This is a genomic window from uncultured Castellaniella sp., from assembly GCF_937988725.1.
Taxonomy (GTDB): Bacteria; Pseudomonadota; Gammaproteobacteria; order Burkholderiales; family Burkholderiaceae_B; genus Castellaniella.
Genome location: NZ_CALKHS010000010.1, coordinates 1 through 57,671, shown reverse-complemented (window position 1 = coordinate 57,671; position 57,671 = coordinate 1). Strand labels below are relative to the sequence as shown.

Annotated in this window: 50 protein-coding genes (1 of these 50 running past the window's edge); 19 read left to right on the top strand and 31 right to left on the bottom strand. The window is 67.0% G+C overall.

Going from position 1 to position 57,671, the window contains the following annotated elements; translation table 11 throughout:
* On the bottom strand, window positions 1-278 hold the 5' portion of the coding sequence (locus tag Q0263_RS10620; protein ID WP_298015788.1) for a MarR family transcriptional regulator. It extends 232 nt beyond the left edge of the window; the window shows 278 of its 510 coding nt (coding positions 1-278); its start codon is at window positions 276-278; the stop codon falls past the left edge of the window.
* A gap of 154 nt (window positions 279-432) precedes the next feature.
* Here Q0263_RS10620 and Q0263_RS10615 point away from each other — a divergent pair, with 154 nt between their 5' ends.
* Entirely contained in the window at window positions 433-1,164 is a 732-nt protein-coding gene (locus Q0263_RS10615; protein ID WP_298015786.1) for an alpha/beta hydrolase, read from the top strand.
* A gap of 39 nt (window positions 1,165-1,203) precedes the next feature.
* Here the strand turns inward: Q0263_RS10615 and Q0263_RS10610 are convergent, their stop codons facing one another.
* Complete coding sequence (locus tag Q0263_RS10610; RefSeq protein WP_298015784.1) at window positions 1,204-2,055, bottom strand: class III extradiol dioxygenase family protein; 852 nt, start codon at window positions 2,053-2,055, stop codon at window positions 1,204-1,206.
* A gap of 2 nt (window positions 2,056-2,057) precedes the next feature.
* Window positions 2,058-2,420 carry a protocatechuate 4,5-dioxygenase subunit alpha gene (locus Q0263_RS10605; RefSeq protein WP_298015782.1) on the bottom strand — a complete coding sequence of 121 codons (363 nt, stop codon included), beginning with the start codon at window positions 2,418-2,420 and terminating at the stop codon, window positions 2,058-2,060.
* 177 nt (window positions 2,421-2,597) lie between these two features.
* On the opposite strand from Q0263_RS10605, the gene Q0263_RS10600 reads away from it, so the two are divergent.
* On the top strand, window positions 2,598-3,602 hold the full coding sequence (locus tag Q0263_RS10600) for a helix-turn-helix domain-containing protein (RefSeq protein WP_298015780.1): 1,005 nt from the start codon (window positions 2,598-2,600) through the stop codon (window positions 3,600-3,602).
* On the opposite strand, the gene pobA is transcribed toward Q0263_RS10600, so the two are convergent.
* Window positions 3,584-4,762, bottom strand: coding sequence for a 4-hydroxybenzoate 3-monooxygenase (gene pobA / locus Q0263_RS10595; RefSeq protein WP_298015778.1), 1,179 nt, complete (start codon window positions 4,760-4,762; stop codon window positions 3,584-3,586). The two genes, Q0263_RS10600 and pobA, sit on opposite strands and share 19 nt — an antisense overlap.
* Window positions 4,763-4,871: 109 nt before the next feature.
* Here pobA and Q0263_RS10590 point away from each other — a divergent pair, with 109 nt between their 5' ends.
* Window positions 4,872-5,819: a helix-turn-helix domain-containing protein gene (locus Q0263_RS10590; RefSeq protein ID WP_298015776.1), complete on the top strand. Its 948-nt coding sequence runs from the start codon at window positions 4,872-4,874 to the stop codon at window positions 5,817-5,819.
* Between the two features lie 202 nt (window positions 5,820-6,021).
* Here the strand turns inward: Q0263_RS10590 and adhP are convergent, their stop codons facing one another.
* Both adhP and Q0263_RS10580 read right to left on the bottom strand, forming a co-directional pair.
* Complete coding sequence (gene adhP / locus Q0263_RS10585; RefSeq protein WP_298015774.1) at window positions 6,022-7,050, bottom strand: alcohol dehydrogenase AdhP; 1,029 nt, start codon at window positions 7,048-7,050, stop codon at window positions 6,022-6,024.
* Window positions 7,051-7,162: 112 nt separating this feature from the next.
* Window positions 7,163-8,689: an aldehyde dehydrogenase family protein gene (locus tag Q0263_RS10580; RefSeq protein ID WP_298015771.1), complete on the bottom strand. Its 1,527-nt coding sequence runs from the start codon at window positions 8,687-8,689 to the stop codon at window positions 7,163-7,165.
* Window positions 8,690-9,003: 314 nt separating this feature from the next.
* Here Q0263_RS10580 and Q0263_RS10575 point away from each other — a divergent pair, with 314 nt between their 5' ends.
* Window positions 9,004-10,893, top strand: coding sequence for a sigma-54-dependent Fis family transcriptional regulator (locus tag Q0263_RS10575; RefSeq protein WP_298015770.1), 1,890 nt, complete (start codon window positions 9,004-9,006; stop codon window positions 10,891-10,893).
* Between the two features lie 49 nt (window positions 10,894-10,942).
* On the opposite strand, the gene rpoD is transcribed toward Q0263_RS10575, so the two are convergent.
* The 19 genes from rpoD to ndk all read right to left on the bottom strand — a co-directional run bounded on the left by rpoD (window position 10,943) and on the right by ndk (window position 31,591).
* Window positions 10,943-13,132, bottom strand: coding sequence for an RNA polymerase sigma factor RpoD (rpoD, locus tag Q0263_RS10570; RefSeq protein ID WP_298015768.1), 2,190 nt, complete (start codon window positions 13,130-13,132; stop codon window positions 10,943-10,945).
* A gap of 134 nt (window positions 13,133-13,266) precedes the next feature.
* The gene (dnaG, locus tag Q0263_RS10565; protein WP_298015766.1) at window positions 13,267-15,201 is read right to left on the bottom strand and encodes a DNA primase; all 1,935 of its coding nucleotides are present in this window, start codon (window positions 15,199-15,201) and stop codon (window positions 13,267-13,269) included.
* On the bottom strand, window positions 15,202-15,414 hold the full coding sequence (gene rpsU, locus Q0263_RS10560) for a 30S ribosomal protein S21 (RefSeq protein WP_298015764.1): 213 nt from the start codon (window positions 15,412-15,414) through the stop codon (window positions 15,202-15,204). It lies immediately after the preceding gene.
* Between the two features lie 132 nt (window positions 15,415-15,546).
* The gene (locus Q0263_RS10555; RefSeq protein ID WP_298015762.1) at window positions 15,547-16,110 is read right to left on the bottom strand and encodes a phosphoribosyltransferase; all 564 of its coding nucleotides are present in this window, start codon (window positions 16,108-16,110) and stop codon (window positions 15,547-15,549) included.
* Window positions 16,111-16,267: 157 nt separating this feature from the next.
* On the bottom strand, window positions 16,268-17,563 hold the full coding sequence (locus Q0263_RS10550; RefSeq protein WP_298015760.1) for an adenylosuccinate synthase: 1,296 nt from the start codon (window positions 17,561-17,563) through the stop codon (window positions 16,268-16,270).
* Window positions 17,564-17,618: 55 nt separating this feature from the next.
* The gene (locus Q0263_RS10545; protein WP_298019019.1) at window positions 17,619-18,782 is read right to left on the bottom strand and encodes an ATP phosphoribosyltransferase regulatory subunit; all 1,164 of its coding nucleotides are present in this window, start codon (window positions 18,780-18,782) and stop codon (window positions 17,619-17,621) included.
* Between the two features lie 77 nt (window positions 18,783-18,859).
* A complete protein-coding gene (gene hflC / locus Q0263_RS10540) occupies window positions 18,860-19,747 on the bottom strand; it encodes a protease modulator HflC (protein ID WP_298019016.1) in 888 nt (295 codons plus the stop codon).
* A gap of 9 nt (window positions 19,748-19,756) precedes the next feature.
* Entirely contained in the window at window positions 19,757-21,097 is a 1,341-nt protein-coding gene (gene hflK / locus Q0263_RS10535; RefSeq protein WP_298015758.1) for an FtsH protease activity modulator HflK, read from the bottom strand.
* Window positions 21,066-22,169: a GTPase HflX gene (gene hflX, locus Q0263_RS10530; RefSeq protein WP_298015756.1), complete on the bottom strand. Its 1,104-nt coding sequence runs from the start codon at window positions 22,167-22,169 to the stop codon at window positions 21,066-21,068. The genes hflK and hflX overlap by 32 nt, the downstream gene beginning before the upstream one ends.
* A gap of 75 nt (window positions 22,170-22,244) precedes the next feature.
* Entirely contained in the window at window positions 22,245-22,481 is a 237-nt protein-coding gene (gene hfq / locus Q0263_RS10525; protein ID WP_043681925.1) for an RNA chaperone Hfq, read from the bottom strand.
* Window positions 22,482-22,584: 103 nt separating this feature from the next.
* Window positions 22,585-23,661: a histidinol-phosphate transaminase gene (gene hisC / locus Q0263_RS10520; RefSeq protein WP_298015751.1), complete on the bottom strand. Its 1,077-nt coding sequence runs from the start codon at window positions 23,659-23,661 to the stop codon at window positions 22,585-22,587.
* Entirely contained in the window at window positions 23,658-25,040 is a 1,383-nt protein-coding gene (gene der, locus Q0263_RS10515; RefSeq protein ID WP_298019013.1) for a ribosome biogenesis GTPase Der, read from the bottom strand. The genes hisC and der overlap by 4 nt, the downstream gene beginning before the upstream one ends.
* Before the next feature lies 1 nt (window position 25,041).
* Window positions 25,042-26,193 (bottom strand): outer membrane protein assembly factor BamB, encoded by a 1,152-nt coding sequence (gene bamB, locus Q0263_RS10510; RefSeq protein WP_298015749.1) that lies wholly within the window; start codon window positions 26,191-26,193, stop codon window positions 25,042-25,044.
* Window positions 26,194-26,198: 5 nt separating this feature from the next.
* A complete protein-coding gene (locus Q0263_RS10505; protein WP_298015747.1) occupies window positions 26,199-26,837 on the bottom strand; it encodes a tetratricopeptide repeat protein in 639 nt (212 codons plus the stop codon).
* Window positions 26,838-26,845: 8 nt separating this feature from the next.
* On the bottom strand, window positions 26,846-28,129 hold the full coding sequence (gene hisS / locus Q0263_RS10500; RefSeq protein WP_298015745.1) for a histidine--tRNA ligase: 1,284 nt from the start codon (window positions 28,127-28,129) through the stop codon (window positions 26,846-26,848).
* Between the two features lie 3 nt (window positions 28,130-28,132).
* Window positions 28,133-29,440, bottom strand: a complete 1,308-nt coding sequence (ispG, locus tag Q0263_RS10495) for a flavodoxin-dependent (E)-4-hydroxy-3-methylbut-2-enyl-diphosphate synthase (protein WP_298015743.1) — start codon at window positions 29,438-29,440, stop codon at window positions 28,133-28,135.
* Window positions 29,437-29,937, bottom strand: coding sequence for a helix-turn-helix transcriptional regulator (locus Q0263_RS10490; protein ID WP_298015742.1), 501 nt, complete (start codon window positions 29,935-29,937; stop codon window positions 29,437-29,439). The genes ispG and Q0263_RS10490 overlap by 4 nt, the downstream gene beginning before the upstream one ends.
* Window positions 29,934-31,085: a 23S rRNA (adenine(2503)-C(2))-methyltransferase RlmN gene (gene rlmN / locus Q0263_RS10485; protein WP_298015740.1), complete on the bottom strand. Its 1,152-nt coding sequence runs from the start codon at window positions 31,083-31,085 to the stop codon at window positions 29,934-29,936. The genes Q0263_RS10490 and rlmN overlap by 4 nt, the downstream gene beginning before the upstream one ends.
* Window positions 31,086-31,165: 80 nt before the next feature.
* Complete coding sequence (gene ndk, locus Q0263_RS10480; RefSeq protein WP_298015738.1) at window positions 31,166-31,591, bottom strand: nucleoside-diphosphate kinase; 426 nt, start codon at window positions 31,589-31,591, stop codon at window positions 31,166-31,168.
* 196 nt (window positions 31,592-31,787) lie between these two features.
* Between ndk and Q0263_RS10475 the strand changes: the two genes are divergently transcribed.
* On the top strand, window positions 31,788-34,622 hold the full coding sequence (locus tag Q0263_RS10475; RefSeq protein ID WP_298015736.1) for a valine--tRNA ligase: 2,835 nt from the start codon (window positions 31,788-31,790) through the stop codon (window positions 34,620-34,622).
* Window positions 34,623-34,672: 50 nt separating this feature from the next.
* Here Q0263_RS10475 and Q0263_RS10470 read toward each other — a convergent pair whose 3' ends face one another.
* Window positions 34,673-36,307 carry a fatty acid--CoA ligase gene (locus tag Q0263_RS10470; RefSeq protein ID WP_298015734.1) on the bottom strand — a complete coding sequence of 545 codons (1,635 nt, stop codon included), beginning with the start codon at window positions 36,305-36,307 and terminating at the stop codon, window positions 34,673-34,675.
* A gap of 106 nt (window positions 36,308-36,413) precedes the next feature.
* On the opposite strand from Q0263_RS10470, the gene pncB reads away from it, so the two are divergent.
* Window positions 36,414-37,658 (top strand): nicotinate phosphoribosyltransferase, encoded by a 1,245-nt coding sequence (gene pncB / locus Q0263_RS10465; protein WP_298015732.1) that lies wholly within the window; start codon window positions 36,414-36,416, stop codon window positions 37,656-37,658.
* A 48-nt stretch (window positions 37,659-37,706) separates the two neighbouring features.
* On the opposite strand, the gene tldD is transcribed toward pncB, so the two are convergent.
* Complete coding sequence (gene tldD, locus Q0263_RS10460) at window positions 37,707-39,164, bottom strand: metalloprotease TldD (RefSeq protein WP_298015730.1); 1,458 nt, start codon at window positions 39,162-39,164, stop codon at window positions 37,707-37,709.
* A gap of 21 nt (window positions 39,165-39,185) precedes the next feature.
* A complete protein-coding gene (locus Q0263_RS10455) occupies window positions 39,186-39,998 on the bottom strand; it encodes a carbon-nitrogen hydrolase family protein (protein ID WP_298015728.1) in 813 nt (270 codons plus the stop codon).
* 192 nt (window positions 39,999-40,190) lie between these two features.
* On the opposite strand from Q0263_RS10455, the gene Q0263_RS10450 reads away from it, so the two are divergent.
* Window positions 40,191-40,562 (top strand): H-NS histone family protein, encoded by a 372-nt coding sequence (locus Q0263_RS10450; RefSeq protein ID WP_298015726.1) that lies wholly within the window; start codon window positions 40,191-40,193, stop codon window positions 40,560-40,562.
* A gap of 42 nt (window positions 40,563-40,604) precedes the next feature.
* Here Q0263_RS10450 and Q0263_RS10445 read toward each other — a convergent pair whose 3' ends face one another.
* Window positions 40,605-41,231, bottom strand: a complete 627-nt coding sequence (locus Q0263_RS10445) for a DUF4136 domain-containing protein (RefSeq protein WP_298015724.1) — start codon at window positions 41,229-41,231, stop codon at window positions 40,605-40,607.
* 161 nt (window positions 41,232-41,392) lie between these two features.
* Here Q0263_RS10445 and pepN point away from each other — a divergent pair, with 161 nt between their 5' ends.
* Entirely contained in the window at window positions 41,393-44,095 is a 2,703-nt protein-coding gene (gene pepN, locus Q0263_RS10440) for an aminopeptidase N (RefSeq protein ID WP_298015722.1), read from the top strand.
* Between the two features lie 48 nt (window positions 44,096-44,143).
* Complete coding sequence (locus Q0263_RS10435; protein ID WP_298015720.1) at window positions 44,144-45,154, top strand: class 1 fructose-bisphosphatase; 1,011 nt, start codon at window positions 44,144-44,146, stop codon at window positions 45,152-45,154.
* Window positions 45,155-45,241: 87 nt separating this feature from the next.
* On the opposite strand, the gene Q0263_RS10430 is transcribed toward Q0263_RS10435, so the two are convergent.
* Window positions 45,242-46,231, bottom strand: coding sequence for a quinone oxidoreductase (locus Q0263_RS10430; RefSeq protein ID WP_298019010.1), 990 nt, complete (start codon window positions 46,229-46,231; stop codon window positions 45,242-45,244).
* A 61-nt stretch (window positions 46,232-46,292) separates the two neighbouring features.
* Here Q0263_RS10430 and Q0263_RS10425 point away from each other — a divergent pair, with 61 nt between their 5' ends.
* The 9 genes from Q0263_RS10425 to Q0263_RS10385 are packed head-to-tail and all read left to right on the top strand — an operon-like array spanning window position 46,293 to window position 53,777.
* Complete coding sequence (locus tag Q0263_RS10425) at window positions 46,293-47,207, top strand: DMT family transporter (RefSeq protein WP_298015718.1); 915 nt, start codon at window positions 46,293-46,295, stop codon at window positions 47,205-47,207.
* A 55-nt stretch (window positions 47,208-47,262) separates the two neighbouring features.
* Window positions 47,263-47,994 (top strand): YebC/PmpR family DNA-binding transcriptional regulator, encoded by a 732-nt coding sequence (locus Q0263_RS10420; RefSeq protein ID WP_298015716.1) that lies wholly within the window; start codon window positions 47,263-47,265, stop codon window positions 47,992-47,994.
* Window positions 47,991-49,289 (top strand): phosphoribosylamine--glycine ligase, encoded by a 1,299-nt coding sequence (purD, locus tag Q0263_RS10415; protein WP_298015714.1) that lies wholly within the window; start codon window positions 47,991-47,993, stop codon window positions 49,287-49,289. Before Q0263_RS10420 ends, purD begins: the two co-directional genes overlap by 4 nt.
* Before the next feature lie 22 nt (window positions 49,290-49,311).
* Window positions 49,312-50,214, top strand: coding sequence for an oxygen-dependent coproporphyrinogen oxidase (gene hemF / locus Q0263_RS10410; RefSeq protein WP_298015712.1), 903 nt, complete (start codon window positions 49,312-49,314; stop codon window positions 50,212-50,214).
* Window positions 50,214-50,831 carry a nicotinate (nicotinamide) nucleotide adenylyltransferase gene (gene nadD, locus Q0263_RS10405; RefSeq protein WP_298019007.1) on the top strand — a complete coding sequence of 206 codons (618 nt, stop codon included), beginning with the start codon at window positions 50,214-50,216 and terminating at the stop codon, window positions 50,829-50,831. The genes hemF and nadD overlap by 1 nt, the downstream gene beginning before the upstream one ends.
* Window positions 50,828-51,223, top strand: coding sequence for a ribosome silencing factor (gene rsfS, locus Q0263_RS10400; protein ID WP_298015709.1), 396 nt, complete (start codon window positions 50,828-50,830; stop codon window positions 51,221-51,223). Before nadD ends, rsfS begins: the two co-directional genes overlap by 4 nt.
* Window positions 51,220-51,690, top strand: a complete 471-nt coding sequence (rlmH, locus tag Q0263_RS10395; protein WP_298015708.1) for a 23S rRNA (pseudouridine(1915)-N(3))-methyltransferase RlmH — start codon at window positions 51,220-51,222, stop codon at window positions 51,688-51,690. The genes rsfS and rlmH overlap by 4 nt, the downstream gene beginning before the upstream one ends.
* 9 nt (window positions 51,691-51,699) lie before the next feature.
* Window positions 51,700-53,142, top strand: coding sequence for a pyruvate kinase (gene pyk / locus Q0263_RS10390; RefSeq protein WP_298015707.1), 1,443 nt, complete (start codon window positions 51,700-51,702; stop codon window positions 53,140-53,142).
* Window positions 53,142-53,777, top strand: coding sequence for a Maf family protein (locus Q0263_RS10385; protein WP_298015706.1), 636 nt, complete (start codon window positions 53,142-53,144; stop codon window positions 53,775-53,777). Before pyk ends, Q0263_RS10385 begins: the two co-directional genes overlap by 1 nt.
* Here the strand turns inward: Q0263_RS10385 and betT are convergent, their stop codons facing one another.
* The gene (gene betT / locus Q0263_RS10380; protein WP_298015705.1) at window positions 53,778-55,766 is read right to left on the bottom strand and encodes a choline BCCT transporter BetT; all 1,989 of its coding nucleotides are present in this window, start codon (window positions 55,764-55,766) and stop codon (window positions 53,778-53,780) included. It lies immediately after the preceding gene.
* 259 nt (window positions 55,767-56,025) lie between these two features.
* Here betT and Q0263_RS10375 point away from each other — a divergent pair, with 259 nt between their 5' ends.
* A complete protein-coding gene (locus Q0263_RS10375) occupies window positions 56,026-57,489 on the top strand; it encodes an Nramp family divalent metal transporter (RefSeq protein WP_298015704.1) in 1,464 nt (487 codons plus the stop codon).
* The last annotated feature ends 182 nt before the right edge of the window (window positions 57,490-57,671 follow it).

The following is a 57,671-nucleotide window of genomic DNA, read 5'->3' as shown; positions in this document are numbered from 1 at the left end:
CGCCGGTCGGCCGGATCGACTTCGCGCAGCAGCAGCCCTTTTTCCTCCAGCCGTGTGGCGACGCTGGCCGCCGTCGACGTGTCGATCGCCGCCAGCCCCGCCATGGACACCTGGTCCACATGAGGATTGTCCAGCACCACGCACAGCACCGCATACTGCATCGGCGTGATCAGATTGCCGATCTCGTCGTGGAAGATGGAGGCGGAAATCTGCTGCGCGCGCCGCAGCAGATGCCCGGGCTGGACATAAAGGGGCTCGTACAGAATAGAATCCGTCATGCGCGATCTCACCAAGACCCGCCGGGCGCGCGGTTCAAGATACCCAAACGACTGCCGCAGGCGCCGCCCCCGCGCCCAAGCAAGATTATCACGCCGAAAAATGCCGGCGGGACCGGACGGCCGCCATCCTCTTTTTTCCCGATACGCCCCTGACATGTCCCATCCCCTGAACACCCCGCCCCCCTCCTGGATCCTGCTGCACGGCCTGCTGTGCGACGCGGACACCTGGTCCGATTTCATCGGGCCGCTCTCGCGCACCGGGCCGGTCCTGGCGGCGAACCTGAGCGGCATCGCCTCGCTGGCGCAGGCTGCGGAAGACGTCCTGGCCCGCGTCCGGGGCCCCGTGATCGTCGTGGGCCATTCCATGGGCGGGCGGGTCGCCCTGGAAATGGTCCGGCAGGCGCCAGAGCGCGTGCGGGGACTCGTCCTGATGAACACCGGCTACAAGGGCCTGGGGGAAGGCGAACTCGAAAAAAGGCATGCCATCGTCCAGGCCGCGAAGGCGGGCGGCATCGCCGCCATCCTCGAGCCCTGGCTGGCCGGCATGATCACCCCGGACACGGCCGGCGACGCCGGGCTCATGCGGCGCATGCGCGACATGGTGCTGCGCTCTTCCGTGGCGTCCTTCGCGAGCCAGATCCAGGCGCTCATCGAACGCCCGGACGCCGGCGGCCTGCTGCCCGGCATCGCCTGCCCGACGCTGCTCATGAGTGGCACGCAGGACCGCTGGAGCCCCCTGTCGCGGCACGAGGACATGGCCCGCCTGATCCCCGGCGCCGAGCTGAGCGCCATCCCGGACGCGGGCCACATGGCGCCCTTCGAAGCGCCGGCGGCCTGCCTGCGCGGCATCCTGGACTGGGCCGCGCGGCGTCATCTGACGGCGTGACCCCGCGCCCGCTGCCCGCGCCTTCCGCTCCGGCGGACCTCAGGCCGGTTCCAGCACCAGCAGGCCGGTGGCGGTATTGGAAATCGGCACGTGATAATGGGCGTGGCGCTTGCGCACCGGAATGTCGTCGAGCACGCCCCGCGCCGCCACCCACATCAGCAGCTCGATGCCCTGCGTGCCCGCCAGTTCCACCAGGTCCTCGTTGGAGTACTGCGTGATCCAGGTCGGGTCGTCCACCAGGCTGTCCATGAACCGCAGATCGAAGGGCTTGTTGATGAAACCGGCGCGTTCGCCATCCAGCTGGTGGGACAGGCCGCCGCTGGCGATCACCAGCACCCGCCGCCCGTCTTCCCAGGACTCGATCGCGCGGCGCAGCGACTGCCCCAGGCGGTAGCACCGGGACGCCGAGGGATAAGGCGCCAGCACCGTATTGATGCAGACCGGCACGATTTCCACCGGCCAGGCCCCGGATGCCTGGCCTTCGGGCCACAGCAGGGCCAGCGGCAGGGATACGGCGTGGTCGATCAGGGCCTCCTGGCAGGTGGTGATGTCGAACTCGTCCGCCACCAGAGTCTCGACGATGTGCCAGGACAGGTCCACGCAGCCGCGCGGCTCGACCAGGGCGGGAATGCCCCAGCCCTCGTCCGCCGTCTGGTAGGACGGCGCCGCCCCCACCGAGAAGGTCGGCATCTTGTCCAGGAAGAAGTTCAGGCCGTGGTCGTTGTGCAGGATGACGACCACGTCGGGGCGCGTCCGGGCCAGCCACTCGCGGGCCTGGCCATAGGCGTCGAAGAAGGGTTTCCAATAAGGATCCTGCTGCTTCTGGCGGGCCAGCGCGCCGCCAATGGCCGGAACGTGGGAAGTGCTGATGCTGCCGATGAGATGCGCCATGATCATGCTCCCGCTGCGGCGAGTTTCGCCTGGAATTCCTGTTTGCTCACGCCGGTCTGCTGAGCGCCGATGTCCTGCATGTCCAGGCCGAAGATGCCGGCCAGCTTGGCCAGATAGTAGGGATGGCCGCCCGCCGCCATCATGCGCAGCACTTCGCGGCTACGCACGGCCGCCTTCTGGGCATCGTCCAGACGGTAGCGCGTCATGTAGGCTTCCTCGTCCCGCAGGAACGCCGCGCGGCACTCCGCCGCATTGAAACTGAAGCACATGCGGTTCAGGGCATAGCCGATCCGCGCCATGTCGCCGTCGAAGATCATCGTGCCGGGAATATCGCGCCGGCGCGCGCGGGTCTGGGCTGTCGTCATGAGAGGTCTCCTTGAAAAACGCCCCGCCCGGGTACCGGGATCTGGGGCTCTGGATCGCGCCCCGGGGCCACTTCTTGTCAGACGTGCTCATCATGCCGCCCGCCGCCGCGGCGGAGAATGGATTTTTACGCTTTAAAAATGTACATTTCGTGGATGCCATCCCACGGGCACGACCCCATGACCGCCCTGATCCCCGCCCCGCCCGCGCACGACCACACCACCGTGCCGATCTACAAGCTGTACGGCTACGGCAACGTCTGGACCAGCCCGGACCCGCTGTACTGCGAAACCATCGCGGCGCAGGAAAAATTGCACAATTGGCATGTCACGGCGCACAAGCACACGGACCTGTTCCAGATCCTGTTCCTGCAATCGGGGGATGCCACCGTCGTGCTGGACGGCCAGGCGCGGGCCCTGGGCGCCAGGCCGGCCGGTTCGCCGCCCGCAGGCCCCGGGACGGCCGAGCGCGCGCGGCGGTCGGCCGCGGGACACGTGGTGCTGATTCCCCAGCGCGTCGTCCACGAATTCATCTTCCAGCCGGGCGCAAACGGCTACATCCTGACGCTGACCTACGCCCTGCTGCAACCGCTGTGCCAGCGCCACGGCCTGAGCCTGCACACCCTGGCGGATCCGGCCCTGCTGGCCCTCGACGCGCGGGACGACTATACGAGCCGCACCTTCGATCAGCTGGAGCTGGAATACCATCGTCCGCACCACCCTCAGCGCGGCCCGCTGCTCGAAGCGTTGCTGGGCACCATCCTGGTATGGGTGCACCGCCATCACGCGCCCCGCTCCGAAAAACGCGTGGAACAGCCGCCCGGCGGATTACACCTGGCGCGCTACGCGCAGATGATCGAGACGCACTTTTCCCGCCAGCACCAGGTCGGCTGGTATGCCCGGCGCCTGGGCGTGACGGCCGCGCACCTGAACATCATCGTCCAGACGCTGGCGGGCAAGACGGCGCTGCGGCTGATCCACGAGCGCCTGCTGCTGGAAGCCCGACGCGAACTGGTCTACACCGTCCGGCCGATCAGCGCCATCGCCGATTCGCTGGGCTTCGCCGACCCGGCCTATTTCACGCGCTTCTTCAAGCGCCTGGCCGGCCTGTCCCCCAAAGACTTCCGGCGCAGGATGCTGGACGGCGGCACGGCGGCGCCCGACGATCACACCACGGGTTCGTAGGGCAAGCCCACGTAGTTTTCCGCGATGGTGGTCAGCCCCGCCTGCGTGCTGGTGTAATAGTCCTGCTCCGCCTGCTGGATGCGCTGGCTGAAGGCATCCCCGTCGAAGGCATGCAGCAGCGACGTCATCCACCAGGAAAAGCGTTCCGCCTTCCAGACGCGGCGCAGGCAGATCTCCGAATAGCGGTCCAGCAGCTCGGGGCGATTGTCCAGGCAGGCGCCGCGCAAGGCGTGGTACAGGGTATAGACGTCGCTCGAGGCCAGGTTCAGGCCCTTGGCCCCGGTGGGCGGCACGATGTGCGCGGCGTCGCCCACCAGGAACAGCTTGCCGAAACGCATGGGTTCGGCCACGAAGCTGCGCAGCGGCGCAATGCTTTTTTCAAAGGACGGGCCGGTCTGCAGCTTGGCAGCGACGTCCTCGGGCAGGCGGGCCGACAGTTCCGTCCAGAAGCGGTCGTCCGACCATTCCTCGATGTGTTCGGCCAGGCTGCACTGCAGGTAGTAGCGGCTGCGCGTGTGCGAACGCATGCTGCACAGGGCGAAGCCGCGCGGATTATGCACGTAGATCAGTTCGTCCTCGACCGGCGGCGTATCGGTCAGCAGGCCCAGCCAGCCGAAGGGATAGACGCGCTCGAAGTTGCGGATGCGGTCCTGCGGCGCCGACTGGCGCGACACTCCATGGAAGCCGTCGCAGCCGGCGATGTAGTCGCAGTCCAGCGTCTTGCGCTGCCCTTCGTGCATGAAAGTGACGCGCGGCTTGCCGTCCAGGAAGTCGTGCAGCTGCACGTCGGTGGCCTCGTAGAGAATCGGCGCGCCGCTTGCCCGACGGGCGTCCATCAGGTCGTGCGTCACTTCGGTCTGCCCATAGACCAGCACGGACTTGCCCGTCAGGGCCATCATGTCGACCCGCTGGCGGCGTCCCTGGAAAGCCAGCGTGAAGCCGTCGTGCTCCAGCCCTTCCGCATCCATCCGCGCCGACACGCCCGCTTCGCGCATCAGATTGACGAAACCGTATTCCAGCACCCCGGCTCGCACCCGGCTCAGCACATAATCCGGGGTATGGCGTTCCAGGATGACATTGTCGATGCCGCAGCGCTGCAGCAGTTGTCCCAGCAATAGCCCCGACGGGCCGGCGCCGATGATGGCGACTTGTGTTTTCATGATTCTCCTCCGTTATGGTATCCACGCGTCCCGAGCTCCGGGCATGGCGGATATAGTGCGCCAGCCGAACCATTTTTTGAATGGACTTTTGAGGATTAAACTTGCCAATATGAAATATATAGATCATGCGCCGATCTTCATGCTCTATGGCGGCAAGGACGAATGGTCCGGGCCTGACAGAGTGCATTGCGAAACCATCGCCTCGCGCAGCCGCTTGCACAATTGGCATATCCGCCCTCACCGCCATTCAGGGCTCTATCAGATCCTCTACCTGCGCCGGGGCCGGGCGATCGTCTGTCTGGACGAGGCGCGGCATGCCATCGCCGGATCGGCGGTCGTCGAAGTGCCACAGGCCTTCGTCCACGGATTCGAATTCGACGAGGATTGCGCGGGCTACGTCGTGACGATCGCCTACCCCCTGTTGACGCGCCTGGCCCGGCTCCTGGGGCCGCAAGCCGCTCCGCCTGCGCAGCCCGTCATCCATGCGCTTGATCGCGGCAACGACGGCTCGGAACTGCGCGACGCCTTCACGCACCTGAACGCTCAATACCTGTCTCGTGAAACCTTTCGCGACGCGCGGATCGAAGCCTGGCTCACGCTGGTCTACGCCCGGTTGCGCAGCCTCAGTCCCGGCGGCGAACCCGGACCGGCTCGCGCCCGGAGCCTGGATCACTACACACGCTTCGCCGAACGGCTGGAGGCCGGATACGCCGCACACCACGATGTGGCCTGGTATGCGGACCAGCTGAGCATGAGCGCCGCTCACCTGAACGTCATCACGCGCACCCATGCCGGAAAATCTCCGCTGCAGCTGATCCACGAGCGGCTGGCGCTGGAAGCCGGGCGCAGCCTGGTCTATACCTCCATGACCATCGGCGAGATCTCCGATGTCCTGGGGTTTTCCGAACCCGCCCACTTCACGCGTTTCTTTCGCAAGGCGGCCGGCGAATCGCCGCGCGCCTTTCGCCAGCGCGCCTGGGATCCGGGCCGGACGACGCCCCCGGATCAGGCGCCGGGTTCTTCCGCCGGCGCGTTCCCGGCTTCCGGACGCGCGTAGGCCCGCCGGTCGATGCCATAGCGGCAGGCACGACCCGCGAATCCACGGCCCGCCGCTCATTGGTGTCCAGTAGCGGCAGCGCGCCAGGATACGGATGCCCATGTCCGGCCGATCGGTCCCGTCGAGGCCGGGGACCAGGCCCGGGCCGCCCAAGGCGCGCCCTGCCGCCCGGCCACTGCCGGGCGGCTTCCGGGGCCCGGTCCTACGCCGCCATGTCGAGCACGACGCGGCCGTCGATGCGACCCTGCAGCATGCGCTCGAAGACCTCGTTGACGTTCTCCAGTCTTTCGGTGGAAACGGTGGCCGCGACCTTCCCCGCACCGGCGAAATCCAGGGCTTCCTGCAGGTCCAGGCGGGTCCCTACGATGGAGCCGCGCACCGTGATGCCATTGAGCACCATGTCGAAGATCGACAGGGGAAAGTCGCCCGGTGGCAGGCCGTTCAGGGCGATCGTGCCGCCGCGCCGCGCCATGCCCAGCGCCTGCTCGAAGGCCTTGGGAGACACGGCGGTCACCAGCACGCCGTGGGCCCCGCCGATCTCGCGCCGCAGATACGCGGCGGGATCGGTTTCCCGGGCGTTCACGGTGACCTCGGCGCCCAGCCGGCGCGCCAGCGCGAGCTTGCCGTCGTCGATGTCCACCGCCGCGACGTTCAGGCCCATCGCCCGGGCATATTGGACCGCCATGTGGCCCAGTCCGCCGATTCCGGAGATCACCACCCAGTCGCCGGGCTTGGTGTCGGTGACCTTCAGGCCCTTGTAGACGGTGACGCCCGCGCACAGGACCGGCGCAATCTCGACGAAGCCGACGCCGTCGGGCAGGCGGCCGACATAGTCGGCCTCGGCGACGGTGTAGCGGGCAAAGCCGCCGTTGACCGAATAGCCGGTGTTCTGTTGACTCTCGCACAGGGTCTCCCAGCCGCCCAGGCAGTGCGCGCAATGCCCGCAAGCCGAATACAGCCAGGGAATGCCGACGCGATCGCCCTCCTTGACGTGGCGCACGCCCGCCCCCAGGCCGACCACGTATCCCACGCCCTCGTGGCCCGGGATGAAGGGCGGCTTGGGCTTGACCGGCCAGTCGCCGTGCGCGGCGTGCAGGTCGGTATGGCAGACCCCGGACGCCTCGATCCGGACCAGGACCTGGCCGGGCCCGGGCCGGGGCACGGCTACTTCCTCGATGACCAGCGGCTTGCCGAATTCACGCACGACGGCGGCCTTCATGGTGGTTTCCATCGATCACTCCTCCTTTTTTCGGATGAACGGCTCCCCCGGCGCTCCGGCGGAGCGCCATGTTCCGGAGCCCTTGATAAAAAACGCCGGCCATCGGGCCGGCGTCATATCTGGATCAGAAGAACCCGAGCGCGTCGGGGCTGTAGCTGACCAGCAGGCATTTCGTCTGCTGGTAGGCGCTCAGCGCCATCTTGTGGGTTTCGCGGCCGATGCCGGACTGCTTGTAGCCCCCGAAGGCGGCATGCGCCGGGTACAGGTGAAAGCAGTTCGTCCAGACCCGGCCGGCCTGGATCTGCCGCCCCACCCGATAGGCCTGCGACCCGTCGCGCGTCCAGACCCCGGCCCCCAGGCCGTAGTAGGTGTCGTTCGCGATGGCGACGGCCTCGTCCTCGTCCTTGAAGGTCGTGACCGAAGCCACGGGACCGAAGATCTCCTCCTGGAACACCCGCATGCTGTTATCCCCGAACAGCAGCGTCGGCTTGACGTAGAAGCCCTGGTCCAGCCCCTCGCCCGGCATATTGCGGGTGCCGCCCGTCAGGCAGCGCGCGCCTTCGTCCCGGCCGATGTCGATGTAGCCCAGGATCTTGTCCATCTGCGCCTTGGACACCTGGGCCCCCAGCATGGTGGCGGCCTCCAGCGGGTGGCCGGTCTTCATGGATTCGACGCGCTTGACGGCGCGTTCGATGAAGCGCTCGTAGATGGATTCCTGGACCAGGATGCGCGAGGGGCACGTGCAGACCTCGCCCTGGTTCAGCGCGAACATGCTCAGGCCTTCCAGGGCCTTGTCGAAGAAGGCGTCGTCCTGGTCCATGACGTTGGCGAAGAAGATGTTCGGGCTTTTCCCGCCCAGTTCGACCGTGCTGGGAATCAGATTGTCGGCGGCCGCATGCAGGATGTGCTTGCCCGTGGGCGTGGAGCCCGTGAAGGCGATCTTGGCGATGCGCTTGCTGGAAGCCAGCGCCGCGCCGGCTTCCTTGCCGAAGCCGTTGACGACGTTCAGCACGCCCGGCGGCAGCAGGTCGCCGACCAGCTCCATCAGCACCAGGATCGAGGCGGGCGTCTGCTCGGCCGGTTTCAGGACCACGCAGTTGCCGGCCGCCAGCGCCGGCCCCAGTTTCCAGGCCGCCATCAGCAGCGGGAAATTCCAGGGGATGATCTGGCCGACCACGCCCATGGGCTCATGGAAGTGATAGGCCACCGTGGTCTTGTCGAGTTCGGAGATCCCGCCTTCCTGGGCGCGGATGCAGCCGGCGAAATAGCGCAGGTGGTCGATCGCCAGCGGCAGGTCGGCCGCCATGGTTTCGCGCAGCGGCTTGCCGTTGTCGATGGTTTCGGCCACGGCCAGCAGGCGCATGTTCTGCTCCATGCGATCGGCCATGCGCAGCAGCACGCCGGCTCGTTCCGCCACCGAGGTCTCGCCCCAGGCCTTGCGGGCGGCATGCGCCGCATCCAGGGCGGCTTCGACGTCCGCCGCATCGGATCGCGGCACTTCGCAGAACACCTGCCCGGTGATCGGCGACAGGTTGTCGAAGTAATTCCCGGCCGCCGGGGCCACCCAGCGCCCGCCGATGTAGTTCTCGTAGTGTTTCTTGTAGGGGAAGCCGATATCGATCCCGAAGTGCTTCAGGTCGGTCATGTCCATGTCTGTCTCCTTGATTCGAAGCGCTCATCCCGTCGCGGGGGCGCCGATTTGTCCGATGCACCATGCACCGGCGCCTGAGCTTCTTCAAGCAAAGACCGTGCCAGATGCGGCTTTGCCCTGTGGATGGCGCAGGAACGCCGGGACCGGGCGGCATGGACCGCGGGGCTTTCCTTGCACCTGCGGCGATGGCATACTGAGCGAAAACCTGCTTTAAAAACAGGGGTTTGTCGCATTTTGCGACACTCGATCCCGCACAATGCGACAGCGATGCCTCAGGCTGCATCACCCGCATCGCGATCCGGACGGAGACGCCCATGCTGCATTCACCGCCACTTGCCCTCGCCCCGGACGCCCGCGCCCAGGCCGCCACCCGCATCCACCAGTCCTGGGCGCGCTGCGCCGACCTGGACCCCGCCCTGCTGGCCGACCCCAATCCGCTGCCCCGCGCCGACCTGGACATGCGCCGCGAGGCCCACCGGCAGTTGCTGCGCCTGGCCGAACCCAGCCTCGGTGCGCTGAGCGCGCTGGCGGGCTCGATGCACAGTGTCGTGCTGCTGGCCGACGCCAGCGGCCTGATCCTGCACGAGCGCGGCAGCCACAGCTTCCAGGACAAGGCGCGCCGCGTGGCGCTGCAGCCCGGGGTCAACTGGGCCGAGCCCCTGCGCGGCACCAACGCCATCGGCACGGCGCTGCACGACGGCCGGGCCGTGCGCATCCACGGTCCGGAACACTTCCTGGCCTGCAACAGCATCCTCAGCTGCCACGCCGCGCCCATCTTCTCGGCCACCGGCGAGATCCTCGGCATCCTGGACCTGTCCGGGCCCGCCGACGACATGCGCGACTATGTGCTGGCCCTGGTGCAGCGCATGGCGCGGGGCATCTCCGACCAGATCCTGGGCGACAGTCCGCTGCGCCGGCTGGACTTCCGCCTCGGCCGGGGCCCGGAAGACGACACGCACGCCCTCCTGCTGCTGGATGACGACGCCCGCATCGCCGGCGCCAACGAAGCCGCCCTGCAGGCGCTGGATGCCGACTGGAGCCGCCTCATCGGCACGCCGTGCGCGCAATGGATAGCCGGGCCGCTGCATGCCCGGGACACGCCCTTGCACCGCCACGACGGCCACCCGCTCACCGGCCGGCTGATTCCGCCGCCGCACGCGCCGGCGCGGCCGGCTCCAGCCGCGCAGCACCCGGCGCCCGCGTCCCGGCCGACTCCGCGTCCGGCGGCGCGCGCCCTGCCCGAACCTGATGCCGTCAGCGCCCCGCTGCTGGATCAGGCCGTGCGCGCCCTGGACTCGGGCCTGGCCGTCCTGCTGTGCGGCGAAACCGGCACGGGAAAGGAAGTCCTGTCGCGCCACATCCATGCCCGCAGCGCCTGGAGCGCCGGCCCCTTCATCGCCATCAACTGCGCCGCGCTGCCGGAACACCTGGTCGAATCCGAGCTGTTCGGCTACGAGCCGGGCGCTTTCACCGGCGCCCGCCGCGAAGGCGCGCGCGGCCTGCTGCGGCAGGCGCAGGGCGGCGTGCTGTTCCTGGACGAGATCGGCGACATGCCGCTGGCGCTGCAGACCCGGCTGCTGCGGGTCCTGCAGGAACGCGAGGTCCAGCCCCTGGGGTCGGACAAGCGCATCCCTCTGGAATTCGGCCTGGTCAGCGCCAGCCACCAGGACCTGAAGGCGCTGGTGGCCCAGGGACGGTTCCGCGCCGACCTGTACTACCGGCTGCAGGACATGCCGCTGCATCTGCCGCCGCTGCGCGGTCGATCCGACCTGGCGGCCTTCATCGAGGACGCCTACCAGGCCCTGGAAGGAAGCCTGTCCGGCGACGCGCTCGCCCTGCTGGCCCGCCATGGATGGCCGGGCAACTACCGCGAACTGTTCAGCGTGCTGCGGCGGCTGCGCTGCCAGCATCCCGGGCCGGACCCCGTCATGGCCGACGGCCTGCCCGTGGACATCGCCGGCGGCCCGCTCGCGGGCGCTGTGTCGCCGGCATCCGCGCCGTCCAACGGATCACCCGGACACGATCCGATCGCGTCCGCCGCAACGGCGCTTCAGAAGGACGAGGAGCCCGAGGCCGGTACCGATCTGCGCGCGCTGGAGCGCCAGGCCATTGAGCAAACCCTGCGCGCCTGCCAGGGCAACATCAGCCGCGCGGCGCGCCACCTGGGCATCCACCGCAGCACCTTGTACCGCAAGCTGCAATGAAACAGGCCGCCCGAAGGCGGCCTGTCTGCTCTACCGCAACGGCAGGGAATCACTGCCCTTCGAGGAAACTCTTGAGCTTGTCCGCGCGGCTGGGATGACGCAATTTGCGCAAGGCCTTGGCTTCGATCTGGCGAATGCGCTCGCGGGTAACGTCGAACTGCTTGCCGACCTCTTCCAGGGTCTGGTCGGTGCTCATTTCGATGCCAAAACGCATGCGCAGGACTTTCGCTTCGCGCGGGGTCAGCGAATCCAGCACTTCCTTCACCACGTCGCGCATGGAGCCATGCAGCGCCGAATCCGACGGCGACACCGTGCCGGTGTCCTCGATGAAATCGCCCAGGTGGGAATCGTCATCGTCGCCGATGGGCGTTTCCATGGAAATCGGTTCCTTGGCGATCTTCAGGATCTTGCGGACCTTGTCTTCCGGCATGTCCATCTTCTGCGCCAGGGTGGCGGGATCGGGCTCGGCCCCGGTTTCCTGCAGGATCTGGCGGTTGATCCGGTTCATCTTGTTGATCGTCTCGATCATGTGCACCGGAATGCGGATGGTGCGCGCCTGGTCAGCGATCGAGCGGGTGATCGCCTGGCGGATCCACCAGGTGGCGTAGGTCGAGAACTTGTAGCCGCGGCGGTATTCGAACTTGTCGACCGCCTTCATCAGGCCGATGTTGCCTTCCTGGATCAGGTCGAGGAACTGCAGGCCGCGGTTGGTGTATTTCTTCGCGATGGAAATCACCAGGCGCAGGTTGGCCTCGGTCATCTCGCGCTTGGCCTTGCGGGCTTTCGCCTCGCCGGTGGCCATGCGCTTGTTGACGTCCTTCAGGTCCTTCAGGGGCAGCACGACGCTGCGCTGCAGTTCGATCAGCTTCTGCTGGATTTCCAGCACGGCGGGCGCGTGGCGTTCCAGGGTTTCGGAATAATCATGGCCGGCGGCGATTTCCTGGGCGACCCAGTCCAGATTGGTCTCGTTGCCCGGAAAGGCCTTGATGAAGTGCGCGCGCGGCATGCCGGCCCGAGTCACGCAAATCGCCATGGCGGCGCGTTCCTGGGTGCGGACTTCGGCGACCTGGGCGCGCAGGGCGTCGGCCAGCCGTTCCACCATCTTCGCGGTGAAGCGCACGCCCAGCAGTTCGGCGTGAATGGCTTCGCGGGCTTCCACGTAGGCGGGGGACCTGTAGCCCTCGCCTTCGAAGGCCAGGCGCATCTTCTCGAACCAGGATTCGACCAGGTCGAATTTCTTCAGGGCCTTGGTGCGCAGGTATTCCAGCTGCTTGCTGCTCATGCCGCCGGCCGGGCCATCGTCGTCGTCCGACGTGACACCGGAGCCGGCGTAGTCCTCGCCTTCCTCGTCGATCAGGCCGTCCACGACCTCGTCGATCTGGGCGGAGCCGTCGCGGACCTTGCGGATGTGTTCCAGGATTTCGTTGACCGTCGTCGGGCAGGCGGCGATCGCCATGACCATGTGCTTCAGGCCGTCTTCGATGCGCTTGGCGATTTCGATTTCGCCTTCGCGCGTCAGCAGTTCGACCGTGCCCATTTCACGCATGTACATGCGCACCGGATCGGTCGTGCGGCCGAAATCGGAATCCACCGTGGTCAGCGCGGCTTCGGCTTCGTCCTCGACGTCGTCGTCGCTGGTGGCCGAGGGCACGTTGTCGCTCATCAGCAGGGTTTCGGCGTCGGGTGCCTGGTCGTAGACCGAGATCCCCATGTCGCTGAAGGTGCTGATGATGCCGTCGATGGCTTCGGCGTCGACCAGGTCGTCGGGCAGGTGATCGTTGATTTCGCCGTAGGTCAGGTAGCCGCGGTCCTTGCCCAGCTTGATCAGGATCTTCAGGCGGTTGCGCCGGGCTTCCTGTTCTTCCGGGGTCATCTGGCTGCGCGACGGGCTTTCCTTTTCGCCCTTGGCGCGCTTGCCGCCGCGCTTGGGCAGGGGCTTGAGGTCGGGGATGACTTCGCCGTCGTCGGCATCGTCGTCCACGTAATCGGCGCCGTCGTTATTGGCGTTCTTCGCCGGACGCCCGGGCTTGCGCCCGCTGGGAACCTTGGGCGCGCGCGGTTCGGCCGCCGCCTTCTTGGCGGTGGCTTTCTTGGCGGCGGGCTTGCTGGCCTTCTTCGCCGCCGGCGCCGTCACACTGGCCGCCTTGACCACGGATTCGAGCTCAGCGCTCTGGGCCTTGGTTTTCTTGGCTGCCGTTTTTTTGGCAGCCGCAGGGGTTTTGCCAGTTGCTTGGGTCATGTGCTCTTTCCGTTCTCAGTTCCGTCGCCATCCGGCCTTGAAGGCCGGGCTGGCAACCATTCCGGGTCGACAATGCTGTTGAAGGCGCTCAACTTATTGAAAACCATGTAGTTTACTTCACTTGACAGGAAGATTCATCCTGTCGGGGCCTTCAGCCGGGCCAGACGGCGGCTGAGATCCTGATACCGCCGGCGCTGCGCCTCGTCCGCCAGCCCGGACGCGATCAGGCGGTCGCACTGTTCCTGCACCGCCTGCAATTCGATGTGCCGCAAGGCATCACGCCATTCCGCCTGCGGGTCGGGAAGTTCCTGCGTCAGGACTTCGGTGGACAGATCCCGGATGGCCGCCGCCAGATCCGAATCGGGCTCGGCCGCTTCCAGCAGGGCGCCGGCGTGCCGGCCGCCGCAGGCGCTGGCCAGGCCGATCAGTTCCCGCACCAGTTGCAGATGGGGGTGATGGGCCAACAATTCAAGCTGCTGGTCCCCCAGGCTGTCCACCAGGGCGGGATGCGCCAGCAGCAGGCGCAGCAGGCGGCGCGCCAGCGGCGTGACGGTGCGGGCCTGGCCCGCGCGACCGCGCCGCCGCTGGCCGGCCGCCGACTGGCCGCCCGGCGCCCCGCCCTGGCCGAATTCGGCGCTCATCCAGGCAGGCTCATCGACCGGCGCGCCCCCGCCCTGCCAGCCGTCCGGAGCCGCATCGGCCGCTCGCCGAAGCGGCGTCGCCGGCGTCGCCGGGCTGTCCGGGCGGCGGGGATCGGCGGCCGGCGCCGCAGCCGCGGGGCCGCTGGCCAGCATGCGGCTGAGTTCCTCCGGCGTCAGGCGCACCTGCTGGGCGAATTCGCGCTCGACCTGCAGGCGGTACCCGCCCTCGGGCATCTGCGCGAACAAGGGCCGCGCCTCGTGCACGCAGGCGGCGCGGCCCTCGGCCTCGCGCAGGTCATGGCGCGCCGCCAGTTCCTCGAGCATGAAGCGCGAAAGCGGCAGCGCCTCGTCCAGGCAGGCCCGCAAAGCCTGCACCCCGTAGGCGCGCACGTAGGAATCGGGGTCCTGGCCGTCCGGCAGGAACAGGAACCGCATGGAGACGTCCTCGGCCACCCACGGCAGGCACGCCTGCAGGGCCCGCCAGGCCGCCTTGCGTCCCGCCCCGTCGCCGTCGAAGCTGAAGATGATGCGATCGCTGGCCCGGCACAGCTTCTGCAGGTGGTTGCTGGTCGTGGACGTTCCCAGCGTCGCCACGGCATTGTTCAGGCCGAATTGCGCCAGGGCGACCACGTCCATGTAGCCCTCGACGACCAGCACGCAGCCTTCGCTGCGGATGCCGGCGCGGGCCTCGTGCAGGCCGTAGAGTTCGTGCCCCTTCGAGAACAGGCTGGTTTCGGGCGAATTCAGGTATTTGGGCTCGCCCGCTTCGATCAGGCGGCCACCAAAGCCGATCAGCTGCCCCCTGCCGTTCAGGATCGGGAACATCACCCGGCCCCGGAAGCGGTCATGGCGGCGGCCGTCCTCGGCCTCGATCACCAGGCCGGACTCGATCAGCGCGGGATCTTCGTAGTGCTCGAACACCGAGGCCAGGCCGCGGCGATCGGCGCCGGCCCAGCCCAGGCCGAAACGGGCCGCGATCTCGCCGCTGAGCCCGCGCTTCTTCAGATAGGCGATCGCCTGCGGCGCCTGCTTCAGGGCCGCCCGATAGTGGGCCTGCGCCTGCTGCAGCACGTCGCGCTGGCGGGACCCTTCCTCGCGCCGCTCGCGTTCGGCGGCCCGCTGGCGCGGGGTGCGGGGCTCTTCGGGAACGGTCAGGCCCACGCTGGCCGCCAGCGTGCGCACGGCTTCCGGAAACGGCGCGCCGGTGTGCTCGGTCAGGAAGTGGATGGCGCTGCCGTGGGCGCCGCAGCCGAAGCAGTGATAGAACTGCTTGGTGGGGCTGACCGTGAACGACGGCGATTTTTCATTGTGAAAAGGGCACAAACCCAACAGGTTTGCGCCCCCTTTGCGCAGCTGCACATACCGGCCGACGACATCGACGATATCTACGCGCGCCAGCAGTTCCTGGATGAAGGATTCAGGAATCAATCAATAGAGTCGCGGCGGCAGTTGTTGGCTGCGAATGCGTTTGTAGTGGCGCTTGACGGCGGCAGCCAGCTTGCGCTTACGTTCGGCGGTGGGCTTCTCGTAGAATTCACGCGAACGCAGTTCGGTCAGAAGACCGGTCTTTTCGATGGTGCGCTTAAAGCGCCGCAGGGCAGCCTCGAAGGGCTCGTTTTCTTTGAGGCGGACAATCGGCATGTAAATCCTTGAAAGCCTGTAAAAATCATGGATGTCGGAAAGCAGTCAGGCGCCCGGTGCATCCACGGTTGGGTGAATGGAAAATATCCGTATAAGACAGCAGAAGATTCTAGCACGAATCAGGACTGGAATCTATGCCTTCGAATCAGGATACGCGGTGCGCACGCCCTTGCGGATCCAGGATTCCAGTTGATGCGGGCGCAGGCTGTCGTAGTCTTCGAAGGGCTGATGAATCCAGGGATTGGTGGGCAACTGATCCACGAAGTAATCCGGCTGAACCTTGGCATGGCCCTTTTGCCACAGCACGGCTGTGCGCATTTCGGTGATGCCCGGGAACTGCTTGAGCAGGTGATCGTGCACCCGGCTGAAGGTCAGTCCGGTGTCCACCATGTCGTCGACCAGCAGCACCTTGCCGTCCAGCGTGCCGCGCGTGATGGTGATGAACTGGGCGATGTCCAGCTGGCCCTGCACGGTGCCGGCCGCTTCGCGGTAGCTGCTGGTGGCCAGAATGCCCAGGGGCACGTCGAAAACGCGCGACAGGATGTCGCCCACCCGCACGCCGCCGCGCGCCAGGCACAGGATCTTGTCGAAGGCCCATCCCGATTCGTGCACCTTCAGGGCCAGGCGCTCGACCAGCGCGTGGTACTGTTCCCAGCTGACCCAGAGGTCGCGATCGGTGCTCGGCGGAGTGCTCATATCTTTATCCTGTAATGGTCGTATGAAATAGGTTCAAAAAACCACGATGCGGTTAGCATGCTTCTGCAGCCGGGCCGCCTCAAGGCAAAAAGCCCCCTTGGAGGGGGCAGCAAGCGGGCCTCGGCCCGCGCGGCATCGGGGCTGCCATCCCCTGCGATCAGCCCTGGAATGGGTGACGCAGCACGATGGTTTCCAGCCGGTCCGGACCGGTCGAGACCATGTCGATCGGCACGTCGCAGACTTCGGCGATGCGTTCCAGGTAGCGCCGGGCATTGATGGGCAGCTTGTCGTATTCGGTGATGCCCACCGTGGATTCCGACCAGCCGGCCATTTCCTCCAGCACCGGTTCGGCTTCGGCGGCCGCGTGGGCGCCATAGGGTAGCACGTCCAGGAACTGGCCCTTGTAGCGGTAGCCCACGCCGATCTTGATCTGTTCCACGCCGTCGAGCACGTCGAGCTTGGTGATGCACAGGCCGGTCAGGCCGTTGATCATGACCGAACGCTTCATGGCGGCGCCATCGAACCAGCCGCAGCGGCGGGGGCGGCCGGTGACGGAACCGAATTCCTTGCCCACCGTGGCCAGGCGCAGGCCGGTGTCGTCCAGCAATTCGGTCGGGAACGGCCCGGAGCCCACCCGCGTGGTGTAGGCCTTGGCGATGCCCAGCACGTAGTCCAGCGCCTGCGGCCCGACACCGGTGCCGGCGGCGGCGGCGCCCGCCACGCAGTTGCTGCTGGTGACGAAGGGATAAGTGCCGTGATCGATGTCCAGCAAGGTGCCCTGGGCGCCTTCGAACAGCAGGTTGTGGCCCGCCTTGCGGGCGATGTGGATGTTGCTGGAGACGTCGGCCACCATGGGCTCGAGCTGGGGAGCCAGCGCCATCACCTGATCGCGCACCTGGCTGGCCTCGACGGGCTTCGCGCCCAGGTACTGGGTCAGGACGAAATTGTGATAATCCAGGACTTCGGCCAGTTTTTCATCGAACACGGCCGGATCGTACAGATCCTGGACGCGCAGGGCGCGGCGGGCGACCTTGTCTTCGTAGGCGGGGCCGATGCCGCGCCCGGTGGTGCCGATCTTGCCCTCGCCCTTGCGGGCTTCGCGGGCCTGGTCCAGCGCCACGTGATACGGCAGGATCAGCGGGCAGGCGGAGGAAATCTGCAGCCGCGAGCGCACGTCCAGGCCGGCGGCTTCCAGTTCGCCGATTTCGGCCAGCAGGGCTTCGGGCGACAGCACCACGCCATTGCCCACGTAGCAGGTCACGTGGGGATGCATGATGCCCGACGGGATCAGGCGCAGGATGGTCTTGCGGCCATTGATCCACAGCGTATGGCCGGCATTGTGCCCGCCCTGAAAGCGCACGACCCCCTGGGCGGACTCGGCGAGCCAATCCACGATCTTGCCCTTGCCTTCGTCACCCCACTGGGTGCCAATCACGACGATGTTCTTGCTCATAAGCCTTGCTTGCGGCGGCACCATGCCGCCTTGGAAAACGAGTAAGTTTATACCATCAGACGCCAAGCGTCCTCAGCACCCAGCCGCCATCGACCAGAACCAGTTCCTGGTCGATCCGGAATTCATCGTACTGCTGGGGATCGCCCGGCAGACTTTGAATGACGATATGCCCCTGCGCCCGCAGCGTGCCGACCGCCTGGATCAGGGCCGGGTCGTCCGACCAGGGCGCGCGGATCGCCTGCGCGCGCTGCGCATCGGGCAGGCCGGCCGAGAGCTTGCGCAGGTCCAGGCTGAAGCCTGTGGCCGGACGGGCGCGGCCGAACTTGCGGCCGATGCCGTCGTAGCGCCCGCCGCGCACCAGGGCGTCGTGCCATCCCGCGGCATAGATCGAAAAGACGACGCCGGAGTGGTAGCCGTAGCTGCCGCCCATGTCGGCCAGATCGATGGCGATGGGCGCATCCGGCAAGGCCGTGCACAGGGTGCGCAGGGCATCCAGGGCGGCATGCACGGCCGGGAGGTCCGGCAGGCGCTCCCGGGCGCGATCGACGACCGACAGATCCCCGTACAGGGCCGTCAGGACCCGCAGGGCTTCTCGCGTGTCGGCGCGCGCCTGCGCCTCGGCGCACAGCGCGTCCAGGCCGGGGACGTCCTTGGCGCTGAGCAGATCGTAGACCGCGTTGGCGACCTCGGCCAGAGCGGGATCGGCATCGACCAGCGCGCGCCCCACCCCGGGATGATTCAGGTCCAGGCGCGGTTGCAGGACTCCGGCGCGGCGCACCGAGTCCAGGGCCAGTCGCACGCACTCGATGTCCGCCTGGACGCCCGCGTGGCCGAAGATCTCGGCGCCGATCTGCAGCAGTTCGCGATCCGACGTCAGGCCGGCCGGCCGGGTATGGACGACCGGACCGCAATAGCACAGGCGCGTCACCCCGGGGCGATTGAGCAGATGGGCGTCGATGCGCGACACCTGCACCGTCATGTCGGCGCGCACGCCCATGGTCAGCCCCGAGAGCTGGTCGACCAGCTTGCAGGTGCGCAGGCGCAAGGCCTCGTCGTTGGCCAGCATCAGGGAATCGAGATATTCCACCATCGGCGGCGCGACCAGTTCGAAGCCGTAGGTGCGATACAGGTCCAGCAGTTCGCGGCGCAATTCTTCGATGCGCCGCGCTTCGGCGGGCAGGATGTCCGACAGATTTTCCGGCAGCAGCCAGTTCGACATCATGGGTTGTTCATTCCAAAATCACAGCCAAAATAGAAAGCGGCCCGGCATCCGGCCAGGCCGCCCGTCGGTACTGCCTAGCGCGCGGCCGGCTTGCCGCCGGGAGCGCGGTCCCAGTAACGGAAGAAGTCCGAATCGGGGCTGAGCACCAGCGTACTGCCGTTGCCGGAGAAGGAGGAACGATAGGCTTCCAGGCTCTTGTAGAAGCTATAGAATTCCGGGTCCTTGCCGTAGGATGCCGCATAGATGGCGGCGGCCGTGGCATCGCCCTCGCCTCGCTTGGCCTGGGATTCGGCATAGGCCCGGGCCAGGGTTTCCTGGCGCTTGCGGTCGGCTTCGGCGCGGATCCGTTCGCTGTCGGCGGCGCCGCTGGCCCGCAGGCGGTTGGCTTCCTGCTTGCGCTCGGCTTCCATGCGGCGATAGACCGATTCGGAGATCTCGGGCGCGAAATCGATGCGGCGCAGCCGCACGTCCACCACGTCCACCCCCAGGGGCTTGGCCCGCTGGGCCACCGAAGTCTGGATCTCCTTCATGATGGTGTCGCGGTCGCTGGAGACGACCTGCTTGACCGTGCGCACGTTCACCGCCGCATTCAGGGCGTCCCGGATCTGGGCCTGCAGGCGTTCGACGGCGGCGCCGCTGTTGGCGCCGAAGGTGACGTAATACAGGCGCGGATCGGCGATGCGCCACTTGACGAAGGAATCGATCAGCAGGTTCTTCTTTTCGGCCGTCTGGATGCGTTCCGGATCCCGGGTCTCGATGGTCTGCAGGCGCTTGTCCAGATAGACCACGTTTTCAAACGGCGGCGGATACTTGAAGTACAGGCCGGGCTCGGTAATGGTTTCGCGCACTTCGCCCAGGGCGAACAGCAGCGCCGAATCCCGTTCCCGCACCACGAACAGGCAGGAGGACAAGGCGGCCACCAGCAGGACCAGACCGACCAGGGCGGGGAAAAAACGTTGCATCATGGGCTCCTAGTTCGAGTACGGGCTGCGCATCAGCGAATCCAGCCCCGACGGCACGCCCCGCGAGGCGGGCCGGTTCGAGGACGGAGCGTTCTTGGACGCCGCCTGGGCGCCCGCGCCGGCCGTGCTGACGGTGGAGCTGCTGGACGAGGACGACCCCGAGGCGTCCGTCGAGGAACCGCCGCCCGACCCGGAGGCCGCGCCGTTGCCGCGGGCGGCCTGCTGCATGATCTTGTCCAGCGGCAGATACAGCATGTTGTTGCCCACCGGGGCGTCGATCATGACTTTGGCGGTGTCGGTGAAGATGTCCTGCATGGTTTCCAGGTACATGCGTTCGCGTGTGATGGCCGGCGCCTTGGCGTATTCGGTCGCCACGCTGTCGAAGCGCGAGGTATTGCCCTGCGCCTGGCCGATGACCCGGGCGCTGTAGCCTTCGGCTTCCTGGATCATGCGCGCGGCCTGGCCTTCGGCTTCCGGCAGGACCTGGCTGGCATAGGCATTGCCTTCGTTGATCTGACGTTCGCGATCCTGCCCGGCCTTGACCGCGTCGTCGAACGCGGCCTGCACCTGTTCGGGCGGCTGCACGTTCTGGATGGCGACCGTGGAAATCTGGATCCCGGTCTGGTAGCGGTCCAGGATGCTTTGCGCCAGCGCCTGGACTTCGGTGGCGACCTCGGTGCGGCCCGAATACAGGACGAAGTCCATGGGCTTGCGGCCCACGATTTCCCGCATGGCGGTTTCGGCGGCCTGCCGCACGGATTCGTCGGGCTGGCTGGTGTTGAACAGATAGGCCGGCGCTCCGTCGGGCCGCAGGCGGTACTGCACCACGAACTGCACGTCGACGATGTTCTCGTCGTTGGTGAGCATCAGGGATTCCGGCAGGACCTTGTTGCGCGACGAGCCGCGGAAGCCGACTTCGAAGGTGCGCAACTGGGAGATATTGACGTCCTGGGAATTTTCGATCGGGTACGGCAGGCGCCACTGCAGGCCCGGATTCAGGGTATGCACGTACTTGCCGAAACGCGTGACGACCGCGACCTGGCCTTCCTGGACGACCATGAAGCCGCTGGCCAGCCACAGCAGGATGGCGGCGACGATCAGCAGCAGGATGAATTTCGGCGAAGGCCCCGGCAGCGAGGGCAGGCCGCCGCCCGAAGGCATGCGCGGACCGCGCCCCCCGCCGCGCTTGCCGAACAGGCCCGACAGGCGTTTGTTGAAATCGCGCCAGACCTCGTCCAGGTCGGGCGGCCCGCCGGCGGAATTGGGTTTATTGGAAGGCTCGTTGTCCTGATTTTGCTGACCGCGCCCCCAGCCCGGATCATTCAGGTTGAACAGTTTCATTCCACGCATTGTTTCCCGTAGGCCCCCCAAATTCTGCAATCGACTGCCGCAAGCCGTCCAGACCGCTGCGTTGCAGCGCGCTGACGAAGACTCGCGCAATCGTACCATGTTCGTTTCGCTCGACCCGGGGATCATATCCGGCCGTGTCGATTTTGTTGTAGACGCGGATCTGCGGGATTTCATCGGCCCCGATGTCCTTCAGGACCTTGTTGACTTCGGCCGCCTGTTCGTCGCGCTGCGGACTGGCGGCATCGATGACGTGCAGCAGCAGGTCCGCATGCACGGTTTCCTCCAGCGTGGCCCGGAACGCGGCGATCAGGGTGGTCGGCAGGGATCGGATGAAGCCCACCGTATCGGACACCACGACCTGCCCCGCCCCTTCGATCCAGATCCGGCGCGTGGTCGTGTCCAGCGTGGCGAAGAGCTGGTCGGCGGCATAGGCGCCGGCCCGGGTCAGGGCATTGAACAGCGTCGACTTGCCGGCGTTGGTGTACCCCACCAGGGACACCGACAGGGTCTGGCCGCGCGCCCTGGCCCGCCGCTGGGTCAGGCGCTGGCGCTGGACGCGGTCCAGGCGCTCGCGCAGGGCCCGCACCCGGACCCCGATCAGGCGGCGGTCGGTTTCCAGCTGGGATTCGCCGGGCCCGCGCACGCCGATACCGCCCCGCTGGCGTTCCAGGTGGGCCCACAAGCGGGTCAGGCGGGTGGACAGATGCTGCAGCTGCGCCAGTTCCACCTGCAGCTTGCCTTCATGACTTTTGGCCCGCAGGGCGAAAATATCCAGGATCAGGGCGACGCGATCGACGACCCGGACCTCGAAGTGGCGTTCCAGGTTGCGCTGCTGGGCCGGACTGAGGGGCTGGTCGAACAGCACGACCTCGGCGCCCGTAGCCTTGACCAGGGCGGCGGCCTCCTCGATCTTGCCGGAACCGATGAACCCGGCCGCGTCCGGCCGGCTGCGCCGCGCCACCAGGACCTCGGCGATCTCCGCGCCCGCGCCTTGCGCAAGCATCAGGAATTCTTCGGCATGCGCCGCGTAATCCGGATCGCCCAGATCGACGCTGATGACCAGTGCTTTCATAGGATGGAAACAAAAGGAATGCCCGCCGGCGCGGGGCGCGCGGCGGGCGATGGCGATACCGGACCGGCGAGGGAATTATTCAGCAGAGTCATCCACCTGGAAGGAAACCGGCCGGGCCGGAACGACGGTGGAGATCGCGTGCTTGTACACCATCTGCGTGACGGTGTTGCGCAGCAGCACGACGTACTGATCAAAGGATTCGACCTGGCCCTGCAGCTTGATGCCGTTGACCAGGTAGATCGAGACTGGCACATGGTCCTTGCGCAAGGCGTTGAGGAACGGGTCTTGAAGAATTTGCCCTTTATTGCTCATGGACGAGGCTCCGGTTATTGAAGTAGTTATAGTACTTTGGGTATTTTAATGCGATTCATGCGCTGCAACACGGCCACGGCCGCACTGCAACGCACGGAATTCATCAGGCGGACAAAACGGCTTTCAGCGTATCACACAAGCGCGCGCATTGTTCCGGCGTCCCCACGGTGATGCGCAGATATTGTTCGATGCGCGGCGCCTGGAAATGGCGCACCAGGATGCCCTGCTCGCGCAGGCCCCGGGCGATGACGCCGGCGTCCTGGCCGCGATGGCGGGCGAAGACGAAATTCGCCTGCGACGGCAGGACGTCGAACCCCAGCGATTGCAGGTCCTGCGTCAATGATTCGCGAGCGTCCATGACGGCATGCCGCGTCTGGTCGAACCAGGCTTCGTCTTCGATGGAGGCCTGGGCGCCGGCCAGCGCCACCCGGTCCAGGGGATAGGAGTTGAAACTGTCCTTGACCCGCAGCAGGCCGGCCACCAGATCGACGGACGCCAGGGCGTAGCCCACCCGCAGCCCCGCCAGCGACCGGGACTTGGACAGCGTATGGACCACCAGCAGGTTGGGAAAATCCCGCAGCAGGGCGGCGGCCGATTCCGCGCCGAAATCCACGTAGGCTTCGTCCACCACCACGGCGCTGTCCGGGCGGGCCCGGGCGATGGCGGCGATGGCGTCCAGGTCCAGGGCGCGGCCCGTCGGCGCATTCGGATTGGCGAAGATGATGCCGGCCGGTTCTTGTTCGGCGGCCTGCGTGTAATCCGACACCCGCAGGGTGAAATCGTCGGCCAGCGGGATCAGGTGATGCGGCACGTCGTAGAAGCGGCAGTACGTGCGGTAGAAGCTGTAGGTGACATCCGGCAGCCACAGGGGGCGGCCGCCGCGCAGGAAGAAGGCATTGAACACGTGCGCCAGGATCTCGTCCGAGCCATTGCCCAGGAACACCTGGTCGGCATCCAGGCGATAGCGCCGCGCGATGGCCTGGCGCAACCCCAGGGCCTGGTAATCCGGGTACAGGCGCATGTCGTCGCTCAACGCCGCCTTCATGGCCTCGATCGCCCTGGGCGACGGCCCGTAGGGGTTCTCGTTGGTGTTGAGCTTGAGCAGGTTCGGAATCCGGGCCTGCTCGCCCGGCGTATAGGGAATCAGGCCGGCGATGTGATCGCTCCAGAGCGTGCTCACGGCTGCTTGTCCTTCAGATAGGGGTTGTGCGAGGATTTGAACTCGACGCTCAGGGGGGTGCCGGCCAGCTTGAAGGCGTCGCGGAACTGGCCTTCGAGATAGCGCCGGTAGGAATCCGGCACGGCGTCCAGGGCGTTGCCGTGGATGATGATGCGCGGCGGGTTCTGCCCGCCCTGGTGCGCGTAGCGCATCTTGGGCCGGAAGATGCCCTTGCGCGGCGGCGGCTGCTGTTCGATGGCGGCCTGCAGCGTACGCGTCAGCTTCGGGGTGGACAGCTTTGCGAATGCGGCCGCGTGGGCGGCCTCGACGGCCTTGATCACCGGCCCCACCCCCTGCCCCTTCAGGGCGGACAGATGCAGGACCCGGGCGAAGGACAGAAACCGCAGCTTGCGCTCGTATTCGCGCTGCACCCATTCCCGTTGCTCGCTGTCGATGGCATCCCATTTGTTCAGCCCGACCACCAGGGCACGGCCCGCTTCCATGGCGAAGCCGGCGATGTGGGCGTCCTGGTCGGACACCCCGTCCTGGGCGTCGATCAGCAGCAGCACGACGTTGGCGGCCTCGATCGCCTGCAGCGTCTTGATGACGGAGAACTTTTCGACGGTCTCGAAGACCTTGCCCCGGCGCCGCAGCCCCGCCGTGTCGATCAGTGTGTAGCGCCGGCCCGCGCGTTCGAATTCGATTTCGATGGCGTCGCGCGTGGTGCCCGGCAGGTCGTAGGCGATCACGCGCTCTTCGCCCACCAGGGTATTGATCAGGGTGGATTTCCCGACGTTCGGCCGCCCGGCGATCGCCAGTTTGATCCGGTGATCGGGCTCGGCGCCGGGTTCGGGCGCCGATTCGCCCCCGGGAATTTCAGCGGCGGCCTGCCGGGCCTGGGCCAGCAGCGCGGCCAGGGCCTCGTCCACCAGAGCGGAGACGCCGTCGCCGTGCGCGGCCGAGATCGCGTGCGGCTCGCCCAGCCCCAGTTCGTGGAACTGGGCCAGGTCGGCGTGGTCGCGCATGCCCTCGGCCTTGTTCACGGCCAGCAGCACGCGCTGCCCGGTCTTGCGCAGCAGGCGGGCGATTTCATGGTCGTGGGCATTGATGCCCTCGCGCCCGTCCACCAGGAACAGCACGACGTCGGATTCCGCAATGGCCTGTTCCGTCTGGCGGGCCATTTCGACCAGGATGCCGCGGGTGGCGACGGGTTCGAACCCCCCGGTATCCACCACGATGAATGGAAAATCGCCCACCCGGCCTTCGCCATAGTGCCGATCGCGGGTCAGGCCCGAAATGTTCGCTACCAGGGCCGCGCGGGAGCGCGTCAGGCGATTGAACAGGGTCGATTTGCCGACATTGGTGCGCCCGACCAGGGCCACCACCGGTTTGAAACGCAGATCAGTCACCGACACCCACCAGCATCAGATTGCCGCCGCCCGTCTGCACCACGACGCCCCGGGGCGTCGCCAGCAGGGCGGACGTGATCGGCCCGCCGCCGACCTGCAGCCGAGCCATCGGGCTGCCGTCAGCGCGGGAAAGAAAATGCAGATAGCCTTCGAAGTCGCCCACCGCCACGGCCCGCCCGGCCACCGCCGGGGCGCTCAGGCGCCGGTTCAGCAGCGAGGACTGCTTCCACAGTTCATGGCCGTCCTTCAGGTCCAACGCATGCACGACATCGCGCATGTCGGGCAGATAGAGATGCTGGCCGTCCATCGTCATGCCGGTCGACGAGGCAATGTCCTGCGACCAGATGGCGCGACCGCCCTGCGACACGTCGAAGCAGGTGATGCGGCCCTGGTAGCTGACGCCGCACAGCAGCGGCCCGGCCGCCAGCGGTTCGCCGACCACGTCGCTGATGCGTTCCAGATCGGAGGCCCCGCGGGACGCCGAGACGGAGCCTTCCCAGCGCACGGCGCCCGACGCCGCATCGATGACCAGCAGACGGCCATTGGGCATGCCCGCGATCAGCAGATTGGGCACCACCGCCATGCGGATGCTGGTGCGCAGCGCCAGCGCGGGCCCCGGCCGCTGCACGTTCCAGCGCAGCTTGCCGGTCGATTCGTCGAAGGCCTGGATGCGGTAATCCGTGGTGCGCACGGCGACGATGCCGTTGCCCACGGCCGGCGGCACGTTGACGGCGCTGGCCGCCTGGCTGCGCCAGAGCTCCTTGCCCTGCGCGTCATAGGCCACCACGACGCCCTTGCCGGTGACGACCGCCGTGGTGCGGCCGTCGCTGCCCACGCCGGCCTGCAGGGGCTCGTCGCCCACGCGCCAGCGCACGGCTCCGGAAGCCAGGTCCACGGCGGCCACCGCCCCGGAGGGCGTGGCGGCGTAGACGGTGTCGCCCACGAGCTGCGGCGCGAAGCCGTAGTCCCCGCCGCTGCCGATAGAGGTCGACCAGCGGGTCGCCACCGACAGCGTCGGCGTGTAATCCACGAGCGGCGCCGGATCGAATCGGGCATCCGGACTGGAGAACAGGCCGCAGCCGGACAGGCCCGCGACCGTCAGTCCAAGGACGGCGGCGCGGATGAAACGCACAGGGATACGCATGAGGCTCAGGCTCCGTTCAAGGCATCGATTTTCAGCTGGACGATCTGGGCGGCCGGGTCGGCCCCGAGGGCCTTGAGGGCTTCGCCCCAGGCCTGGATCGCCTGATCCGCATGTCCCTGCGCCGCCAGCACGTCGCCGCGCCGGTCGGCATACAGGCCGGCGAAGCCTTCGGGAGCGGCGCCCTGCAACTGGGCCAGCGCCGGATCGTACTGTTTCTGCGCCAGCAGCACCCCGGCCAGGCGCAGGCGGGCCACCGCCTGCACGGCGGGCGCCGAACCGTCGCGCACCAGCCATTCCAGCTGTTCGCGCGCGCCATCCAGGTCCTGGCGTTCCTGCAGGGCCCAGGCGGCCACCAGCACCCCGCGGGAGGCATAGCCGGAGCCGGCGTAATCCTTGCGCAGCGCGGCGCTGGCCGCCTTGATGCGGGCCACGGCATCGTCGCCCTGCTGGCCGGCGGCGGTTTCCAGGGCTTCGTAGTAGCCCATGGCCTGCCCCGCCTGATGCGAGGAATACCACTGCCAGCCGCGCCAGCCCGCGAAGGCGGCCACCACGGCCAGCACCAGCACCATGCTGAAGGTGCCATAGCGTTCCCACCAGGCTTTCAGCGCGTCGATTTTTTCCTGTTCTTCGAGATCGTATGCCATGCCTGTAATCAGATCCTTTGCTTGAGATATTGCGCCAGCTGGTCGAAAGCGACCGATTCCTGCTGCGCGCCGTCCGGGGAATCCGCGCGCAGCCATTTCACCGTGGCGGCGCCGGCCGCCAGTTCGTCGCCGCCGATGATGACGGCGGCCGCGGCCCCGCTGGCATCCGCGCGGCGAAATTGTGATTTAAACCCAGTCGAGCCGGCATGGACAAGTGCCCTCAGCCCGGCGTCGCGCAGGGATTCCGCCAGGCGGGCCGCCCGGCGCTGCCCGTCGTCGCCTTGATGCGCCAGGTACACCTGGCACTCGGCGGGAGCCCGTTCCGACGCGTCCTGCAGCCAGAGGTCCAGCAGGCGTTCCATACCGATGGCGAAACCCACGGCCGGCGCGGGCTTGCCGCCCAGCAGTTCGATCAGGCCGTCATAGCGCCCGCCGCCGCACACCGTGCCCTGGGCGCCCAGGCGATCCGTCACCCATTCGAAGACCGTCAGGTTGTAGTAGTCCAGCCCCCGCACCAGGCGGGGATTCAGGGTGTAGGCGACGCCGGCGTCGTCCAGGCGGGCGCACAGGCCCTGATAGTGCGCCAGGGATTCGGCCCCCAGGAAATCGAACAGGCGCGGCGCGGCGTTGGCCATGTCCTGCATGGCGGGATTCTTCGTATCCAGCACGCGCAGCGGGTTGCTGTGCATGCGGCGCCGGGCCTCCTCGTCGAGCACGTCCACGTGCTTTTCCAGGTGAGCGATCAGGGCCGCGCGGTGCGCGGCGCGTTCGGCCGGCTGGCCCAGGGAATTGAGTTCCAGGCGGATGTCGTTCAGGCCCAGCAGGCGCCACAGGCGCGCCAGCATGAGGATCAGTTCGGCATCCACGTCGGGGCCGGGAAAGCCCAGGGCCTCGACGTCGATCTGGTGGAACTGCCGGTAGCGCCCGCGCTGCGGACGCTCGTGCCGGAACACCGGCCCCATGGCGTAGATGCGGCGCGGCCGGTCATAGAGGAAATTGTGCTCGATGGCGGAGCGCACGATGCCGGCGGTGAATTCCGGACGCATGGTGAGGCGTTCGTCGTTCAGGGGGTCGACGAAGGAATACATTTCCTTTTCGACGATATCGGTGACTTCGCCGATGCCGCGGGTGAACAGCCGCGTGTGTTCCAGCACGGGCGTGCGCATGTTCTGGTAGCCATAGCCGGCCAGCCAGTCGCGCACCAGGGCTTCGAGTTCTTCCCAGCGGGCCGATTCAGGCGGCAGGGTATCTTTCATGCCGGTCAGGCCGGCGACTTTCTTGAATTCGGACATGCATCAACCTGCCTGGCGCGGCACGACGCCCGGGCGATGGGCCGGCTGTTCGCCCTCGCCCTGCCCGTAGCGCCGCGCCACGTACTCTTCAACAATCTGCTTGAACTCGTCGGCGATGGTGTCGCCCTTGAGGGTGACGGTGCGCTGACCGTCAACGTACACGGGCGCGGCGGGGACCTCGCCGGTCCCCGGCAGGCTGATGCCGATGTCGGCATGCCGGCTTTCGCCCGGCCCGTTGACCACGCAGCCCATCACGGCGACGTGCATGTTCTCGACGCCGGGATACTGGTTCTTCCAGACCGGCATCTGCGTGCGCAGGTAGGTCTGGATGCTGGCGGCGAGTTCCTGGAACACGGTGCTGCTGGTGCGCCCGCAGCCCGGGCAGGCCACGACCATCGGCGTGAAGGCGCGCAGGCCCATGGTCTGCAGGATTTCCTGAGCCACGACGACCTCTCGGCTGCGATCGCCGCCGGGCTCGGGCGTCAGGGAAATCCGGATCGTGTCGCCGATGCCCTGCTGCAGCAGCACGGCCAGCGCCGCCGTGGACGCCACGATGCCCTTGGACCCCATGCCGGCCTCGGTCAGCCCCAGGTGCAGCGGATAATCGCAGCGGCGCGACAGATCCTGGTAGACCGCGATCAGGTCCTGCACGTGGCTGACCTTGCAGGACAGCACGATGGCATCGCCCGGCAGCCCCAGTTCCTGGGCGCGTTCCGCGTTGCTGATGGCCGAGACGACCAGCGCGTCGCGCATCACCGCATTGGCGGTGAGGGGCGCGGACCGCGCCGCGTTGTCGTCCATCATCCGCGCCAGCAGTTCGTGGTCCAGGCTGCCCCAGTTCACGCCGATGCGGATGGGCTTTTCATAGCGGCAGGCGACCTCGATCATCTGCGCGAAGTTGTCGTCGCGGCGCTTGCCGCCGCCCATGTTGCCCGGATTGATGCGGTATTTGGACAGGGCCTGGGCGCAGTCCGGAAACTGGGTCAGCAGCTTGTGGCCGTTGTAATGGAAATCGCCCACCAGCGGCACGGGCACGCCCATGCGGTCCAGCGCATTGCGCAGCGCCGCGACCTGCGCGGCGGCTTCGGGCGTATTGACCGTCACCCGCACCAGTTCGGATCCGGCCTGCCAGAGTTCCCGCACCTGGCGGGCGGTCGACTCGGGATCCGCGGTATCGGTATTGGTCATGGACTGCACCACGACCGGGGCATCCCCGCCGACCCGCACCACGTGATCGCCCCAGCGCACCGCGACGGCGCGCGTGGGACGGCGGGCGGCCGCCGAGGGTTCGGTATTCACAGAAGACGTCATGGACGCAAGGCCTTCAACCAATCAAAAATCAACCACTGATCGGGGACCCAGCCCCGATTGACCGCATAGACGCCGACCACGCCGAACAGCACCAGGATCAGCAGCAGCCAGGCCCAGGTGCGGTGGGCGGGTTCGCCCTTGGGCGTCATGTCGGCCTGCTGCAGGGCGCGTCGCGTGCCCAGGGCCGTGACGGTGGGCTTCGGCCGGGTGGACCCCACGGCCTGGTCCAGCAGGCGCAGGACGGCGTCCACGTCGGCGTCCAGGAAGCGGGCGTAATTGCGCACCAGGCCGCGCAGGGGCACGCCATCGGGCAGACGAGCCCAGTCGCCGGTTTCCAGGTAGCCCAGCTGCACGGCGGAATACTTGATCCGCGCGGAAACTTCGGACAGCGTGAGGCCGCGCGTCTCGCGCAGCTGTCTCAGTGTATCCCCGACGGACAGGCCCCCCGTGCCGGGTGATTCCTGCTGCATCAGGCTGTCCCTCAGGGATTCGCTCATCCATGCTCCTTTTTGCGTATGACGATCCGGGCGCGGTCCGGCAGGCGTTCATCGATGCGGGTGCGGTCGCGGACTTCCCCCGCCAGTTGGCCGCAGGCGGCGTCGATGTCGTCGCCCCGGGTCTTGCGCACCGTCACCACCAGGCCCGCGTCGGTGAGCTGCTGGGCGAACAGGCGGATACGCGCCGTCGGCGAGCGCCGCAGACCGGATTGGGGAAACGGGTTGAAGGGAATCAGATTGAACTTGCAGCGCACTTGCCGGGCTATGTCGATCAGTTCGCGCGCCTGTTCGTCCGCATCGTTGACCCCGTCGAGCATAATGTACTCGAATGTAATGAAGTCGCGGGGCGCGTGATCCAGATAGCGGTTGCAGGCGGCCAGCAGTTCGGCCAGCGGGTACTTGCGGTTCAGGGGCACCAGGCGGTCGCGCAGGGCGTCGTTGGGCGCATGCAGCGACACCGCCAGCGCCACGGGGCAATCCTGCGCCAGGCGATCGATCATGGGCACCACGCCCGACGTGGAGACCGTCACGCGGCGGCGCGACAGGCCATAGGCGTGGTCGCTGACCATCAGGCGCAGGGCGCCCAGCACCTGGTCGTAATTCAGCAGGGGTTCGCCCATGCCCATCATGACCACGTTGCTGACGGCGCGCTGCGCATCTTCGGCGGGGCCGTTCAGGCGGGCCGCCTGGGGGTCGTCGCGCAAAGCGCGGTTGGCGTACCAGAGCTGGCCGATGATCTCGGCCGTCGTCAGGTTGCGGCTGAAGCCCTGATAGCCGGTGGAACAGAAAGGACAGGCCACCGTGCACCCGGCCTGGCTGGAAATGCACAGGGTGCCGCGGTCGTCCTCGGGAATGTAGACGGTTTCGATGGCGTTGCCGGCGCCCATGTCGAACAGCCACTTGCGGGTGCCGTCGGACGAGCGTTTTTCCAGATTCAGCGGCGGCGCCTGCACGACGCAGTGGCCGTCCAGCTGCGCGCGGAAATCCTTGGCCAGGTCGCTCATGTCGGCGAACCGGTCGATGCCGCGCTGATGCACCCACTGGGACAGCTGGCGCGCGCGAAAGGGCTTGCCGCCCCATTGCGCGACCAGCGATTCCAGGGCGGCTGGGTCCAGACCCAGGACATTGACGGATTCAGTGCCAGACATGAGCATTCAACCAATAAGAACCGATGCCCTGCGGGCAGGGCACCCGGGGGCCCGGACGCCCGGGCCCCGCCAGCCGTCGATCAGCGGCTGAAAATATTGCTTTCGGGGAAGAAGAAGGCGATTTCCACGGCCGCCGTTTCCGGAGCGTCGGAGCCATGCACGGCATTGGCGTCGATGCTGTCGGCGAAATCGGCGCGGATGGTGCCCGGGGCCGCTTTCTTCGGGTCGGTGGCGCCCATCAGGTCGCGGTTCTTGGCAATGGCGGATTCGCCTTCCAGCACCTGGACGAACACCGGGCCGGACACCATGAAATCCACCAGATCCTTGAAGAAGGGGCGCGCCTGGTGCACGGCGTAGAAGCGCTCGGCTTCGCCGCGCGACAGGTGCTGCAGGCGGGCGGCGACGACCTTCAGGCCGGCCTGTTCGAAACGGGCGACGATCTGGCCGATGGCGTTCTTCGCGACGGCGTCGGGCTTGATGATGGAAAGGGTACGTTCGATAGCCATGAAAGGATTTCCGGTGAAGAAACGGGAAAAAGGACTTTCCCGATGAAAAGGTAGAATGAATCCCGCGCGATGCGCAGCCCGCCGAAAATCGGGCGCTACGGACACGAACGGTCAACCGCGCATTTTACCATGCGCGGTTTGCACCACATCCGCCTACAATAATCGTTTTTTCGCCGTCTGAACCCAGCCTGATCCCATGAGCGACTCCCCTTCCCTTCCCAAAAGCTTCGAACCCCAGGATATCGAGTCCCGCTGGTATGACGAATGGAACCGCCGCGGCCTGTTCGCCGGGGGACGGCACGTCGAACCGGCGGCCGGACACTCGGCCGCCCCCTTCGCCATCCAATTCCCGCCGCCCAACGTCACGGGCACGCTGCACATGGGCCACGCCTTCAACCAGACCATCATGGACGGCCTGATCCGCTACCATCGGATGAACGGCGACGACACGGTGTTCATCCCGGGCACGGACCACGCCGGCATCGCCACGCAGATCGTGGTGGAACGCCAGCTGGACGCCGAAGGCGTCTCCCGCCACGACCTGGGCCGCGAAAAATTCCTGGAACGGGTCTGGGCCTGGAAAGAGCAATCCGGCAGCACCATCACCGGGCAGTTCCGCCGCCTGGGCTCGTCGTGCGACTGGTCGCGGGAATACTTCACCATGGACGAGCGCCTGTCGCGCGGCGTCGTCGAAGTCTTCGTCCGCCTGTACGAACAGGGCCTGATCTACCGGGGCAAGCGCCTGGTGAACTGGGATCCGGTCCTGGGCACGGCCGTGTCCGACCTGGAAGTCGTCAGCGCCGAAGAAGACGGCCACATGTGGGAAATCCGTTACCCGCTGACCACGCCGGCGGGCGACCTGACCCACCTGGTCGTGGCCACGACCCGCCCCGAGACCATGCTGGGTGACGTGGCCGTCATGGTGCATCCGGACGACGAACGCTACGCCCACCTGATCGGCCGGACCGTCACCCTGCCCCTGGTCGGACGCGACATCCCCGTGATCTCCGACGACTACGTGGACCGCGAATTCGGCACCGGGGTGGTCAAGGTCACGCCCGCGCACGACTTCAACGACTACGCCGTGGGCCAGCGCCACGGGCTGCCCATGATCAGCATCCTGACCCTGGATGCGAAGATCAGCGACGAAGCCCCCGCCGCCTATCGCGGCCTGGATCGCTACGAAGCCCGCAAGCGCATCGTCGCCGACCTGGAATCGCAAGGCCTGCTGCAGCAGGTGCGCGACCACAAGCTCATGGTCCCGCGCGGCGACCGCACCAACAGCATCATCGAACCCATGCTGACGGACCAGTGGTTCGTCGCCATGAGCAAGCCCGCTCCCGCCGGCAGCCTGCACCCCGGCAAGAGCATCACCCAGGTCGCCCTGGACGTCGTGGCCGACGGCCGCGTGCGCTTCGTCCCGGAAAACTGGACCACCACCTACAACCAGTGGCTGGAGAAAATCCAGGACTGGTGCATCTCCCGGCAACTGTGGTGGGGTCACCAGATCCCGGCCTGGCACGCCGAGGACGGCCGCATCTTCGTCGCCCGCTCGGCCGAGGACGCCGAACGCCAGGCCCGAGAGGCCGGCGTCGCCGGGCCGCTCACCCGCGACTCGGACGTGCTGGACACCTGGTTCTCGTCCGCCCTGGTGCCCTTCACCGACCTGGGCTGGCCGGAACAAACGCCCGACCTGGCCCGCTACCTGCCGTCGGGCGTGCTGGTCACGGGCTTCGACATCATCTTCTTCTGGGTCGCCCGCATGATCATGATGAGCATGCACCATACCGGCCAGGTTCCGTTCCGCACGGTCTACGTGCACGGGCTGGTCTGCGACATGGAAGGCAAGAAGATGTCCAAGTCCAAGGGCAACACCATCGATCCGGTGGACCTGATCGACGGCATCGCCCTGGACCCGCTGCTGGCCAAGCGCACCGCGGGCCTGATGAACCCGAAGCAGGCCGACTCCATCCGCAAGCGCACGCGCAAGGACTACCCCGACGGCATCCCCGCCTACGGCGCGGACGCCCTGCGCTTCACCATGGCGGCCTACGCCACGCTGGGGCGCAACATCAACTTCGACCTGAAGCGCTGCGAGGGCTACCGCAATTTCTGCAACAAGCTCTGGAACGCCACGCGTTTCGTGCTGATGAACGTGGAAGGCCAGGATCTGGGCCGCCCCCAGGCGGGCGACCTGTCCTTCGCCGACCGCTGGATCATCGACGGCCTGCAGCGGCTGATCGGCGACGTCCATGCCGGTTTCGCGCAATACCGCTTCGACCAGGTGGCCGATCGCCTGTACCACTTCATCTGGGACGAATACTGCGACTGGTACCTGGAACTGGCCAAGGTCCGCCTGAACACCGGCGACGGCGTGCAGCAGGCCGCCACCCGCCGCACGCTGATCCACGTGCTGGAAACCCTGCTGCGCCTGATCCACCCGATCATGCCCTTCATCACGGAAGAACTCTGGCAGAAGGTCTCGGTGGCCGCCGCGGTGCGCGGCGAGGACACCCCGGCCAGCATCAGCACGCAGCCCTATCCGCAGGCCCGCGACACGCTGCTGGACGCCGCCGCGGCGGAACGCATGACCACATTCAAGTCGCTGACGGACGCGATCCGCGCCCTGCGCGGCGAAATGAACCTGGCCCCGGGCCAGCGGGTTCCGCTGCTGGTCCAGGGCGCGGGCGCCGAACTGGACGAGCTCGGCCCCTGCCTGATGGCGCTGGCCCGGCTCGACAGCGTCCAGGCCGTCGATCGCCTGCCCGACCTGGGCGCTCCCGTGCAGGTCGTCGGCACCGTCCAGCTGATGCTGCACGTGGAAATCGACGTCGCGGCCGAACGCGTCCGCCTGGACAAGGAAGTCGACCGCCTGGAAAAGGAAATCGCCAAGGCGCACGGGAAACTGTCCAATGCCAGCTTCGTCGAGCGCGCCCCGGCCGCCGTCGTGGAACAGGAAAAGGCGCGGCTGGCGCAGTTCGGCGACACGCTGGAGCGCGTCCGCGCCCAGCGGGCCCGGCTGCAGGGCTGATCCTCGGCCCCGGGCGAAGCGGGGGCCGCGCCATCCGGCGCGGCCCCTTTTCAATTTTCCGCCGACAGGCTTTCCCGCATGGCGCGCTTGTTGAGCTTGCCGACGCTGGTGCGCGGCAGGCTGTCCACGAAGCGCACCTGCTCGGGCACGGCATAGCGGGACAGCCGCCCGGCGTCGACCTCGGCCTGCACCTGCGCCCGGATCTGCGCCGCATCGGCGTCCTGGCCGGGCCGGAGCACGACCAGGACCAGCGGCCGCTCTCCCCAGCGGGCATCGGGCATCCCCACCACGGCGACCTCGCTGACGGCCGGATGGCGGGAAACGGCGTCTTCCAGGGCCAGGGAAGACACCCATTCGCCGCCGGTCTTGATGACGTCCTTCAGACGGTCCGTGACCGTCAGCATGCCCCGGGCATCCAGCGTCCCGATGTCCCCCGTGTGCAGCCAGCCGCCGCGCCACAGGGCTTCGGAGGCATCCGGATTGCGCAGATAGCCCTGGGTCAGCCAGGGCGCGCGCACCACGACTTCCCCGACGCTGCGGCCGTCATGCGCGACGTCCCGCATCTCGTCATCGACGACCCTCAGCATCACCAGCGGTATCGCATAGCCGGTGCGCGTGCGATCGCGCAACCGGGCGCCGGCATCCGCGGCGGGATCCCTCATCTGCGCCAGCGTCAGGATCGGGCAGGTTTCGGACATGCCGTAGCCCGTGAATACGTCGATGCCGCGATCCAGGGCCGTCCGGGCCAGCCCCTGGGGCATCGCCGAACCGCCGATGATCATCTTGAGAGCGGAAAAATCCGTGTCCGCCGCATCGGCATGGCCCAGCAGCATGTGCAGGATGGTCGGCACCGAATGGGAAAAAGTGACGCGCTCATCCCGGATCAGGCGCAGCAGGACGTCGGGCTGATAGCGCCCCGGATAGATCTGCCGCAGCCCCAGCAGCGTCGCCACGTACGGGAACCCCCAGGCGTGGACGTGGAACATCGGCGTCATGGGCATGTAGACGTCTTCCCGGTGCAGGCGCCCCTGCGTCAGGGGGCCGCCCAGCGCCGCCGCCGTAGACAGGGTGTGCAGGACCAGTTGGCGGTGGCTGAAATACACGCCTTTGGGCTGGCCGGTGGTGCCGGTGGTGTAGAAGGTGGTGGCCCGCGCCTGCTCGTCCAGTTCGGGAAATTCGAAATCCGGCTCGGTCCGCGACAGCAGGGCCTCGTATTCCGCGGCGGCCCCCGGACGGCCGCCATCCGGCTGGTCGGTCAGGGACAGACGATGCCGCACCGTCCGCAGCCGCCCCTGGATAGCGTCCAGGATGGGGATGAAATCGTCGTGGATCAGCAGGACGCCCGCTTCCGCGTCATTCAGGGTGTAGGCGATCTGCTCGGGCGAAAGCCGGACATTGACGGTCTGCAGGACCGCCCCCATCATGGGCACGGCGAAAAAGGCTTCCAGATAGCGGTGGCTGTCCCAGTCCATGACCGCCACGACATCGCCCCGGCGCACGCCCAGGTCGGCCAGCGCGCGGGCCAGGCGGACCACCCGATCGAAGAATTCGGCATACCGCAGGCGCCTGCCCTGGTGCACGATTTCGTTCGGACTGGCATTCGCCCGGGCGGATTCAAAGAGTTGCCTGATCAGCAGAGGATAGCCATAGGCGGATGACGCGGCCATCGGAAAATCAGCGGTCATGGAAACGAGCCTCCCGAGAAATAATCCCTTGTCATCGGTTTTATACCCCAGGCAGGCGTTTGAAATCCGCTAAGATGGACCCATTCCCGACATTTCCGATGCTTCGATGTCCTTATCGCGTTCCCCCGCCTTCCAGCCCGTCATCACGTCCTTGCTGGATACCGATCTGTATAAATTCACGATGTGGCAGGCCATGCTGCACCGTCATCCGGCCGCGCAGGCGGAATATCGCTTCATCTGCCGCAATCCGCCGGAACATTCCCTGGTCGACCTGGCCCCGGATATCGAATCCCAGATCGATCATCTGTGCAGCCTGCGATTCACCCAGGCGGAACTCGATTATCTGGGCCAGCTGCGCTACATCAAATCCGATTTCGTCGATTTTCTGTCGCTGTTTCATTTTCAGCGCCGTTTCATCCAGGTCAGCACGGACGGCGGCGCCCTGAATATCGTCGCCCGCGGCCCGCAGGTGCACGTGATGGCCTTTGAAATCTTCGTGCTGGCCATCGTCAACGAACTGTATTTCCGCCGCTACCAGACCCCGGCCGTCATGGCGGAAGGCCGCCGGCGGCTGCAGGACAAAATCCGCCTGCTGCAGGATTTTTCCAAGACCCCCGCCCGCCGCTTTCCATTGCAGATTTCCGATTTCGGCCTGCGACGGCGATTTTCCCGGGCCTGGCACACGGAAGTCGTCGAACAATTGCGCGCGGCCGTCCCGCAGATCATCACCGGCACGTCCAACGTCGCGCTGGCGAAATCCCACGGACTGGTGCCGGTGGGCACCATGGCCCACGAATATCTGCAGTCATATCAGGCTTTCGGCAAAGTCCGCCTGCGGGATTTTCAGCGCAGCGCCCTGGAAGACTGGGTGCAGGAATATCGCGGCGACCTGGGCATCGCCCTGACCGACGTGGTCGGCATGGACGCCTTCCTGGCCGATTTCGATCTGTATTTCGCCAAGCTGTTCGACGGCCTGCGCCATGATTCGGGCGACCCCATCGCCTGGGGCGAAAAGGCCCTGGCCCACTACCGGTCCCTGCGCATCGACCCCGCCAGCAAGCGTTTCGTGTTTTCCGACGGGCTGAATCTGCCCCGCGCCCTGGACATCTACCGGCATTTCGCCGACCAGGTTCAGCTGGCCTTCGGCATCGGCACCAACCTGACCAACGATCTGGGGCCGCAGCCCCTGAACATCGTCATGAAACTGTTCGAATGCAACGGCATGCCCACGGCGAAGCTGCCGGACAGCCCCGGCAAGGAACACTGCACCGATGCGACCTTCCTGGCCTACTTGCGCCAAGTGTTCGACCGGCCGTCGGACGCCGGCCCGGCCAACAGCCCCGCGGCCTGACGGACCCGAGCCGCCTGCAAGAAGCGGCGAGTCGGACAGGCGACGCCATCAGGAGGCGGTGCCGCCCACCGTCAGCCCGTCCATCCGCAGAGTCGGCATCCCCACCCCGACGGGCACGCTCTGGCCTTCCTTGCCGCAGGTGCCCACCCCGGAATCCAGGGCCATGTCATGGCCGATCATGCTGATGCGGCGCATGGCGTCGGGACCGCTGCCGATCAGGGTGGCGCCCTTGACCGGATGGGTGACCTTGCCCTTTTCGATCAGGTAGGCCTCGGAGGCCGAAAACACGAACTTCCCGCTGGTGATGTCCACCTGCCCGCCGCCGAAGTTCACGGCGTACAGGCCGCGATCGACGGACGCGATGATTTCCTGCGGGTCGGCCTTGCCCGCCAGCATGTAGGTATTGGTCATGCGCGGCATGGGCAGATGCGCGTAGGATTCGCGACGGCCGTTGCCGGTGGGCGCCTGCTTCATCAGCCGCGCATTCATGGAATCCTGCATGTAGCCGCGCAGGACGCCGTCCTCGATCAGCACGTTGCGCTGCGTGGGATGGCCTTCGTCGTCGACGTTCAGGGACCCGCGGCGGTCCGGCAAGGTGCCGTCATCGACCACCGTCACGCCGCGCGAAGCGACCCGTTCGCCGATGCGCCCGGAAAACACGCTGGAACCCTTGCGGTTGAAATCGCCCTCCAGGCCGTGGCCGACCGCTTCGTGCAGCAGGATGCCGGGCCAGCCCGACCCCAGCACGACCGTCATCTGGCCCGCCGGCGCGGGGCGCGCCTGCAGATTGACCCGGGCCTCGTGCACCGCGCGATCCACGTAGCCGCGCAGGACATCGTCGGTGAAATAGGCCAGGCCGGTGCGCCCGCCCCCGCCGCCGTGGCCCATTTCACGCCGTCCCTTGCGTTCGGCGATGACCGTGACGGACAGGCGCACCAGCGGGCGCACATCCGCCACCAGGCGGCCGTCGCTGCCGGCCACCAGGATGACGTCGTATTCGGCCGCCAGGCCCGCCATGACCTGGATGATCTCCGGGTCCGCGGCGCGCGCCATGGCTTCGACGCGTTCCAGCAGGGCGACCTTGTCCGGCGCCGACAGGGAATCCACGGGATTGACGGCGGGATACAGGCGATGGGGCGTATCCAGCCCGCCATCCACGCGACGGCGCCCCGATCCCTGGCGGGCGATCGTGCGCACGGCCTGGGCGGACGACAGCAGCGCGGCCGGCGACAGGCTGTCGGAATAGGCGAAGGCGGTCTTTTCACCGCTGACGGCCCGCACCCCGACGCCCTGGTCGATGGAGAAGCTGCCGGTCTTGACGATGCCTTCCTCCAGGCTCCAGCCCTCGGAGCAGCTGTACTGGAAGTACAGATCCGCATAATCGACCCGATGGGTGTGGATCTCGGACAAGGCCCGCGCCAGGTGGGATTCGTCCAGCCCCCAGGGATCCAGCAGCAGGGAACGGGCGGTATTCAGGGCATCCAGGCCCGGTTCAATCACTTTCATCAAATGCAACCTATAACAACATCACATGACCCGGTGCCGCAAGGCCGGCAACGATTGCCGCACGGAGTCGAGACGGCCGGCATCCAGCACCCCCGCCGTGAAGCCGGGGCCTTCGGGCAGGCACCCGAGCACGTCGCCCCAGGGATCGATCAGCATGGAATGCCCCCAGGTGCGGCGGCCGTTTTCATGCACGCCTCCCTGGGCGCTGGCCAGCACATAGCACTGATTCTCGATCGCGCGTGCGCGCAGCAGGACTTCCCAGTGTACCGAACCCGTGGTGTAGGTGAAAGCGGCCGGCAGCACCATCAGGCGCACGTCCCCCTGGGCCCTGAAAAACTCCGGGAAACGCAGGTCGTAACAGATGCCCAGCGCCACGCGACCGAAAGGCAATTCGAATACCTGGGGCGGCGCATCGCCGGGACGGATGGCGATCGATTCATCATAGGTTTCCGCTCCTTTCTGAAAACCGAATAAATGAATCTTGTCGTAGCGGGCGCACAGATCGCCCTGCGGCCCATGGACCAGGCAGGCATTGTAGATGCGCTGAGCATCCGGGCTGCGCAACGGCAGGGTCCCGCCCACCAGCCAGATTCCGTGCTGTTTCGCCTGCTGCGCCAGGAAGGCCTGGATCGGCCCATCGCCCGGGGTTTCCGCCAGGGCCAGCTTGTCCTGATCCCGACGCCCCATGAAACAGAAATATTCCGGCAGGGCGATCAGCCGGGCGCCGCCCTTGGCCGCTTCGGCGATCCAGTGAGCCGCCTGCCGCAGATTATCCTGAACCGACATTCCCGCCACCATCTGGACGGCAGCCACCGAAAGAAAATCATCCCGCATATTCAACGATCCCTGCCCCGCGGGGCGAATGATTCAATATCTGATACATAATCGATCGCGACATGGACTGCACAAACAGGCCAAAATCCGATTAAAATCTGAAACTGCCCTGGATCAGGATCACGCAAAACCCGAGAGGTCAGCATTCCCTGAATATCGGCCAGGCCTAAATCCCTACTTTCGGAGTACCGAATGGCCCGTACCAGTTACGCCTCGCAAAAAACTCGGCTGGAAAAAGAAAAAGCCAAAATCGAAAAACAGCTGCAGACCCTGCAAGCCAAACAACGCAAACCGGTGATCACGTCCATTGTGCGGTCCATGCGCGATTATGGCATTACCCCGGAAGAGATCGCCGCCGTCTTCGACCGTAAATCCGCCAGCCGCCCCGCCACTGCCGCGCCGCGCAAGGCCGCCTCCGGCGCCAAACGCGTCATTCCGCCGAAATACCGCCATCCCGAAACCAAGGCCGAATGGACGGGCCGCGGCAAGCCGCCGCGCTGGGTGTCCGACGCCGAAGCGTCCGGCGTTTCGCGCGACACCTTCCTGATCGAAAAGACCGCCTGACCGCTGCAGATTTTAATCATGGGGCCCGCCAGGGCCCCATGATCATTTCAGCGGGTAACGTACCTGCACGACCTGCCCGTTGCGGCCCGGAAAATGGTCGAACAGCGCCCGGGCCAGATAAGGCATGGCTGCGCCCAACTGGGAATCCCGCCCCGCCGCGACCGCCGTCGCCCGATAGACCTCTTTGCCCTGCTCGTTCTTATCGTCGATGCGCACCGACAGATGCAGGCGGCTCACGACGACGGGCACGGTTTCGATCACCGGCCCCGGCCCCCAGGCGCCCCAATAGGGGTGGTAGCCGAATCCGGGTCCCGGAAAACCGCCGTAGAAGTAAGGGTCCACCATGCGCTGGCGCCATTCCTGTTCCTGCTGGCTGCCATAATCCATGCGCACGATGAATCGCGCCTGCGCCCGGGATTGGGCTTCGACCAGGCCAGTGGGGCCCAATGCCGCGCGCACCGCGTCGGCGAAAGACTGAAACTGCAGATTGTTCTGCTGGGCCGCATCGGGCTCGATCCAATATCGGGCCCCCTGGGTTTGATCGGGCCATTGCTGATAGCGTGTGACCTGCGCGGAAAAGACGCTGGCGCAACCACTCAAAGCCGCCATCACGAATACCAGACCCAGCCAACGCCGCAACAGACGGCCTCCGACCTGCAACATGCTCATCACATCTCAATACCTGGAAACCGAATATGTTCATCATAGGCGCTGTCCGGATCCGGCGAAAGGCGGACGTTGCACTCCGACACAAGCCGCCCCGTCCCGGCGCAAGCCCGACCAGCCGACTACAATGAGGCCTTGATGATGAAGGCCGGACGGACAGAACCATGCGCACCGATGTTGCTCAGACAATTTATCGCCAGGATTACACCCCGTACCCCTACCGCCTGTCCCAGGTCCGGCTGGAATTCGACCTGGACGCCCAGGCGACGCGCGTGCATTCGGTGCTGCGGTTCGAATCCGCCCCCGGGACGCCCCCGGGCGCCCCTCTGGTGCTGCAGGGCGAAGACTTGGAACTGATCGAAGCCCGCATCGATGGCCGGACCCTGGCCGCGAAGGATTACCATCTGGACGAATCCACACTGCAGCTGACGCCGCCTTCGCACGGCAAGCCGTTCGTCGTCGAGATCGTCAGCCTCTGCCATCCGGCGCAAAATACGACGCTGATGGGACTGTACGTGTCGGGCGACAAGCTGTTCACTCAATGCGAAGCCCAGGGCTTCCGGCGCATCACCTGGTTTCCGGACCGCCCCGACGTCATGGCCTGCTACGACGTGGTGCTGCGCGCGGATCCCGCCGCCTATCCCATCCTGCTGTCCAACGGCAATCTGGTCGAACAGACCACCCTGGACGACGGCCGGCGGCAGACCTTGTGGCGCGACCCGCATCCCAAACCCTGCTACCTGTTCGCCCTGGTGGCGGGCGACTTCGACTGCATCGAGCGCACCGAAACCACCCGCAGCGGCCGCTCAGTCCTGCTGCAGGTCTACAGCGACCGGGGCTGCCGCGAGCAGACCCACTGGGCGCTGGACTGCCTGGCGCACGCGATGCATTGGGACGAACAGCGCTTCGGCCTGGAGCTGGATCTGGACCGCTTCATGGTCGTCGCCGCCCGCGACTTCAATATGGGCGCCATGGAAAACAAGGGCCTGAACGTCTTCAACGCCGCCTACGTCCTGGCCGACCCGGCCAGCGCGACGGACGGGGCCTACCGCCGCATCGAAGCCGTCATCGGCCACGAATACTTCCATAACTGGACCGGCAACCGCGTCACCTGCCGCGACTGGTTCCAGCTGTCCCTGAAGGAAGGCCTGACCGTCTTTCGCGAACAGGAATTTTCCGCCGACATGCTGGCCCGGGGCCTGCCAGACGGCGAGGCCGCCAGCGCGCGGGCCGTCAAGCGCATCGACGACGTGCACGTGCTGCGCATGATGCAGTTTCCCGAAGACGCCGGCCCCATGGCCCACCCCATCCGCCCCGACAGCTACCAGGAAATCGGCAATTTCTACACGGCCACGGTCTATGAAAAGGGCGCGGAGGTCATCCGCATGCAGCACACGCTGCTGGGCGAATCGGGCTTTCGGGCCGGCATGGACGAATACTTCCGCCGCCACGACGGCCAGGCCGTGACCTGCGACGACTTCGTCCAGGCCATGGAATCGGTGTACAGCCGGCAGCACGCCGGGCAGGACTTCGGCATTTTCCGCCGCTGGTACCAGCAGGCCGGCACCCCGCGCCTGCGGGTCGAACATCGCTTTGACCCTGCCGCCCGCCGGCTGCACCTGACCCTCAGCCAGCACTGCGCGCCGGCCGGGCTGGAAGCCCGCCAGAATCCCGTCGCCGAAAAACCGCCGCTGCACATCCCGGTGGCCATCGGACTGCTGGATTCCGACGGCCGCGCCCTGCCGATCACCTGGGACGGACGGCAGCGGGACACCGTGGTGCTGGAACTGCGCGAAGCGCGCCAGTCCTGGACCCTGGAGGACATCCCCCGGGCGCCCGTCCTGTCGCTGCTGCGCGGCTTCTCGGCCCCCGTCATCATCGACACCGAACGCCCCGCCGCCGACCTGGCCCTGCTGGCCCGCTGCGACCCCGACCCCTTCGCCCGCTGGGACGCCACCCAGGAAACCGCCCTGCGCCATCTGCTGGCCGGAATCCGGGCGCGTCAGGCGCAAGCACCCGCGCCGGATATCGCCCCGCTGCTGGCGCTGTGGCAGGCCGCGCTGCAAGACGACACTCTGTCGCCCGCCTACCGGGCCCGCCTGCTGGCGCTGCCGGCCCTGCGCGAACTGATCGAGCGCAGCGCCCCCATGGCGCCCCAGGCCGCGGTGGCGGCCTGGACCGGCGCCCAGGCCGCCCTGGGCGCCGGCCTGGCGCCGGCCTGGCGCACGCTCTACGATTCGCTCGCCGATAACGGCGGCCCCTATTCCCCCGACCCCGTGGCGGCCGGGCAGCGCGCCCTGCGCAATCTGGCGCTGGACTATCTGCTGGCCGGCCGCGAAGCGCAGGCCATCCGGACGGCGCGGGACCAGTACGCCCAGGCGCGCAACATGACCGAAAGCCTGGGCGCGCTGAGCGCCCTGCTGCAGCATGCGCCGCAGGACTGCGCCGATCTGCTGCAGGACTTCCACGAACGCTGGCGCCACGATCCGCTGGTCCTCGACAGCTGGTTCGGGGTGCAGGCCAGCGCGCCGTCCTGCTCGGTCGCCCAGGTCCGGGCGCTCATGGCTCTGCCCGACTTCACACTGCGCACACCCAACCGCGCCCGTTCCGTGATCTTCCGCTTCGTCATGGACAATCCGGCCAATCTGCACACGCCGGAAGGCTACGATTTCTGGGCCGAACAGGTGCTGGCCCTGAACGAACTCAACCCGGAAGTCGCCGCCCGTCTGGCGCGCGCCTTCGACAACTGGGCGCGTTTCGAGCCCGCCAGCCGCGAGGGCATGCGGACCGCCCTGCAGCGGGTGCTGGCCGCGCCCGGCCTGTCGCGCAACGTGCACGAAATCGTATCCAAGGCCCTGGCGTCCTGATCCGGACGCCGGCCGGCAGACCTCTTTATCTTTTCAATGGGGAATACTTTGAAATTCAAGACATTGACCCAGTACCTGGTCGAGCAGCAGCGGGAACACAAGGCGGTCTCGCCCGACGTCCGCCTGCTGATCGAAACCGTCTCGCGGGCCTGCAAGGCCATCGGCCATGCCGTCAGCAAGGGCGCCCTGGGCGGCGTGCTGGGCAGCCAGGGCACGGAAAACGTGCAGGGCGAAATCCAGAAGAAGCTCGACGTCCTGTCCAATGAGATCCTGCTCGAGGCCAACGAATGGGGCGGCAACCTGGCCGCCATGGCGTCCGAGGAAATGCAGACCATCCACCGCATTCCCAACCACTACCCCAAGGGCCAGAACCTGCTGCTCTTCGATCCCCTGGACGGTTCGTCGAACATCGACGTGAACGTCTCGATCGGCACCATCTTTTCCGTCCTGCAAGCGCCCGCCGAGGCCGCCGGACGCGAGATCGCCGAAGCCGACTTCCTGCAGCCGGGCACGCGCCAGGTGGCGGCCGGCTACGCCATCTACGGCCCGCAGACCATGCTGGTGCTGACCGTGGGCGCGGGCGTCATGGGGTTCACGCTGGACCGCGAAATGGGCTCCTGGCTGCTGACGCACGAGAACATCCGCGTGCCCGAGGAAACCGCCGAATTCGCCATCAACACCTCGAACATGCGCCACTGGGAAGCCCCCGTGCGGCGCTACATCGACGAATGCATGCAGGGCGAAACCGGCCCGTTGGGCAAGAACTACAACACGCGCTGGATCGCCTCGATGGTGGCCGACGTGCATCGCATCCTGACGCGCGGCGGCATCTTCATGTACCCCCGCGACGCCCGGGCATCCGGGCGCAAGGGCAAGCTGCGGCTGATGTACGAAGCCAACCCCATGAGCTTCCTGATCGAGCAGGCCGGCGGCGCCGCGACCGACGGCTACACGCGGATCCTGGACATCCAGCCCGAAGCCATCCACCAGCGCGTGGGCGTGGTCCTGGGCTCGAAGCAGGAAGTCGAGCGCGTGACCCGCTACCACCGGGACGCCTGATCCGGCGCCCGTTCCGACGGATGAAAAAAGGGGGCTCCATAGCCCCCTTTTTTCATCGCCGCCCCCGGGGCGGCGGCCCGAACGGACTCAGTCCAGGGTCAGCACCGTGGCTCCGGTGGTCCGGCGCGACGCCAGGGCTTCGTGGGCCAGCCTGGCATCCTTCAGCGCGAAACGCTGGCCGATCACGATGTCCAGCTTGCCCGCCGTCACCAGCTCGAACACGTCGTCGGCGGCGGCCTGCATGGCCTGCGCCGTGGCGGTGTAGGACGCGACCGTGGGGCGCGTCACGTAGAGCGACCCCTTCGCGGCCAGCACTCCCAGGTTGACGCCTTCCACCGGCCCGGAGGCATTGCCGAAGCTGACCATCAGGCCGCGCGGCTGCAGGCAATCCAGGGACATCTCCCAGGTGTCCCGGCCCACCCCGTCATAAACCACGGGCACTTTCTGCCCATTGGTCAATTCGAGCACCCGGGCGGGCACGTCCTCGCGCGTGTAGTCGATGACTTCCCAGGCCCCGTAGCGGCGGGCCAGCGCCGCCTTTTCCGGCGAGGACGCGGTGCCGATCAGGCGCACGCCCAGGGCCCGCGCCCACTGGCAGGCGATCAGGCCGACCCCGCCGGCCGCAGCATGGAACAGGATGGTTTCATTGCCCTTGAGGCGATAGGTCTGGCGAAACAGGTACTGGACGGTCAGGCCCTTGAGCATCAGGGCCGCCGCCTGTTCGAAGCTGACGGAATCCGGAATGGCGACGACTTTGCCGCCGGGCACGTTGCGCAGAGTAGCGTATGCGCCGATCGGCCCCTGGCCGTAGGCCACGCGGTCGCCCACCCGGACGTGGCCGACGCCTTCCCCGACGGCCGCCACGATGCCGGATGCCTCGAATCCCAGGCCATGCGGCAAGGGATTGGGATACAGACCCGTGCGACAATAGATGTCGATGAAATTCAGGCCGATGGCTTTCTGGCGGATCTGCACTTCGCCGGGGCCGGGTGCCGGAACGTCGACCTGGGCCAGCTTCAGGACTTCGGGTCCCCCATGCTGGCCGACTTGAATGATCTGTGCCTTTTCCACTGAAATGTCCTCCGGCCCGAACGGGCCCTGCTGTAAGAAAGTATCACCGATAGCTGATCAGACTAGCATGAATTCCCGCCAAGCCCAGTTCGCCATCCACCTGACGGCGCTCCTCTTCGGACTGACCGGCATCTTCGGCGAACTGATCCAGGCCAGCGCCACCCTGATCACGGCGGGCCGCGCCCTGTTCGCCACGATCGCCCTGCTGCTGTTCATCGGCCATGCCGGGCACCGCATCGCCCTGCCGCAGCGCCGGTCCTGGACGGCGCTGGGGCTGGCGGGCGCCCTCCTGGCCATCCACTGGACCAGCTTCTTCGTCGCCGTCAAGGTCGGCGGCATCGCCATCGCCACCCTGGGCTTCGCCAGTTTCCCGGCCTTCATCACCCTGCTGGAAGGCATGCTGTTTCACGAACGCACCCAGCCGTCCGAATGGCTGGTCGTGGGGCTGGTCACGCTGGGCCTGGTCCTGGTGACGCCGTCCTTCGATTTCCGCGACCAGGCCACCATCGGCCTGGCCTGGGGAGTGCTGTCGGGGCTGGCCTTCGCCCTGTTCACGCTGGCCAACCGCAAGGCGGTCAGCCTCATGCCGGGGCGCGAACTGGCCTGCTGGGAAAACCTGGTCGTCGCGGCCCTGACCCTGCCGTGGTGCTTCCGGGAATTCACGGCCCTGCGGCCGCTGGACTGGCTGTGGATCTTCATGCTGGGCGTGTTCTGCACCGCCCTGTCGCACGCCCTGCTGGTATCCAGCCTGGCGCGACTGAAGGCGCGCACCGCCGGCATCGTCATCGCGCTGGAACCCGTCTACGCCATTTTATTCGCCGCCATCCTGTTCGCCCAGTACCCGTCCGCCCGCGCGCTGGCGGGCGGCGCCCTGATCATCGGCGCCATCATCTGGTCGGGCCTGCGCCGCGCCGCCCCGGCCGCCGATGCGGCCGCTTCCCCCGCGAGTTCCCCGGCGTCCAAAGCGGCTTCGCCGGACTGATGCGCCCCAAGCGGTTAAAATGCTCGATTCCCTGTTTTATCCTAGTTGACACATCATGGCCGGACACAGCAAATGGGCAAACATCCAGCACCGCAAAGGGCGCCAAGACGCCAAGCGCGGCAAGCTCTGGACCAAAATCATCCGTGAAATCACCGTGGCCGCCCGCGCCGGTGGCCCCGACCCCGATGCCAATCCGGGCCTGCGCCTGGCCTGGGACAAGGCGACGTCGGCCAACATGCCCAAGGACAACATCCTGCGCGCCATCCAGCGCGGCGCGGGCGGCGGCGATGACGCCAACTACGAAGAAATCCGCTACGAAGGCTACGGCGTGGGCGGCGCGGCCCTGGTCATCGACTGCATGACCGACAATCGCCAGCGCACGGTTTCCGAAGTCCGCCACACGCTCACCAAGCACGGCGGCAACCTGGGCCAGGACGGCAGCGTGGTGTTCATGTTCAAGCACTGCGGCCAGTTCATCTTCGCTCCGGGCACCTCCGAAGAACAGGTGATGGACGTCGCGCTGGAAAACGGCGCCGACGACGTCCAGTCCGACGAGGAAGGCGTGATCGAGGTCACCTGCGAACCGGGCGACTACGCCGCCCTGAAGCAGGCCTTCGACGCCGCCGGCCTGGAAGCCGAGATCCACGGCGTCGTCATGAAGGCCCTGTCCAAGGTCCAGCTGGCCGGCGACGACGCCGAGCGCATGCAGAAGATCATCGACCTCCTGGAAGACCTGGACGACGTACAAGAGGTCTACACCACCGCCGTCATGGACGACGCCGAATGAAACTGCTGGTGATCGGTTCGGGCGGCCGTGAACACGCCCTGGCCTGGCGCCTGTCCCGGTCGCCCCGGGTGCAGAAGATCTACGTCGCGCCCGGCAACGGCGGGACGGCCCACGGAGACCTGCTGGAAAACCTGCCGCTGCAGGACACGGACGCCCTGATCGCCTTCGCCCGCGACGAGAAGATCGCCTTCACGGTCGTCGGCCCCGAAGCCCCCCTGGCCGCGGGCATCGTCGATGCCTTCCGGGCCGCGGGCCTGCGCATCTTCGGCCCCACCCGGGACGCCGCGCAACTGGAAAGCTCCAAGGATTACGCCAAGGCCTTCATGCAGCGCCACGGCATCCCCACGGCGGCCTACCAGACCTTCACCGACGCGCAGCAGGCCAAGGCCTACATCCAGGCGCAGGGCGCCCCCATCGTCGTCAAGGCCGACGGCCTGGCGGCCGGCAAGGGCGTGGTCGTGGCCCAGACGCAGGACGAGGCCCTGCAGGCCATCGACCACATGCTGGGCGCGGACGGGGCCTTCGGCGCCGCCGGCGCCCGCGTGGTCGTCGAGGAATTCCTGGATGGCGAGGAAGCCAGCTTCATCGTCATGTGCGACGGCCACCACGTGCTGCCGCTGGCCACCAGCCAGGACCACAAGCGCCTGCAGGACGGCGACGCCGGCCCCAACACCGGCGGCATGGGGGCCTATTCCCCCGCTCCCCTGGTCACGCCCGCCCTGCACAACCGCATCATGCGCGAAGTCATCCAGCCGGCCGTCCAGGGCATGGCGCGCGACGGCATCCCCTACACCGGATTCCTGTATGCGGGACTCATGATCGGGCCGGGGCCCGACGCCACCCGCCCGCTGAAGGTGCTGGAATTCAACTGCCGCATGGGCGACCCGGAAACCCAGCCCATCATGCTGCGCGTGAAGAGCGATTTCACCGAAACCCTGGAACACGCCCTGAACGGCACGCTGGATCAGGCCGACATCGACTGGGACCGGCGCACCGCCGTCGGCGTGGTGCTGGCGGCGGCCGGCTATCCCGACAGCCCGCGCAAGGGCGACGCCATCACCAGTCTGGCGCCCGACACCGACGCCTGCGTGACCTTCCACGCCGGCACGACCCTGCAGGACGGGCAGCTGCGCACCAGCGGCGGCCGAGTCCTGTGCGTCACGGCGCTGGCCGACTCCATCCGCCGCGCGCAGCAGGCCGCCTACGACGCCGTCAACCAGACGCTCTTCGAAGGCCGGCAGTTCCGCCGCGACATCGGCTGGCGCGCCCTGGCCGGCAACAAACGTCACGATTGATTCTTCCGCCCACGGAGCCCTCATGCACGTCCCTGTCGATCACGTCCACGAGACTTTTTCCAATCTGCAGGAGCGCATCGTCAGCGCTCTCGAAGACCTCGAAGGCGCGCGATTCGGCAGCGATCCCTGGACCCGGGCGGAGGGCGGCGGCGGCCTGACCCGCTACTGCGAGGACGGCGCGGTGTTCGAGCGCGCCGGCGTGCTGTTCAGCCACGTGCGCGGCCACACCCTCCCGCCCTCGGCCAGCGCCCACCGGCCGGAACTGGCCGGGCGCGGCTGGGAGGCCATGGGCGTCTCCATGGTGCTGCACCCCCGCAATCCCTACGTCCCCACGACGCACATGAACGTGCGCCTGTTCGTCGCCCACGGCGGCGACGGCGAGCACGACGTCTTCTGGTTCGGCGGCGGGCTGGACCTGACCCCCTACTACCCCTTCGAAGAAGACGCCCGCCATTTCCACCAGGTCTGCCACGATGCCGTGGCGCCCTTCGGCGCCGACAAATATCCGCGCTACAAGGCCTGGTGCGACGACTATTTCCTGTTGCGCCACCGCCAGGAAACCCGGGGCGTGGGCGGCCTGTTCTTCGACGATCTGAACGCCCCCGACTTCGACGCCTGCTTCTCCCTGACCCAGGCCGTCGGCAACTGCTTCATCCCCGCCTACGCGCCCATCGTCCAGGCCCGCAGCCAGACGGCGTACGGCGAACGCGAGCGCGGCTTCCAGGCCTACCGCCGCGGACGCTACGTCGAATTCAACCTGGTCTACGACCGGGGCACCCTGTTCGGCCTGCAATCGGGAGGGCGCACCGAATCCATCCTGCTGTCCATGCCGCCCATCGCGCAATGGCGCTACGACTGGACGCCGGAACCCGGTTCCCCCGAAGCCGCCCTGGCCGACTACCTGAAACCCCGCACATGGCTGTAATGCCCCAGGTCGGCTTGCTGGGCGGCAGTTTCGACCCGGTCCACCGGGCGCACATCGCCCTGGCCCGGGCGGCCTGCGAAGCCCTGTCGCTGGCCTACGTCGAACTCCTGCCCGCCGGCCGCCCCTGGCAGCGCGGCCAGCTGGGGGCGGCGCCCGAACACAGGCTGGCCATGCTGCGCCTTGCCTGCGGCGACGACCCGCAGCTGCGCATCAACCCCATCGAACTGCAGCGCCCCGGCGCCACCTACACCATCGACACCCTGGCGGCCCTGCCCCGCAGCGCCCGCTACACCTGGATCCTGGGGGCGGACCAACTGGCCAATTTCTGCACCTGGCACCGCTGGCGTGACATCCTGAGTCACGTGCGCCTGGCCGTGGCGCAGCGCCCCGGCGCCGCGCTGACGCCGCCCGCCGAACTGGCGCAGGCGCTGGCGCCCGACGGGCTGGTCCTCATCCCCTTTCCTCCCCAGGACGTCTCCGCCTCGACCATCCGCCAGGAACTGGCCCGGGGACGCCTGCCCGAATCGCAACTCGATCCGCGGGTGCTGGGTTACATTCGTACTCACCAGCTCTATCAACGCCCGGATCCTTCCCCGGACAGTTCCCGAACGCCATGAATCTGCAAAAACAGCAACGCCTCGTCATCGACGCCCTGGAAGACACCAAGGCCCAGGACATCAAGGTCTTCAACACGACGGGCCTGACCGGCCTGTTCGACCGCGTCATCATCGCCAGCGGCACCTCCAACCGCCAGACCCGCGCCATCGCCAGCCACGTCGCCGAACAGGCCAAGAAACAGGGCCTGGAAGTCGTGGCCTTCGAAGGCGAGGACACCGGCGAATGGGTGCTGATCGACCTGGGCGACATCGTCGTGCACTGCATGCAGCCTGCCATCCGCAGCTACTACAACCTGGAGGAAATCTGGGGCGCCAAGCCGGTCCGTGTGAAGCTGCTGCCCACCGGCCCGGCCCAGGCCTCGGATTTCGACGACGACGCCTCCTGGGAATGAAACTGCGCATCTACGCGGTGGGCACTCGCATGCCCGCCTGGGTGCAGGACGCCTGGCAGGATTACGCCAAACGCATGCCGCGCGACTGCGCCATCGAACTGCACGAAATCCGGCCGGAGCCCCGCACCCACGGCAAGACCGTCGCCCAGCTGATGCAGGCCGAGGCCCAGCGCATCGAAGCCGCCTTGCACGAACCGGCCTGGCGGGTCATGCTGGACGAACACGGACGCGACATCAGCACCCGCGATCTGGCGCACCACCTGGAAGACTGGCGGGCCGGCGGCCAGGACGTCGCCCTCGTCATCGGCGGGCCCGACGGCCTGGACCCCGCCCTGAAACAGACCGCCCGCCAGACCCTGCGCCTGTCTTCGCTCACGCTGCCGCACCCCATGGTCCGCATCCTGCTGGCCGAACAGCTCTACCGCGCCTGGAGCATCCTGTCCGGGCATCCCTACCACCGCGATTGAGGATCCGTCATGACCGCCCGCCGCCGCACCAAGATCGTCGCCACGCTGGGACCGTCGACCTCCAGCCCGGAACGCATCGAAGCCCTGATCCAGGCCGGCCTGGACGTGGCCCGGCTGAACTTCTCGCACGGTTCGGCGGACGACCACCGCGAACGCGTCCGGCTGGTGCGCGGCATCGCCGCCCGGCTGGACCGGCACGTCGCCATCATGGGCGACCTCCAGGGCCCCAAGATCCGCATCGCGCGCTTCCGCGACGGCGCCATCGAGCTGCACGCCGGCGACCCTTTCACCCTGTCCATCCGGCACCCGCTGGACGACGGCACGCCGGCCATCGTCGGCATCGAATACCCGCCGCTGGTGCAGGACTGCGCCCCCGGCGACGAACTGCTGCTGGACGACGGGCGCGTCATCCTGCAGGTCACGTCCGTCGACGAGACGGCCGTCCACACCGTGGTCGTGGTGGGCGGCCCCCTGTCCAACAACAAGGGCATCAACCGGCGCGGCGGCGGCATCTCGGCCCCCAGCCTGACGGACAAGGACCGCCAGGACATCCGCCTGGCGGCCGAACTGGAACTGGACTACGTGGCGGTATCCTTTCCCCGTTCCGGCGCCGACATGGAACAGGCCCGGCGCCTGGTGCGCGAAACCGGCAGCACCGCCTGGATCATCGCCAAGATCGAACGCGCCGAGGCCGTCGCCGACGATGCGGCCCTGGACGACCTGATCCGGGCCAGCGACGGCGTCATGGTCGCCCGGGGCGACCTGGGCGTGGAAATCGGCGACGCCCGCCTGGCCGGCATCCAGAAGCGCATCATCCAGCACGCGCGCACCCTGAACAAGCTGGTCATCACGGCCACCCAGATGATGGAATCCATGATCACCAGCCCCATTCCGACGCGCGCGGAGGTGTCGGACGTGGCCAATGCCGTGCTGGACTACACCGATGCCGTCATGCTGTCGGCCGAATCGGCATCCGGACGCTACCCGGTCGAAGCCGTCCAGGCCATGGCCCGCATCTGCCTGGGGGCCGAGCAGGAACCGACCAGCATCAAGTCCCACCACCGCCTGGGGGAAACCTTCACGCGCTGCGACGAGACCATCGCGCTGGCCAGCATGTACGCGGCCAACCACTTTCCCGGCATCAAGGCCATCATCAGCCTGACCGAAAGCGGCCACACGCCGCTGATCATGTCCCGGATCCGTTCGGGCGTGCCCATCTATTGCTATACCCGCCACGTGTCCACCCAGCGCCGGGCCGCCCTGTTCCGGGGCGTCTACACCGTGCCCTTCGACGCGGCGGCGCTGCCGCCCTCCGAGGTCAGCGATGCCGCCATCGACATCCTGCGCCGGCGCGGCCTGTTGCAGTCCGGCGACTGGATCATCCTGACGAAGGGCGATTTCTACAGCAACAGCGGCGGCACCAACGGCCTGAAGATCTTGCGTGTCGCCTGATGTTTCCCGACTTCATCCTGCTGGCCTCGGCCAGCCCCCGCCGCCATGAGATCCTGGACCAGCTGGGGATCGCGCACGGCGTCCTGCGCGTGCCCCCGCCCGAAGGCGAGGACGAACCCCGCCTGCCCGGCGAGGCCGCCGCGGACTACGTCCGGCGCACCGCCCGGGACAAGGCCCGTCAGGCGCTGGCCTGGCTGGCCGGCGGCGGGCGCCCCGACCCGGTCCCCGAGGCCTGGCCCCGGGACTGGATGCGGGCGCCCATCCTGTGCGCCGACACCACGGTCATCCTGGACGGCGACGTGCTGGGCAAACCGGCCGACGCCGACGATGCCGCCGCCATGCTGCGCCGCCTGTCGGGGCGCACGCACCACGTGCACACCGCCGTCGTGCTGGCCGCGGACGGCCGCCTGCTGGAAGCCTGCCAGATCAGCCAGGTCGGTTTCCAGGAGCTGTCCGACGCCGACATCCGGCAGTATTGCGCCAGCGGCGAACCCTTCGGCAAGGCGGGCAGCTACGCCATCCAGGGCCGCGCCGCCGCCTTCATCACGCACCTGTCGGGCAGCCACAGCGGCGTCATGGGGCTGCCCGCCCACGAGACCGCGCAGTTGCTCCGGTCCCTGGCCATCCGGCGCTGATCACCCTTCGGCGACCGGCCCGGGGCCGGACTGGCCGTGCACCATGTGCAAGTAATGGCGATGGCGTTCGTACTGGTCCAGCACGTCGTCGATCACGGCCTCCTGGCTCCAGCCCATGATGTCGTAGTCCTGCCCGCCCTCCCGCAGGAAGACCTCGGCGCGGAAATATTGCCTCTGCGCGTCGTTGGCCGCCTCGTCGGAGGTCAGGACCGGGCGCATCTGCCCCAGGAGGCGCACGGCATACGAGAAATCCAGATAATCCCCCTGATGATGCACGTGCAGGCGCACGCCGCCTTCGGGTTCATCCGTCAGGACCCGCGTCTCATACCCTTGCTGCTGCAATTCCTGCGCCACCGCCTGCAAAGCCGGCTGCACGATCTGATCGATGAAGCGCTGCACGTGGGCCTGTCCCGGCATACGCACGATGTTGCGCAGTCGGTTCTGCCAGGACTGGCGGTTGCCGGGCAGGTGCACCCGCGCGACCGTCTGGTAGCGGATGCGCCGCTTGGTGGCATCGAGCTTCAGCGCCTTGAATACCCCCCAGAGCGACAGCAGCAGGATGACGGAAAACGGCAGGGCGCTGGCGATCGTCGCCGTCTGCAGGGCATCCAGGCCATCGGCCAGCAGCAGGGCGATCGCCACGGCGCCCATCAGCAGCGACCAGAAAATGCGCTGCCACACCGGGGAATGCTCGGAGCCGTTGGAAGCCAGCAAGTCCACGACCAGCGCCCCTGAATCGGCCGAGGTCACGAAGAACACCAGCACCATCACGATGGCGATCAGCGACGTGATGCCCGACAGCGGCAGTTGTTCCAGAAAGGCGAACAGCGCCAGGGAACTGTCCGCCGCCACCGTTTCCGCGAAGCCCCGCACATGATCCATCAGGATGAAGTGGATGGCCGTATCGCCGAACACCGTCATCCACAGCAGCGTGAAGCCGGCGGGCACCAGTAGCACTCCGCGCACGAATTCCCGGATGGTGCGTCCGCGCGAAATACGGGCGATGAACAGGCCGACGAACGGCGACCAGGCGATCCACCATCCCCAATAGAACAGGGTCCAGCCGCCGATCCAGTCGTTGGGTTTGTAGGCATAGAGATTGAAGGTCTTGCCGACAATGTCGGACAGATAGGCCCCGGTGTTCTGCACGAAGGTCTGCAGCACGAACACCGTGGGCCCCAGCACCAGCACGAACAGCAACAGGGCCACGGCCAGGGCCAGATTGGTTTCGGACAGGATCCGGATGCCCCGGTCCAGGCCGCTGGCGACCGAGAGCGTGGCCAGCAGCGACGCCGCGACGATCAGCAGGATCTGCACCGTGACGGTCACGGGCACGCCGAACAGATGATGCAGGCCGCTGTTGATCTGCGCCACCCCCAGCCCCAGGGATGTCGCAATGCCGAAGACCGTCCCCAGGATCGCGAAGACATCCACGGCATGCCCGATGGGCCCGTAGATGCGATCGCCGATCAGCGGATACAGCGCCGAGCGCAGCGTCAGGGGCAGTCCGTGCCGATAGCTGAAGAACGCCAGCATCAGGCCCACGATCGCGTAGATCGCCCAGGCGTGCAGCCCCCAGTGAAAGAACGTGATCTTCATGGCTTCCCGGGCGGCGGCGACGGTGCCGCCCTCGCCGACCGGCGGGGTCACGAAGTGCATGACGGGTTCGGCCACGCCGAAGAACATCAGGCCTATCCCCATGCCGGCTGAAAACAGCATGGCGAACCAGGTGACGTCCCGATAGTCGGGCTGGCTGTGGTCGGGCCCGAGTTTGATGTCGCCGTAGCGGCTGAGCGCCAGGAAGACGATGGCGATCAGGATGACGGCCACGGTCAGGATGTAGAACCAGCTCGCATTGATCAGGATCCATCCCTGGGTCGCGTCGAAGAGCGAACGGGCATAGGCGGGCGCCAGGACGGTGAACACGACCAGGGCCAGCACGAAGGTCGCTGCCGTATAGAAGACGGGGGGATGCAGTGTTTTTCTCATGAGTTCCTTGGAAATCGGGGCGGGATGCCATGCCTCCACCCGCAAAGTCGGCGCTTGCCGCCCGGTCCATGGTACACCGGCGCCCCGGACGGGATCCAGAATCAGGGATAACCCGTCATTTTTACGCTCGGTCTTGACCATCCACCATCAGCCCCCTAGCATGACTGACAACTTGCTTAACATCGCAAGCTTCGGTGATGGCCGTGGCTGCATGCAGGGCCATCGTTGCAAACATCTTCCACCCCAAGAGGTATTGCACATGGTTGACCCAGCCGTCAGTCCGGCCGCATCAGGCCAGACCGCCTCTGAAATCCGCAGCGGCAATCTGCCCCCCGTCACATACCGCGACCTGCCTGAACCCCTGCCTCTCAAGAAAGTCGTCGGCCCCAGCGTCCTGCTGCTCGCGGGCTCGATCGGGTCCGGCGAATTCGTCCTGTGGCCCTACATTTCGACCCAGACCGGCCTGGCCCTGGTCTGGCTGGCCACCATCGGCATCCTGACCCAGTATTTCCTGAACATGGAAATCACCCGCTACACCCTGGCGACGGGCGAAACGGCGGTCACGGGCTTCACCCGCCTGTGGAAACCCTGGAGCTGGCTGTTCATCATCATGGCGGTCATCCCCTGGATGTGGCCTGGCTGGGCCACCGGCAGTTCAACCGCCCTGACCTATGCCTTCGGTCTGTCCGAGGGCGCGGTCATCCCGATCACCATCGCTTCCCTGGTCCTGATCGGCATCATCCTGACGGTATCCCCGGTGGTCTACAAGACCGTCGAAAAGATCCAGTTCTTCCTGGTGGCCCTGATCGTGATCTTCATGGTCTACATCATCTTCGGGCTGTTGAACGGCGAATCCTGGTCGGCGCTGGTGTCCGGCTTCACCGCCGAAGTCCCTCAAATTCCCGAAGCCATCGGCAAACTGCCCATCGCGCTGCTGCTGGGGGCCATCGCCTTTGCCGGCGCCGGCGGCGTCATGAACCTGGCGCAATCCAACTGGGTGCGCGACAAGGGCATGGGCATGGGGGCGCGGCTGCCCAAGATCGTGTCGCCCATCACCGGCGAGGAAACCACCGGCGCGGCCATCGGCCATTTCTTCCCCCAGGATGAAGCCAATATGAAGCGCTGGCGCGGCTGGTGGCGCGTGGCCGACCGCGAACAGTTCATCACCTTCTTCGTGCTGGGCCTGCTCGCCATCATGCTGTTCATGATGCTGGCCTACACCTACCTGGGGGTCGGCGGCGAGGCGAAGAACTTCGACTTCGTGCGCCTGCTGGGCGAAACCCTGAACGAAAAGGCGGGCGGCTGGGTCGGGCCGGCCTTCTGGTTCACGGGTGTCGTGGTGCTGCTGTCCACCAACCTGACCGTGCTGGACATGATCGGCCGCATCGTCGCCGACATCGCCAAGAACAACTGGCTGCGCGACAGCAAGAGCTGGTCGGAAAGCCGTCTGTACTTCCTGGTCGTCTGGCTGATGGTGGCCTTCGGATCCATCATCCTGCTCTCGGGCGTCAGCCAGCCGCTGCTGCTGCTGGTGATCGCCTCGGCGCTGAACGGCCTGGTGATGTTCGTGTATTCGGTCCTGCTGATCCAGCTGAACCGCTGCATGCTGCCCCGCGCCATCGGCCTGACGGGCGTGCGCTATGCGGCCATTCTGTGGGCCGTGGTGTTCTATGGCGGTTTTTCGATCTACCTGCTGATCGATCAGCTGGGGAAACTGTTCTAGGCTTCATCCACGGGGCTGCCCCGTAGCGGGCAGGCCCCTGTCGCTTTCAGCGACAGGCAACGCCCATCAGCATTGGGCGCGCACAAAGACAAAGCCCCTGCAGAGTGCTCTGCAGGGGCTTTGAGGAATAAAAGCCTGACGATGACCTACTTTCACAGGTGTCCACCCACTATCATCGGCGC

Coding starts and splice junctions, on each gene's coding strand:
- pyk (WP_298015707.1), top strand. CDS start 51,700: ATGACCGCCCGCCGCCGCACCAAGATCGTCGCCACGCTGGGACCGTCG.
- betT (WP_298015705.1), bottom strand. CDS start 55,766: ATGAGAAAAACACTGCATCCCCCCGTCTTCTATACGGCAGCGACCTTC.
- rpsU (WP_298015764.1), bottom strand. CDS start 15,414: ATGCCGATTGTCCGCCTCAAAGAAAACGAGCCCTTCGAGGCTGCCCTG.
- Q0263_RS10425 (WP_298015718.1), top strand. CDS start 46,293: ATGAATTCCCGCCAAGCCCAGTTCGCCATCCACCTGACGGCGCTCCTC.
- Q0263_RS10610 (WP_298015784.1), bottom strand. CDS start 2,055: ATGGCGCATCTCATCGGCAGCATCAGCACTTCCCACGTTCCGGCCATT.
- bamB (WP_298015749.1), bottom strand. CDS start 26,193: ATGCGTATCCCTGTGCGTTTCATCCGCGCCGCCGTCCTTGGACTGACG.
- nadD (WP_298019007.1), top strand. CDS start 50,214: ATGCCCCAGGTCGGCTTGCTGGGCGGCAGTTTCGACCCGGTCCACCGG.
- Q0263_RS10550 (WP_298015760.1), bottom strand. CDS start 17,563: ATGAGCAAGAACATCGTCGTGATTGGCACCCAGTGGGGTGACGAAGGC.
- adhP (WP_298015774.1), bottom strand. CDS start 7,050: ATGGAAACCACCATGAAGGCCGCCGTCGTGCGTGAATTCGGCAAGCCG.
- Q0263_RS10605 (WP_298015782.1), bottom strand. CDS start 2,420: ATGACGACAGCCCAGACCCGCGCGCGCCGGCGCGATATTCCCGGCACG.
- Q0263_RS10505 (WP_298015747.1), bottom strand. CDS start 26,837: ATGGCATACGATCTCGAAGAACAGGAAAAAATCGACGCGCTGAAAGCC.
- ispG (WP_298015743.1), bottom strand. CDS start 29,440: ATGACGTCTTCTGTGAATACCGAACCCTCGGCGGCCGCCCGCCGTCCC.
- tldD (WP_298015730.1), bottom strand. CDS start 39,164: ATGAAAGTGATTGAACCGGGCCTGGATGCCCTGAATACCGCCCGTTCC.
- hfq (WP_043681925.1), bottom strand. CDS start 22,481: ATGAGCAATAAAGGGCAAATTCTTCAAGACCCGTTCCTCAACGCCTTG.
- Q0263_RS10450 (WP_298015726.1), top strand. CDS start 40,191: ATGGCCCGTACCAGTTACGCCTCGCAAAAAACTCGGCTGGAAAAAGAA.
- rpoD (WP_298015768.1), bottom strand. CDS start 13,132: ATGACCCAAGCAACTGGCAAAACCCCTGCGGCTGCCAAAAAAACGGCA.
- purD (WP_298015714.1), top strand. CDS start 47,991: ATGAAACTGCTGGTGATCGGTTCGGGCGGCCGTGAACACGCCCTGGCC.
- Q0263_RS10420 (WP_298015716.1), top strand. CDS start 47,263: ATGGCCGGACACAGCAAATGGGCAAACATCCAGCACCGCAAAGGGCGC.
- Q0263_RS10490 (WP_298015742.1), bottom strand. CDS start 29,937: ATGAGCGAATCCCTGAGGGACAGCCTGATGCAGCAGGAATCACCCGGC.
- Q0263_RS10470 (WP_298015734.1), bottom strand. CDS start 36,307: ATGACCGCTGATTTTCCGATGGCCGCGTCATCCGCCTATGGCTATCCT.
- pepN (WP_298015722.1), top strand. CDS start 41,393: ATGCGCACCGATGTTGCTCAGACAATTTATCGCCAGGATTACACCCCG.
- Q0263_RS10590 (WP_298015776.1), top strand. CDS start 4,872: ATGAAATATATAGATCATGCGCCGATCTTCATGCTCTATGGCGGCAAG.
- hemF (WP_298015712.1), top strand. CDS start 49,312: ATGCACGTCCCTGTCGATCACGTCCACGAGACTTTTTCCAATCTGCAG.
- Q0263_RS10375 (WP_298015704.1), top strand. CDS start 56,026: ATGGTTGACCCAGCCGTCAGTCCGGCCGCATCAGGCCAGACCGCCTCT.
- pobA (WP_298015778.1), bottom strand. CDS start 4,762: ATGAAAACACAAGTCGCCATCATCGGCGCCGGCCCGTCGGGGCTATTG.
- Q0263_RS10600 (WP_298015780.1), top strand. CDS start 2,598: ATGACCGCCCTGATCCCCGCCCCGCCCGCGCACGACCACACCACCGTG.
- rlmN (WP_298015740.1), bottom strand. CDS start 31,085: ATGTCTGGCACTGAATCCGTCAATGTCCTGGGTCTGGACCCAGCCGCC.
- Q0263_RS10545 (WP_298019019.1), bottom strand. CDS start 18,782: ATGTCGAACTGGCTGCTGCCGGAAAATCTGTCGGACATCCTGCCCGCC.
- Q0263_RS10555 (WP_298015762.1), bottom strand. CDS start 16,110: ATGAGCACTCCGCCGAGCACCGATCGCGACCTCTGGGTCAGCTGGGAA.
- Q0263_RS10475 (WP_298015736.1), top strand. CDS start 31,788: ATGAGCGACTCCCCTTCCCTTCCCAAAAGCTTCGAACCCCAGGATATC.
- Q0263_RS10580 (WP_298015771.1), bottom strand. CDS start 8,689: ATGGACATGACCGACCTGAAGCACTTCGGGATCGATATCGGCTTCCCC.
- Q0263_RS10575 (WP_298015770.1), top strand. CDS start 9,004: ATGCTGCATTCACCGCCACTTGCCCTCGCCCCGGACGCCCGCGCCCAG.
- Q0263_RS10615 (WP_298015786.1), top strand. CDS start 433: ATGTCCCATCCCCTGAACACCCCGCCCCCCTCCTGGATCCTGCTGCAC.
- Q0263_RS10385 (WP_298015706.1), top strand. CDS start 53,142: ATGTTTCCCGACTTCATCCTGCTGGCCTCGGCCAGCCCCCGCCGCCAT.
- ndk (WP_298015738.1), bottom strand. CDS start 31,591: ATGGCTATCGAACGTACCCTTTCCATCATCAAGCCCGACGCCGTCGCG.
- Q0263_RS10455 (WP_298015728.1), bottom strand. CDS start 39,998: ATGCGGGATGATTTTCTTTCGGTGGCTGCCGTCCAGATGGTGGCGGGA.
- rlmH (WP_298015708.1), top strand. CDS start 51,220: ATGAAACTGCGCATCTACGCGGTGGGCACTCGCATGCCCGCCTGGGTG.
- pncB (WP_298015732.1), top strand. CDS start 36,414: ATGTCCTTATCGCGTTCCCCCGCCTTCCAGCCCGTCATCACGTCCTTG.
- hflC (WP_298019016.1), bottom strand. CDS start 19,747: ATGCAACGTTTTTTCCCCGCCCTGGTCGGTCTGGTCCTGCTGGTGGCC.
- hflX (WP_298015756.1), bottom strand. CDS start 22,169: ATGAAAGCACTGGTCATCAGCGTCGATCTGGGCGATCCGGATTACGCG.
- rsfS (WP_298015709.1), top strand. CDS start 50,828: ATGAATCTGCAAAAACAGCAACGCCTCGTCATCGACGCCCTGGAAGAC.
- hisS (WP_298015745.1), bottom strand. CDS start 28,129: ATGTCCGAATTCAAGAAAGTCGCCGGCCTGACCGGCATGAAAGATACC.
- Q0263_RS10445 (WP_298015724.1), bottom strand. CDS start 41,231: ATGAGCATGTTGCAGGTCGGAGGCCGTCTGTTGCGGCGTTGGCTGGGT.
- hflK (WP_298015758.1), bottom strand. CDS start 21,097: ATGCGTGGAATGAAACTGTTCAACCTGAATGATCCGGGCTGGGGGCGC.